General features: G+C 57.3%; 46 protein-coding genes, 1 pseudogene and 1 CRISPR repeat array (1 of these 48 running past the window's edge). Of the genes and pseudogenes, 29 read left to right on the top strand and 18 right to left on the bottom strand.

Annotation, left to right across the window (positions count from 1 at the left end; genetic code table 11):
* From L1065_RS13120 to L1065_RS13075, 10 genes are all read right to left on the bottom strand, one after another.
* Nucleotides 1-3,381: the 5' portion of a P-loop NTPase fold protein gene (locus tag L1065_RS13120; RefSeq protein WP_237095957.1), read on the bottom strand. Its footprint begins 282 nt before the window's first position; the window shows 3,381 of its 3,663 coding nt (coding positions 1-3,381); the start codon lies at nucleotides 3,379-3,381; the stop codon falls past the left edge of the window.
* A gap of 5 nt (nucleotides 3,382-3,386) precedes the next feature.
* Nucleotides 3,387-4,796 (bottom strand): hypothetical protein, encoded by a 1,410-nt coding sequence (locus tag L1065_RS13115; protein ID WP_370641191.1) that lies wholly within the window; start codon nucleotides 4,794-4,796, stop codon nucleotides 3,387-3,389.
* A 68-nt stretch (nucleotides 4,797-4,864) separates the two neighbouring features.
* Nucleotides 4,865-5,341 (bottom strand): hypothetical protein, encoded by a 477-nt coding sequence (locus L1065_RS13110; protein ID WP_237095956.1) that lies wholly within the window; start codon nucleotides 5,339-5,341, stop codon nucleotides 4,865-4,867.
* 476 nt (nucleotides 5,342-5,817) lie between these two features.
* Entirely contained in the window at nucleotides 5,818-6,516 is a 699-nt protein-coding gene (locus tag L1065_RS13105; RefSeq protein WP_237095955.1) for a PIN domain-containing protein, read from the bottom strand.
* A 4-nt stretch (nucleotides 6,517-6,520) separates the two neighbouring features.
* Complete coding sequence (locus L1065_RS13100) at nucleotides 6,521-7,192, bottom strand: hypothetical protein (protein WP_237095954.1); 672 nt, start codon at nucleotides 7,190-7,192, stop codon at nucleotides 6,521-6,523.
* Nucleotides 7,193-7,292: 100 nt separating this feature from the next.
* Nucleotides 7,293-8,798 carry a hypothetical protein gene (locus tag L1065_RS13095; RefSeq protein ID WP_237095953.1) on the bottom strand — a complete coding sequence of 502 codons (1,506 nt, stop codon included), beginning with the start codon at nucleotides 8,796-8,798 and terminating at the stop codon, nucleotides 7,293-7,295.
* A 69-nt stretch (nucleotides 8,799-8,867) separates the two neighbouring features.
* The gene (locus tag L1065_RS13090) at nucleotides 8,868-10,259 is read right to left on the bottom strand and encodes a hypothetical protein (RefSeq protein ID WP_237095952.1); all 1,392 of its coding nucleotides are present in this window, start codon (nucleotides 10,257-10,259) and stop codon (nucleotides 8,868-8,870) included.
* Nucleotides 10,260-10,294: 35 nt separating this feature from the next.
* A complete protein-coding gene (locus tag L1065_RS13085) occupies nucleotides 10,295-11,707 on the bottom strand; it encodes a hypothetical protein (RefSeq protein ID WP_237095951.1) in 1,413 nt (470 codons plus the stop codon).
* Complete coding sequence (locus tag L1065_RS13080) at nucleotides 11,704-13,119, bottom strand: SMEK domain-containing protein (protein ID WP_237095950.1); 1,416 nt, start codon at nucleotides 13,117-13,119, stop codon at nucleotides 11,704-11,706. The genes L1065_RS13085 and L1065_RS13080 overlap by 4 nt, the downstream gene beginning before the upstream one ends.
* A gap of 84 nt (nucleotides 13,120-13,203) precedes the next feature.
* On the bottom strand, nucleotides 13,204-13,686 hold the full coding sequence (locus L1065_RS13075) for a TIR domain-containing protein (RefSeq protein ID WP_237095949.1): 483 nt from the start codon (nucleotides 13,684-13,686) through the stop codon (nucleotides 13,204-13,206).
* 402 nt (nucleotides 13,687-14,088) lie between these two features.
* On the opposite strand from L1065_RS13075, the gene L1065_RS13070 reads away from it, so the two are divergent.
* From L1065_RS13070 to L1065_RS15850, 3 genes are all read left to right on the top strand, one after another.
* Nucleotides 14,089-14,307, top strand: a complete 219-nt coding sequence (locus L1065_RS13070) for a hypothetical protein (protein WP_237095948.1) — start codon at nucleotides 14,089-14,091, stop codon at nucleotides 14,305-14,307.
* A gap of 128 nt (nucleotides 14,308-14,435) precedes the next feature.
* The gene (locus L1065_RS13065) at nucleotides 14,436-14,771 is read left to right on the top strand and encodes a helix-turn-helix domain-containing protein (RefSeq protein WP_237095947.1); all 336 of its coding nucleotides are present in this window, start codon (nucleotides 14,436-14,438) and stop codon (nucleotides 14,769-14,771) included.
* Nucleotides 14,772-14,895: 124 nt separating this feature from the next.
* Nucleotides 14,896-15,336, top strand: coding sequence for an ImmA/IrrE family metallo-endopeptidase (locus L1065_RS15850; protein WP_237095946.1), 441 nt, complete (start codon nucleotides 14,896-14,898; stop codon nucleotides 15,334-15,336).
* Between the two features lie 80 nt (nucleotides 15,337-15,416).
* Here L1065_RS15850 and L1065_RS13055 read toward each other — a convergent pair whose 3' ends face one another.
* The 4 genes from L1065_RS13055 to L1065_RS13040 form a co-directional block, all read right to left on the bottom strand.
* The gene (locus L1065_RS13055; RefSeq protein ID WP_237095945.1) at nucleotides 15,417-17,903 is read right to left on the bottom strand and encodes a S8 family peptidase; all 2,487 of its coding nucleotides are present in this window, start codon (nucleotides 17,901-17,903) and stop codon (nucleotides 15,417-15,419) included.
* Nucleotides 17,904-17,906: 3 nt separating this feature from the next.
* Nucleotides 17,907-18,902: an AAA family ATPase gene (locus tag L1065_RS13050; protein ID WP_237095944.1), complete on the bottom strand. Its 996-nt coding sequence runs from the start codon at nucleotides 18,900-18,902 to the stop codon at nucleotides 17,907-17,909.
* An 84-nt stretch (nucleotides 18,903-18,986) separates the two neighbouring features.
* Complete coding sequence (locus L1065_RS13045; RefSeq protein ID WP_237095943.1) at nucleotides 18,987-19,586, bottom strand: SMC-Scp complex subunit ScpB; 600 nt, start codon at nucleotides 19,584-19,586, stop codon at nucleotides 18,987-18,989.
* A gap of 2 nt (nucleotides 19,587-19,588) precedes the next feature.
* Complete coding sequence (locus tag L1065_RS13040; protein WP_237095942.1) at nucleotides 19,589-20,485, bottom strand: DUF1403 family protein; 897 nt, start codon at nucleotides 20,483-20,485, stop codon at nucleotides 19,589-19,591.
* A gap of 114 nt (nucleotides 20,486-20,599) precedes the next feature.
* Between L1065_RS13040 and L1065_RS13035 the strand changes: the two genes are divergently transcribed.
* Complete coding sequence (locus L1065_RS13035; RefSeq protein ID WP_237095941.1) at nucleotides 20,600-21,700, top strand: tyrosine-type recombinase/integrase; 1,101 nt, start codon at nucleotides 20,600-20,602, stop codon at nucleotides 21,698-21,700.
* A gap of 58 nt (nucleotides 21,701-21,758) precedes the next feature.
* A complete protein-coding gene (locus tag L1065_RS13030; protein WP_237095940.1) occupies nucleotides 21,759-22,646 on the top strand; it encodes a recombinase family protein in 888 nt (295 codons plus the stop codon).
* A 377-nt stretch (nucleotides 22,647-23,023) separates the two neighbouring features.
* On the opposite strand, the gene L1065_RS13025 is transcribed toward L1065_RS13030, so the two are convergent.
* Nucleotides 23,024-23,251 (bottom strand): AbrB/MazE/SpoVT family DNA-binding domain-containing protein, encoded by a 228-nt coding sequence (locus L1065_RS13025; RefSeq protein ID WP_237095939.1) that lies wholly within the window; start codon nucleotides 23,249-23,251, stop codon nucleotides 23,024-23,026.
* A 596-nt stretch (nucleotides 23,252-23,847) separates the two neighbouring features.
* Between L1065_RS13025 and repA the strand changes: the two genes are divergently transcribed.
* The 16 genes and pseudogenes from repA (at nucleotide 23,848) to L1065_RS12945 (ending at nucleotide 41,354) form a co-directional block, all read left to right on the top strand.
* Nucleotides 23,848-25,029, top strand: a complete 1,182-nt coding sequence (repA, locus tag L1065_RS13020; RefSeq protein WP_237095938.1) for a plasmid partitioning protein RepA — start codon at nucleotides 23,848-23,850, stop codon at nucleotides 25,027-25,029.
* A 2-nt stretch (nucleotides 25,030-25,031) separates the two neighbouring features.
* Nucleotides 25,032-26,003: a plasmid partitioning protein RepB gene (repB, locus tag L1065_RS13015; protein ID WP_237095937.1), complete on the top strand. Its 972-nt coding sequence runs from the start codon at nucleotides 25,032-25,034 to the stop codon at nucleotides 26,001-26,003.
* A gap of 272 nt (nucleotides 26,004-26,275) precedes the next feature.
* Nucleotides 26,276-27,571 carry a plasmid replication protein RepC gene (gene repC, locus L1065_RS13010; RefSeq protein ID WP_237095936.1) on the top strand — a complete coding sequence of 432 codons (1,296 nt, stop codon included), beginning with the start codon at nucleotides 26,276-26,278 and terminating at the stop codon, nucleotides 27,569-27,571.
* A 145-nt stretch (nucleotides 27,572-27,716) separates the two neighbouring features.
* Nucleotides 27,717-28,811 (top strand): Fic family protein, encoded by a 1,095-nt coding sequence (locus tag L1065_RS13005; RefSeq protein WP_237095935.1) that lies wholly within the window; start codon nucleotides 27,717-27,719, stop codon nucleotides 28,809-28,811.
* A 355-nt stretch (nucleotides 28,812-29,166) separates the two neighbouring features.
* On the top strand, nucleotides 29,167-30,105 hold the full coding sequence (locus tag L1065_RS13000) for an ArdC family protein (protein ID WP_237095934.1): 939 nt from the start codon (nucleotides 29,167-29,169) through the stop codon (nucleotides 30,103-30,105).
* Nucleotides 30,106-30,174: 69 nt separating this feature from the next.
* Nucleotides 30,175-30,558 carry a DUF3768 domain-containing protein gene (locus tag L1065_RS12995; RefSeq protein WP_237095933.1) on the top strand — a complete coding sequence of 128 codons (384 nt, stop codon included), beginning with the start codon at nucleotides 30,175-30,177 and terminating at the stop codon, nucleotides 30,556-30,558.
* 153 nt (nucleotides 30,559-30,711) lie between these two features.
* Entirely contained in the window at nucleotides 30,712-32,694 is a 1,983-nt protein-coding gene (locus L1065_RS12990; protein WP_237095932.1) for a ParB/RepB/Spo0J family partition protein, read from the top strand.
* A gap of 78 nt (nucleotides 32,695-32,772) precedes the next feature.
* Complete coding sequence (locus tag L1065_RS12985) at nucleotides 32,773-33,366, top strand: regulator (protein ID WP_237095931.1); 594 nt, start codon at nucleotides 32,773-32,775, stop codon at nucleotides 33,364-33,366.
* Between the two features lie 103 nt (nucleotides 33,367-33,469).
* A complete protein-coding gene (locus tag L1065_RS12980; RefSeq protein ID WP_237095930.1) occupies nucleotides 33,470-34,126 on the top strand; it encodes a hypothetical protein in 657 nt (218 codons plus the stop codon).
* A 104-nt stretch (nucleotides 34,127-34,230) separates the two neighbouring features.
* Nucleotides 34,231-34,530 (top strand): type II toxin-antitoxin system RelB/DinJ family antitoxin, encoded by a 300-nt coding sequence (locus tag L1065_RS12975; protein WP_044353023.1) that lies wholly within the window; start codon nucleotides 34,231-34,233, stop codon nucleotides 34,528-34,530.
* A complete protein-coding gene (locus L1065_RS12970) occupies nucleotides 34,517-34,792 on the top strand; it encodes a type II toxin-antitoxin system RelE/ParE family toxin (protein WP_093994038.1) in 276 nt (91 codons plus the stop codon). Before L1065_RS12975 ends, L1065_RS12970 begins: the two co-directional genes overlap by 14 nt.
* A gap of 106 nt (nucleotides 34,793-34,898) precedes the next feature.
* A complete protein-coding gene (locus L1065_RS12965) occupies nucleotides 34,899-39,161 on the top strand; it encodes a strawberry notch-like NTP hydrolase domain-containing protein (protein WP_237095929.1) in 4,263 nt (1,420 codons plus the stop codon).
* Nucleotides 39,162-39,249: 88 nt separating this feature from the next.
* Nucleotides 39,250-39,636 carry a DUF6878 family protein gene (locus L1065_RS12960; RefSeq protein WP_237095928.1) on the top strand — a complete coding sequence of 129 codons (387 nt, stop codon included), beginning with the start codon at nucleotides 39,250-39,252 and terminating at the stop codon, nucleotides 39,634-39,636.
* 1 nt (nucleotide 39,637) lies between these two features.
* On the top strand, nucleotides 39,638-40,099 hold the full coding sequence (locus L1065_RS12955; protein ID WP_237095974.1) for a hypothetical protein: 462 nt from the start codon (nucleotides 39,638-39,640) through the stop codon (nucleotides 40,097-40,099).
* A 99-nt stretch (nucleotides 40,100-40,198) separates the two neighbouring features.
* Nucleotides 40,199-40,500, top strand: a pseudogene (locus tag L1065_RS12950) (hypothetical protein).
* 125 nt (nucleotides 40,501-40,625) lie between these two features.
* Nucleotides 40,626-41,354 (top strand): DUF736 family protein, encoded by a 729-nt coding sequence (locus L1065_RS12945; RefSeq protein ID WP_237095927.1) that lies wholly within the window; start codon nucleotides 40,626-40,628, stop codon nucleotides 41,352-41,354.
* Nucleotides 41,355-41,759: 405 nt separating this feature from the next.
* On the opposite strand, the gene L1065_RS12940 is transcribed toward L1065_RS12945, so the two are convergent.
* The 3 genes from L1065_RS12940 to L1065_RS12930 all read right to left on the bottom strand — a co-directional run bounded on the left by L1065_RS12940 (nucleotide 41,760) and on the right by L1065_RS12930 (nucleotide 43,008).
* Nucleotides 41,760-42,203, bottom strand: coding sequence for a RidA family protein (locus tag L1065_RS12940; protein WP_237095926.1), 444 nt, complete (start codon nucleotides 42,201-42,203; stop codon nucleotides 41,760-41,762).
* Between the two features lie 197 nt (nucleotides 42,204-42,400).
* Complete coding sequence (locus L1065_RS12935; RefSeq protein ID WP_237095925.1) at nucleotides 42,401-42,733, bottom strand: type II toxin-antitoxin system RelE/ParE family toxin; 333 nt, start codon at nucleotides 42,731-42,733, stop codon at nucleotides 42,401-42,403.
* On the bottom strand, nucleotides 42,733-43,008 hold the full coding sequence (locus L1065_RS12930; RefSeq protein WP_237095924.1) for a hypothetical protein: 276 nt from the start codon (nucleotides 43,006-43,008) through the stop codon (nucleotides 42,733-42,735). Before L1065_RS12930 ends, L1065_RS12935 begins: the two co-directional genes overlap by 1 nt.
* 623 nt (nucleotides 43,009-43,631) lie before the next feature.
* Here L1065_RS12930 and L1065_RS12925 point away from each other — a divergent pair.
* The 8 genes from L1065_RS12925 (at nucleotide 43,632) to cas2 (ending at nucleotide 55,651) form a co-directional block, all read left to right on the top strand.
* Entirely contained in the window at nucleotides 43,632-44,561 is a 930-nt protein-coding gene (locus L1065_RS12925) for a DUF2493 domain-containing protein (protein ID WP_237095923.1), read from the top strand.
* A 527-nt stretch (nucleotides 44,562-45,088) separates the two neighbouring features.
* Nucleotides 45,089-45,295: a hypothetical protein gene (locus L1065_RS12920; RefSeq protein ID WP_237095922.1), complete on the top strand. Its 207-nt coding sequence runs from the start codon at nucleotides 45,089-45,091 to the stop codon at nucleotides 45,293-45,295.
* A 518-nt stretch (nucleotides 45,296-45,813) separates the two neighbouring features.
* Complete coding sequence (locus L1065_RS12915; RefSeq protein WP_370641190.1) at nucleotides 45,814-46,407, top strand: helix-turn-helix domain-containing protein; 594 nt, start codon at nucleotides 45,814-45,816, stop codon at nucleotides 46,405-46,407.
* The gene (locus L1065_RS12910; protein WP_237095920.1) at nucleotides 46,394-48,727 is read left to right on the top strand and encodes a relaxase/mobilization nuclease domain-containing protein; all 2,334 of its coding nucleotides are present in this window, start codon (nucleotides 46,394-46,396) and stop codon (nucleotides 48,725-48,727) included. Before L1065_RS12915 ends, L1065_RS12910 begins: the two co-directional genes overlap by 14 nt.
* An 8-nt stretch (nucleotides 48,728-48,735) precedes the next feature.
* A complete protein-coding gene (locus L1065_RS12905) occupies nucleotides 48,736-50,733 on the top strand; it encodes a type IV secretory system conjugative DNA transfer family protein (RefSeq protein ID WP_237095973.1) in 1,998 nt (665 codons plus the stop codon).
* A gap of 340 nt (nucleotides 50,734-51,073) precedes the next feature.
* Nucleotides 51,074-54,319: a type II CRISPR RNA-guided endonuclease Cas9 gene (cas9, locus tag L1065_RS12900; RefSeq protein ID WP_237095919.1), complete on the top strand. Its 3,246-nt coding sequence runs from the start codon at nucleotides 51,074-51,076 to the stop codon at nucleotides 54,317-54,319.
* Between the two features lie 79 nt (nucleotides 54,320-54,398).
* The gene (gene cas1, locus L1065_RS12895; protein ID WP_237095918.1) at nucleotides 54,399-55,310 is read left to right on the top strand and encodes a type II CRISPR-associated endonuclease Cas1; all 912 of its coding nucleotides are present in this window, start codon (nucleotides 54,399-54,401) and stop codon (nucleotides 55,308-55,310) included.
* Nucleotides 55,311-55,345: 35 nt separating this feature from the next.
* The gene (cas2, locus tag L1065_RS12890) at nucleotides 55,346-55,651 is read left to right on the top strand and encodes a CRISPR-associated endonuclease Cas2 (RefSeq protein ID WP_237095917.1); all 306 of its coding nucleotides are present in this window, start codon (nucleotides 55,346-55,348) and stop codon (nucleotides 55,649-55,651) included.
* Nucleotides 55,652-55,724: 73 nt separating this feature from the next.
* A CRISPR array of direct repeats spans nucleotides 55,725-57,671; the repeat unit is 36 nt; unit sequence ATTGTAGCTGTTCAAAATTCGCGGTCCAGCCGCAAC.

The raw sequence follows: 57,671 nt of genomic DNA, 5'->3' as shown, positions 1-57,671 counted from the left end.
TTCGAAGTGATGAACAGCAGCTTCCGGCGCCCCGGTCGCTAGCGCCAGTTGGGCAATAAGTGCGCGACTCGCGAACAGATCATCCTCGAGATCGATGAGTGGAGAGCCATCTTTTTTATCGACCGATTTTATCAAACCATAGACATTTACAAACCGTAGCAATTTTCTTGGAGAGCGACCGGCATAGGGCGCAAAGTCCGCCAAGAGTGTCCTCTCCGTTGGCGAGATAATGACAGGTCGCGTCGATATCAGCGAGGCTCCTGCCGATGCCAAATCGTCATCATGGAGTGGTTGCAAGTCATCTAAATCGGGATCTCCTGCTTCAACAGCAGGACTGGCATCATCATTTTCATGCGGTAGCTCCTCTGTGAAGTTCATAGAGAACGAAGTGGAAGGTGCTTCACTGCCAGTTTCTGGCGCAACCACCCTTAGATCGGAGTTGTCAGCAACGTCTTCTCCATCAGACAACGAGGATGGAAGAGGGTCCGGCAAAATTCCATTGACGAACGTCTTGGCAACCCCACCATCCATGCGGCGTGTCCAATAAGGAATTTGGAAAGTTTTCTCAAGGTAGTTCTTTGGATTGGCTCCACTTGTTCCGTCAACCAGTTCACCAAGCTCTTCCACGAGCGACACCTCCATCCATCTCGTATCAACACCAACTACAACGACGAACAACGGAAAGGTCAGGAACAGGTGAACAGCCTGAAGGACCTCATAAACTTTGTCTGGAGGACAACGATCTAGGTCGTCGATGTAAAGCACAATCCGGTCAAAAGTCGTTCCGAGCTTAACGCCGGTTTCATTGGTCTTTTCTAGTTTCTTAAGGGCCTCTTTGACCGGAGCATAGGCTTCGCTTCTTAAGTCATATCGTGATTCAATTGCATCTACCTGAGCAGCAACGTGATTTTTGTGTTGCTCCAATATTTCTTTCTCATCACGACCAGACTTCGAGTTTTCTATCAATGCTGACAGCTGCTCGAAGTCGCGGCGTATAGTGTCAATGATACCCAAGTGTTTGGAATACACATCACTCTCTGCTCGCTCGCGAATGAAGGCCGCGACACGCCCCGCAGTCGTTTGCTCCATCAGTCTGGCTTGAGCTTCCGCCACGGCTTCTTCTGTCTGAGCGATGACCGCTTTAGCATCATCAATATCTGTTTTGAGCTCTGCTAGGGGCGTCTCGCGTTGAGCGTCGATTTCATCGAACTTTGTCTGCAGCTTGCGCAGCGCGCCCACTCCGATTTGAGCTCGCTTTGTTACCGCACCGAGCCAAGCTGTCCCACTGGTTGCCAGACCCGTGATCGTTGTGATTGTGTTATCAAGTTTGAAAGTAGTCGAAAGCCCGAACCAGTTATTCGTCTCTGCAAAGCTAATACCCCACCCGATCAGGAACGGTCCCAACAAAATCGCCGCACCCAATCCCACCAAATTTATTGGCGTCGAGACTCGTACGCGCACCGACTTTGTGAGCAGGTCTGCGTTGGAAGCAGTTTTCCGGGCTTCGGCAATCGCGTTCTGAAGATTGGCTGCTTCATCACTGAGTTTCTGGAGGCCCAGCGTGTTCAGGGCATCGTTGATTTTGTCATCGCTGAATGCGTGATTGCGAAGTTCAGCTAACACAGCATTCCAGTAGTCGTTTGTTCGCTGTTCGACATCAGAAAGGTCATTGCGCGCTCGTTCACGAGCTTTCACCCTTTCTGCTAGCACTTCGATCGCGTTCAATCTCTCTTCTTGGGCCGTGGACAGGCTGTCAAAGAGCGCGTCAATTTCTTGGCCTTCTTTGGAGCCGCCATTTTTGGCCCTCAGCCATGCATCAAGGTCGTTGAAGATGACATCGACCAGGCTTGCCCAGACATTGGATTCCATATAATGCCAAGCATTGAAGGGGATCCTTACAATCTTACCGTGAAACGAGGATTTTTCTTGCAATGGCTGACCCTTTAAACCCGTGAAATCGGGGTTCACAAGGTCCGATATCGCCTTCTCGATTTGGTTCATGAAGAAGGTTTTGCCACTCCCCCAAGGACCGAAGACGCCGATCGCAAGCGGCGGTTCAAAGCTCTTTGATGCAATAAGGCGAGCGAAGGCTTTCGCTTCTTCTTCGACATCAAGCAAATCCTGTCCACGGTCAGCGGAATCGTTGAGTGCATTTGCAATCTGAGGGCCGGTAGGAACGCGGTCTGTTATGTCCTCAGCCTCTTTCTCGGCTTCGTATGTTTCCCTTTGATTGCCCCCTTCTTCGCCCTCGGGACTACCAGTTGTCTTCGACTCAATGTTTTCCAAGCCAATGAGTTCTTGGCGCCCCACCCAGCTTAGGAATGGCTCCAGTTCCGTTGATCTAGAATTCGCAGCGACCTGTTTGCTGATACGTTCAATGAGACTATCTCTGTCGGCCTGAAAGAGTTCGCGATAGACATCGTCTTGTGCGTGCTCATTGACGAGACCGGACAACAGAGCATCCATTGAAATAAGGTTTGCGTTTGAGCTTTCGGTAGTCTTTTTTGCCTGAGTGAAAGCGCCCCTTGCACTGGTGCTCATTTTCTCAATTGGATCGGCATCGCTGCGTTGAAGCCTGGCAATGGGAGTGCCCCTTTTCTCCCAATAGCTTTCGATGGCAGTTAGATCACCATTGGGCGCGGCTAACTCGAAGAGCGCCTTAGAAGCGACATTTGCACGTGCTTTGTTCTGCAGTCCTTTGGCGCGCAGTAGAATTCCCAAGAATAAATGTGTCCAAGTCAGTTCACCCGACCTGTGATTTGATTTGGCGCTGATCGCTCTGGCAAACTGGAGCGCAAGAGCTGCGTCTCTATCGACCCAGTATCGCTGTTTGTCCATTTCGCGTGTGACAACATCTATTCGGTGTCTGTCTTCCAACAGCGCGCTTAAGGCAGGATGCTCATGAACATCTGCACGGTGTACTCCGTCCTCAGGTTTTTCGAGTTCATCAACCAATCCCACGGCAGCGTCGCGATCAATCAGGAAGTTTGCACCCTGCTGCCCATAGATCGAGGCTGCGCTAGCAATGCGATGATCATGCCAAATGAGGTAGTCAGGTAGAACTTCATCAGGGAAATAGGCAAGCGTTTCGACGGGTATGCCTTCTGCCGACTGTGCATTTTCAAGAGATACTGGTTGGCCAGCCACAACACCGAACCCAACAATACCTCTCCATGGCTGAGCTGAAGGATAAGTGTTGGGCCTGGCGCCGGATCGCAAAAAGAAGACAAAATCCCCAGGAACAGGTTGTTGTTTTCGGTTGCTACTCCACAACCAATTTGTGACAGGCGATGATTTGTTGTTGCGGCTTTCTTCTAAGAGGCGCCCTGTTCGATCACCATTGGTGTACTGAAAAATCCAAAAACTGAGCGATGTTTCCATCCTGACTAGTACCCCACCACATCTTCAGGCTGAAAACCATCTGCTACTGATGGCTTTTTCCCGAGGATGTTCTTGAGGATGTCGTTCATCGTTTTTTGGTCGTTGTCGAAACCGCCATGGGTGTCGCTGTCGGTGATGCTGGGTGCGCGGCCTGAATAATGGATTTTGTAGCCGGCCTTTGTCGGCACTTGCGACTTGAAGATCTCCATTCCGAGGAGCGGCATCTCTCGTGTTTCTTCAAAGGCATTTGAGACGAAATAGAGCAGTGATTTCCGGTAGGGTCCGACAGTGTCTTCGCGTTCGCGCTGATCGATGAGATTGTACTGCCACAGTTTCGTGATGCCACTGGCCGCGTTTGATGTGCCAATTCTTGGGTGATAGCTCTTTTTGAAGAGATCGACTGTGCAAGCCGGCGCCATAAGAGAGCATGACTGGACCGGCGTTTTGAGTGGATTCATTGCGTCCATGGCATCTAGGGCATGGGCGATGAGAATGGACCCTGCGCTGTGGCCGACGAAATGGACTTTGAGCGGCTTTGATCGCTTGGCATTGCCTTCCAGCAGGGTTTTGACGGCTTTGCGCCCGCCGCCGCTGGCTTTGAAACTCTGATCGGCATCCCATTTCATATCACGCCAGACCGCACGTCCAGGACCACGAGCAATGGCTTCAAGGGCTCTGTCCCAGATATCAGAGACGCCGCTGACGCGCGCTTGGGCTTTGTCGCGTGAATTGAAGATCACATCTGACAGCGATTCAAAGAAACCTGTCTCCCACATGAAATGAATTGGATAGATCTTATTGCGTTTGAAGACCTTTTTCATTTTTCGGATGCGGTTTGCTGAGGCGGCTGCGTTATTCAAACCGCCATGAGCGTATAAGACCAGATGCTGATAGTCGCGAGCAGCGGTCGCATTCTCGTTGGCGAGGAAGTCCGCTGTTGCCTTGATGGAGGCAAGAGGCGTTGGGTATTTCCCAGTTTCGACCAGCTCACCATCATCGAGGTGGATGACATGGCCGATGATCTCCTCTTGGCGAGGTGCGCTGACAACCGCTTCCCCGAAAAGGCTTTCGGTTGCTTCTGTAAGCTGTGCGATTGTCAGGTCAAAGGCTTGTGGTGTTGGCACTGATAGGCGCAGAACCCACGCATCCATGACAGTGGCGGCCCAGTCTTCGTAGCGCCAGCGGGCTATCCCCGGCATCCCATTAAATTGTCCCCAGTCTTCGCCCCAAGAGTTTTGAATGAGGAAGCCTTTATCGTCATAACCGACGATGATGAAAGCGTGGCCGCCCATATTGATATGGGACGGTTTGATATCGCCTTTAGTGCTGCCCGTTTTGGGTTTTTGCCATCCCCGGTGAATTCTGGCTGAGACATAGATGACGCCGGTTTCATTGAGAGCGGCGTGGTAGTCGATGATTTCGGGCCGGAGTCGGAAATAGGCACCGAGACCGGTTGATCGCGCATCTTTGGCTTGGTCGATGTTTAGGAACCAGTTCTTCTCGCCATCTTTGTGGGGGCAAGATCTTCCCTGCAGACGCCGTTGTGATAGAAGCCCTTAAGTGCTGCTCGAATGGTTGAGCCTTCATAGTCACTACCGGGCCATGGGTCGTTGATTTTGGCCATTTCGTAAAGCATGCGTGGACTGGCGAGGGGAGCGATTGCTTCGGCATCTTTCTTTTTATGGCGTTGCCGGTTCATCAAAGTGATGGCACTTGCCAAAGCAAAGCCAGTGCAAGCTCCTTCTTTCTTCTGATCTCGGATTGGACTGATTTCAGTGCTCGGTGGGTCGAGTTTCAGGTCAAGATCGAGGAGTGCTGGTTCATATATTCGGTCGCGCAGATCGGTTGGATCTTCATGGACATTGAGAACGCGATCCCCAAGACGGGGTGCTGCTTCAAGTGTTTTGGCGGGATCAATGGATTTTTTTGGGTTAGAAGTCTTCGGTTTGGGGCTAGCCATGAAATTCAATCCCTCTTTATGGCAATCAATACTTTGAAATCTGCGTTCAATAATTGCATGAGTTCTTTGATTGGCCAAATTAAAGATAACCACGCAGATTGGTGGCGATAGTCGACACAATCAGGGATTTGGTCCATTTGTGCGCGACATGCCACCGTATTGTGCACAGAAGGCAGCCCTCCTTCACCATCGAAGAGGTCAAGTTTGCCATCGAGCAGGCAAGAATAGGTCAGAAAGTCTGCTTGGTGTTCCCCGTGGCCTTGTCACCCACAACAGACATAAGGCTTCAGGGGCTCGACAGACGCCTTGGCGATAATGGGTCCCATTATCGTTACCGCTCATCGGGCTGGATTTTGCTGGTTCGAATGCCGTGATGGACCGGCAGGACACCTCAACAGAAGTCCTTCATGCAACATCTTGATCACACAGCATTCATCAACTTGCGCCGCTTAGAGCGCGGAGTTTGCTATACGTGGTCACAGATTGAGTAGATGTTTTGCCTCGTGTAGGGCGCGGCCATAGCGAACACCCAATGCGTTGAACTCAGTTGAAATGTCGGTGTTCAGTTTCTTAGGTGCACCAGAAACAAAGTCACTTACATTCGATGAGGCAAACACAATATCAGATGTGTGCCCGAGGGCGCGCAACGAGCCTGCGACTTCAAGATAGCTTTCGACGACGACACAGTCCTTGGTAGAGTCTTTGCCTAACTTTGCCGGTGTTCGCTTTTGCATCATCCGAGTGAACCCACGGTTTGTAATATCTGGTGTGGTCGCATGCGAAAGAGAGGCTTGTACGATATCTGACATAATTTGTTCGGCTGTCGGGACACCTGCCCTGAAATGGTCGACGACGGTTTGGCTTGGCTGACCAAGCGCCACAGACCAGGCGTCGATGCGCTTCATTTCCGTAACCAGTTTCCTTAGTGCAGAATCTGTATCGTCGCGCACCTTTGGAAGGTTTTCAGCCAGTTCTAATCTCACTTGTTCCGGCACCACACATCCAACAGTACCATCCTGTACAACAGCATTGCGAATTGCTGTCGCCGCCAATATCGCGGCTGCATCCACATTTTCTCGTCTAGGAGATCGCAAAATATCCAATAGGATGCAGGTATCAGGGAAGAACACCGGTACACCGCCTTCGGCAAGTTCCTCGAGGCTGTCGAATATCAACAGTTCAGCCTCTCAAGGCCGCATCGTAAGTCGCCAGCAAGGAAATACCCTGCTCGTAGTTGATAGCCAGTTTGTTTGCTGAGCGCTCATCCCATCCATCAATTTCAATCAACCATTGCATCAGTATATCAACAGGCAAGTTCTTAGCGCTTTGATGTGCAAAAATTACGAACTCTTCCCATCTTTGCAGGTCATTTGGATGAGAGTTCGTTGTGCTCTTATTCGCGAGGCTTGAGAAACGGCCTAGAGCGAGTGCTGCCTGTTCGCTAGTCCAGATACTGAGGCCCCGAACTTCATCCGTGAGATCGAGTTTCAGTGCATCACGCACATTGCTGCGATCAACAACGGAATTGACGAAGTTACAAAGTAGAGCGTTATACTCCCGGACTGTCAGCTGACCAGACTCAGCGGGAACAATATTCGTTGCACAATAAGCTTGATTTCGCTCCCACAAGGTAATTGCGGCCTTTGGCAATTCTTCCCCTTCGTAGATGAATACAAGAACATCTTCACGATCCGTTCCAACAGCATACTTTCGCAAGGTTTCTTCCTGTTCTTCACCGTGCGACCAAGCTTTATCTTGGACGTCAAGCATAGCCATCCGAATTGCACTTAGTGGGACCTGATCCGAGTGGATCGTCAAATCCCGGAAAACCTCGATGCCCTGCTTTGTCATTTGGCTTTTCTCTCTCTGATCCCGTATGCTCAGTTTTTATCCATATGTTCGAATATTTCGATCCTATAGAAGTGGACAGATACCCACGAGCCCGCCTCTTTCACTTCCTCCTTTTTGCACTCAGACGTTCGGCTTCGTCCAGCAACCAATCCACAAAATCTTCACCATCGTCGACATCCCAGTCGCGGGCTTTTGCCAGTTCAAAGCCAATCAAATCGCGCGCTTGCGCATCGGAGAGACCTGACTTCGTCAGTTTCAAGTATTCAATCCACGTAGCAGTCACCAGACGCTGGTGTGCTTCAAACTCGTCAATCGCATCCAAGAATGCAGACCTATCTACAATCATCTCTTCGACACGTTCAGAGTCGATGTCGTGAGCCGCGTTCTTGGTGGAACACGCTACGAGGATGCGCAGATCCTCTAAACTCAAGACCCGTGCATCTAAATCTGCGCTTCGCTGGCGAAACTGGCTAACGATGCCCCGACAGTCCTGGCAAATGAGTTCGCGTCTTGGAGCAGAAATGACGATATCTCCTGCACCGTTTTGCCTTCGCATCGAGAGCTGTTCAGTGTCAGTTTCAAATTCCAGTTCTTCAAACGAATGGATTCTGGCAGTCCATGCCCCGCGATTGGACCGACGGCAAATCTCGCGCTTTGCTCTTTCACAACAAGGACAAGCCCACGCTTCCCCTGCTTCCCGCCAGTGCCTGTTCGTAGACGCTTGCGCTGCATTGATTGCTGCAAATTCTGCGTCTGTCGGGGGTCCTCCTCCGTGCTTTTTGGAACGCTGAAGCGTTTCGCCTAAACCGCCTCTCGCAACAGAACGTGAGTCAATTATCTCGCCAAGATGTAAGCTATGAATGCTGGGTAGTTGCTCCGCACATAGTTGATAGACCACATCTCTTGTTTGGACTTGGCGGTGGAGTTTCTGTCCAAGTGCAATTTCTCGCTTGTGGCGACCCTTCGCAATTCTTTTCGCCATCCGTTTGACGAAATCTATTCGGTCGTAAAAATCCTCTTGTGCATCGACCCATAGCGAGTGTGCTGTGGTAATATTCACTTCATGGAGGTGATTATCGCTCACGGTGATGAATTCTGCGATCTCGCTCGGGGTAAACGTGAAATGGCTATCGACCTCGTCACGCAAGGCCAGCTTAACTCGCCCATCGGACAAGTTACAGTCCACACAGATCAAAGTCCGCTCAAACCGTTCAACCAATGGCCGCAAGGCAGCTTCGGCGTGACTGATTTGAATCCGATGGTCGCGTTCATCACCTTGAAGGTCCACCGCCGAAAATCGACGTTTGAGAAATTCTTCGAGATGATCATGACGTTGCTCAAGATGACACAGTACTGTTCCGCTCGATGCTAAACGAGCAATCTGAGGCTTGCTCCGTCCACAACACGGGCAGGTCCAACCAGTCCAAGTTGCCGCCCAACTTCGATTAAGACTGAGCATCTGAGTACCAAACTTGGCCAGGATCGACTTAGTCTGTTCGCTCCACCGACCATCTCTTAGCGGCGCAATCGCACGCATGCCCTCATCGTCCAATTGCTCAATGCTGGGGACTACGATCGAGATCTTTGTACCTTTGCTCCGTGTCATAAGATCTCGCTTTTTGATCGCTTGATTGATGATCCCATGCCATGAGGGTTTAGACCACTGATTTTACCATTACTTGCTCCCCGCCGAGATTTTGTCCGAAGTTGGAAAAGGGGGCTCTGACTTAACCTGCGTGATGGAATTTAAAACTCGAAACGGTGCCCCTCTCCAAACTAGATCATCGCCTTCTTGTCGGAAATGAGTTGCCGCCGGGAGTAAATCTTCGCCAGGCCATGAGATGAGAGCATTGGGGTTGTGGTAGATCTCAAGTTCATCGGCCCAATTCTCAAAGTACTCTCCGTTTTCAATGTTCACATCGAACGGAATTCCCTCAAGTGCTCCTGGCTCCGGATTTGAAAGGGTGCCAATGCGCCTAACTGCCACTGTTGGGTCTCCAAATCCAGCAAGCGTGCCCATTCTAGAAAACTTTGCCTTGGTACCAGCGTTTGAGAAAATTACTGCCGAGACATTTTCAGCTTCAGGCTGCGCAAAAAAATTTGAAGGAATTGATTTTTCATCCCTTGTATGAGTTTGAAGTGGCTTCGGTATTGCAACGGCTTGCCCGTCAGGGCCCAATACCCTCTCAACGCTAGTTCCAAAAAGATAGATGGATAGCGCTGTATGAGACCAAGTCATAGAACCGGGAGCATGAAAATCGGCTATTGCAATAGCGAACGGATGGCCCCTGACTGCGTCCTTCTCCCAGTACTGCTTCTTCATCTTTGAATAGAGCGGGGATCCAAAAATGATGGGCATATCATTTTCAACAAACTTCCAGAAGTCATCCGGTGGTGGAGTTGGACCAGCCATCAAGTCAACAGCTTCGTTGCCACTGGCGTTTGCGGTCACAGCTTCGACAAAAACCTTCTGATCGTGCAGCTCCAACGCGAAGTCGGGGATCGCTATACTCTGATCAACCTTCATATCCAGAGCATGAAACACACGGAACAAGTACAACTCCCAAAGCCGGGCGTCAGTACCCGCAGTTTGAAAGTCACGGACAAAATTACCGTCTCCGTCAATAAACCAATGCGCGATTTCCTGCAGTTGTTGTCGAGCTGCCTGTGAGTGTAGCGTGTCTCGAATGTTTACGAAAACTGGACTTAATTTGCCGTCATGATCAGAAGCAAAGAGATCAACACCTGGTTTACCGTCACCGGCCGGGCAAGTTAGTTCAGTCTCTCGATCTTCTATTTCCTTCAGCTTCTGGCAAATCGACACTTCGCCCTCTCGCAGAGTTCGAAACGGGACCAGTGGCCCATGTGGGAGAAATCGTTGCTGATCGTTCCGGAGGCACAGCAAACCCAAATAGGAATCCGCTTTTTCAACATAGAAAAGGGCAGCAATTGCGTCGCCTTCGTGGGTCGACCAATATGCCACTTCATTCCAACTATCTTGTTCACCTGAGCCACGAAATCCAAACGTAAACTCGTCAAATCTGGCTTTGCTTATGCGCGTCGGCATGGATGTCCTCAAAGATGCAGAAGTGTCTGCTTTTCTTACATGTAGTAGCTATAGCTGACCTGAGGCTTTTCCCGCTCGCCAACGTACTTCATGATATCACCGATCTTGCTGGCGCACTCCAATGTGATCGGCAACCGGCCATCCATCTGGGTGTTGTTCCAGTTCATTTTCGTGAGGCCTAAGATTTCTTCGCAAAGCGCCTCAAGCGACGCGTCCTGTTCGTAAACGGTGATCTTTAACGGGTTTGGTACGTAGGAGCCGGGATAGGTCTTGTAATAGTCGATGGTTCCGCGTGTGTAGAGGATGCCTTCGTTCTCCGCTACCGTAAGCAGTGTTCCTCGTTTGGGAGGGTAGTCGCCATCCCCGAATAAGCGAATATCTGTTCCAGTTATGGTAACGAAGTCTTTCGACCTTATGCCCTTGTCGTCGATCGCCCGAAGGAACCCACTTCGTTCGCCATCTCGAAAATGGCTGGACTTGTGGACGACAATTCGAGCTGGCATGTGCTCAAGGGCGCGATCATATTCCTCGAGTGCCTCGCTCAAAAGATCGTAAGCTTGGTCTTCGTTGAGATACGGACGGCGGTCCGACTTGTCGATAGATACCGGTGTGCCGCGTAGGATAATACCGTGGCCAAATTCATCGAAGACCTGGGCTAAACTTGATGAAATAGTCTCACCGTCACGGCTACGATAGAACCCGATACCAATGTAGCAGGTCCGTGGTTTAGCAGTATCTTCAACCAGCCGCCAAGGAATAGTCTTGTTGCCTTTGTAGTAAAGGGCAGTGCAGAAATTCCAAGCCTTCGTTGCAGGATCTTGCTGCTCACCCGACTGCTTGGTGATCAGAATCGTCTTTTCTCGAACAAGCTGAAGCGGAGTGCCAAGATGCATGCATCGAGCTTTAAGTTGCCGCCGGAAGTTGTGCTCAAGGTCATCGTCTGTATCTTTCTTGTCCGTTTGCGCTGCGCTGGTGATCGAATCGAACATCTCGTTAGGAACGACGCATACGATCACATCAACTGAGCGGTTTTCAGCGAGGAACCGCACTTGCTCATAGTAGAGTTCGACAGACCTATCGACGCGCTCTTCACGTGAAGGCAACTTCACGATTTCGCTTACGTCCGATTTCTTTAGTGTCCTGGTGTACTGGGGTGAATTAATCAATCGGGTTAAGAAGCCATAATCCTGATTAATCCCGCCGAAACCGCGAAACAGATTCAGTAGATTGGACTTTGTCTTGCGTTCGATCCCACTTCTGCATTTGACCAGCCAGTCGTCGAGAAGGTCGACTCCTTCACCCCGACCGACAACACCAATCCGCAGTTCTGTTCTCCTAAGCTCGTCACGCGTGTCGTAGACACCCATGTGTTCGATTCCCGTCCGAGGACAGATGTGCGTTCCGGTGCCGAACTCAAGCAGCGGCTCTTTCAATGTGATGAGCTTCATGCTGCCGTCTCCTCTTCGGTATCTTCGAACAATTCCGCTTCATCTTCATTTGGCTCATCGTCGTCATTGCTGAAGACAATAAGAGATCTAAAGTCGAGGCCTACGCTCGCCTCATCCGGTAGATTTGCCAGGTAGAAAGCGGTGAAGCGGACCATGTTCCGAACGGAGGCGTTTAATTCCAACCTTTTCTGCTGTGATAGTAAGTCATCATGCCAATTCGACCGCGTGTGCCCATTGTACGAAAAGTACCAGCTCGGCCGGATTTGAGCGAACCAGGTGCCGCTAATATCCACAAAACTCAACTCAAACGAAAAGTGCTTGTGATGCGCGACCTTCGAAGGGTCTTTCTTCTGGTACTTGACTTCATAGACTCGGCGCGTTGCGGTCTTTTTCCCAACCCATGACTCATATCGGGTAGTGGGTTCCTCGCTATTTGAACAGAAATAGAAAAACCGGTCCTTAGGATGTAGTTTCACATTGCATGAACTAAGACGCTCGTGCGTCTCAGCAAACAACAACTGCTTCATTATGTTGATGTTGTCTATTTGACCTGAATCGATCAAATCGCCTGCAGAAAGCGTTTCGATAGTGCCTTCGTCAAGTATGCTTGAAAGACCGGAAGTGTCCGGATCGCGGAACGAGAACAGCCTCCCATCATGAAAAACCCAAGAGTCGGTATCCATCCCTTCTAGCAATAGCGCCATCTTAACGATTGCTTTGGTGGATCTGGCACGCCCACGGTAACCCAGCTCTTTCTTTGCTCGCGCGGTGACTACCTTTTCATCTATCGACAACTCCCCAATATACACGTCCGTTGGGAGTTCAATTTCCTGCAAGTTGGAGGTAAGTGTTGCCGGTGCCTCCACGTTCTCTTCATTGAAGCTCAAGTAAGCGTCCACGTCACCCAAGATTTGCTTGAAATCGGCGAGGACACGTTCTTGTGCCGCCAAGCGAAGTCCTGTCACCATGCCGAGGACATCGCCGAGATCGATAACGTGCTTTTTTACGTTAAAAGCGAACCGTTCGTCCAAGACAGAATTGACGGACGTTTGACTGTAGGAAGCTTGTTTCTTCACAAGCATCATTACGAACACCTCGTCAAAGGTGTTGAAGTATTGACGCTCCATGAACTGTTCAAGCGTGCCCTTTACCTTGTCCAACGTCACTGTGGATGTGATCTGGAATGCTACTCGATCATGATCATCTCCAAGGTCGATGCCTGGGTAGTTCTTTCTCTTGCGGTTAAGATTGATCAGATGGGGTAAGTTAAAAACGGACTTCAAGATGGGTATGAACGCATCTTCAAGTGCCAAGTTGATATCCGTCCGTCCTTGAGATGTCGCTAACTCAACCTGAGCAATCAGGCGACTGACGACATCGCGCAGTTGGTTTTCAATCTCCAGTTGTTTCATGGTCGCCTCACCGCCAAGTTGTCAAATTTTGTTAAGCACAACGTAAGAACACAACACGAACATCTCAAGTGAGCCAAACCTACACTAGAGACTGACTAATTCGGCGAGCTTAGCAGCCACGTCCGTCATGGCCCCTTCCGCGGTGCTCAGACCGCTTCTAGAAGCAAGCATAGGGCTGACATTGCGAAGCGCTTCATAGGTGGTGTCGTGCACAACCGGCACGAGCAAGTCGGTGGCCAGAAGAACAGACAATTCCTTGTCAGCAATCCCTTCCCCGCGCAGACGCTCCAACAGCGCCGGTGTCACAAGCACGACCCCAACCCGCGATTTCGCTAAGCCTTTGTCGATTTCGCGGAGCAATGTTGAACCAAGAAGGACGTCTTTCTCGCTAAACCAGACCGAGACATCCAGCGATTCAAGCAAATCGTGCAATTGCTTAGCGGCCCCTGCCCGATCATCCCACGCGTGGCAAAGGAACACGTCACGCGGATCCGGCGGAGGCGTTCGCGTCTCGACACTGCGGCGGACCGGCGTAAGTGCTCGCACCTCAGCTGTGGTGTATGTCACAGTAGATCCTGAGGGAGACCAACTTGGTCTACTGCGGCCAGAACTGGAACCTCCCCCGCTGCTGCGGCCACCACTGATATATCCTGAGCTGGGATAGGACGGAGACGAATACGGCGAAGAGTACGATCTAAAGCCTCGGTACCCACCCCGACATGCCGGACAGTTTGCTGCGCCACTCGCAGTTCGGTGTCCATTTACTGGTGCTGTGCATCTTGCCATTTCATATCTCTCATCTTCTCAAGGGATTTGGAGCCTCCCGTGTGCGCTTATCGCTTGCGGCCAGGACGTTGTGTCAGCGCCGATCCAGCAGCGGACTTTGCCGCTTTCGATGCATGGGGGTTCCGAAGCGTCTTAGAAGCAGCGCTCGCAGCCCTTTTGCTGGTGACTTCATTGGCCCCACTCTTGCTGCGTACTTGCGTCAATGCGGAGCCAGCCGCGCTTTTGGCCGCTTTGCTGGCCGTGCGGCTTCGCAAGACCTTTGATGCTGCGGATGCGGCGCGCTTCCCAGTAACTTCTGTGTTTCGTTTCGTAGCCACTTTCATATTCCTCGTTCTGACTGCCGCTCAAGTGTTTGAGCTTATTTTCTTGCCTAAGATCATCGAAACCCGACGTCAGACTTGACGCACAAGCATGCACATGATTCACTGTCTTACATGAGAGACGTACCAAAATAGAAACGCAAACTGTCTCACTTGTAAGACAGTTACGGCGAATTAATCATAGAGTCAACGCATCTCTTGGGAGAAAGTATGAGTCTTCAGATTCAAAAACTCGGCGCTCGCATAGTGGAGCACCGTGGCCCTAGTGGCGTCCGAGCAGCAGCAGCAGAAATAGGTGTGAGTTCAGCTACCTTATCACGGATAGAAAATGGGCATGTCCCGGATCTGGGAACTTTTGCAAAAATCTGTGCTTGGCTAGGAGAAGATCCTGCCGTGTTCTTGGGTATCGAAGCAAATCGTTCCGTTAGGCCGCCCCCAACGGTGCATATGCGCAAAAAAAATACGACGTCAGTTGAAACAGCAACTGCGCTTGGCGCCATGATAGTCGCCGTCCAAAATGCCATCATCACTCGGGAAGAACTTTGAATAAATGCGCAGAGGTTTTAAGGCGCATGCCGAGCGACTGTCGCTTGAGACACGAGATCGGCTAGGCGTCCGTAGTGACACCGCTATCGATCCCATCGCCCTTGTTCAGTCTAAGGGATGTCTTGTGTGGACACCTCAAGATGTACCAGAATTGGACGTCTCGCACCTTACCCAATTAACCGTCTCTGATCCAGATAGCTGGGATGCTGTTACGATTAAGGAAGGTGACTGCACGGTCATTGTCATCAACAACACTCGCTCTGCTGCCAGACAAGCAAACACTATCATGCATGAATGGGCGCATCTTGAGTTGAAGCATAGACCAAGTCGCGTCGACGAATTTGAAAATGGCCTTTTGCTTCTGAGTGACTATCCAAAAGAACTTGAAGACGAAGCTGATTGGTTGTCTGGCGCAATGTTAGCACCCCGCGACGGTTTGATCGCCTTGCGAAAGCGGGGACTTGATGATGACCAAATTGCTGAGGCCTTTGGCATAAGCGGTCAGCTCGCAACCTGGAGGCTTCGGATGACGGGTATCGATCGGCAATTCCGTCGTAGGTACTAATGGCAGCGAGTGGTTGAGTCAGGTTTTTCCATACGACAAGCGAGCTCGAGTCGAATGAGAAAGCAATGATCAACTAGGCGCTACACCCCAACTTCCACTCCGGTCTGAATCGCCAAGACCTGTTCAACTTCGGTGTATAGATCAACCTCGACGTCTGGGGACTCAAGACTTAGCACCAATGCGTATCGTGTCTTGCGGTTGACCATTCCAAGAGACGGCCGTTCACGCCACCACCCCGTAACTGGAAATATGCAAATCTGGTCACGTGCAGCCAATTCAATCGCTGGGCCCTCCCAAACGTCTACATGTAGCGACCCAGCTGCAATCGACTTTGGGCCAAAAAGCCATTTGTCGTTCGGATCGCCACCAGCTCCTCCCGCGCCAAGTGCAGCATTGGTACGTGCCCGGAACCGAGCGTCACCCTCTCGAGAACGCTTGAGATCAAAGCGTAGTCCGAACGAGCGATATCGAGCAGGATCAATGGTCGCCGCTGAAGTTGGATTGGGCTCAATGAAATAAGACAATGCGACGCGTAATTTGACTGTCGTATTTTCCAAGACTTCAAGGGTATCGCGTGGCCAGGGAAGATCATAATAGTGCGCCTGCCCAAAACTCACTTGCCCATTTGCTCTTTGAAACGGTTGGATATGGGCTTGGGCGACAAAGGCCAGATCACTTTGCGCTGAATTTAATGCCCACGCCAATTCCGGTGCGCCGTATCCGTACTTCCGCCGAAGTGGTTTACGCGCTGTAAGGTTTTCGGCACCTTCCAGTCCCGCCAACATATGCGGTGACCATCTGGCGCTATGGGCCACTAAGGCGCGAACAGTTTCAGGCCAATATTCGGGATAATACGCAGACAAGCGTGCGGCCATACGCGCAGATTGTGCTGTGGCAGCGCTCGTCGCCCAAAAAGGGGACAAAGGTCCCTCAACACCACCTTTGCCTGTCGTTAAAACAGAAAGAGACGGCAATCCGTCCATAACAGGCTCGTGTTCACTTAGCGCACGATTACCGGCCTCAAACACAATATCAGGCTTGATTGGCGCAGAAGTATCAGGCCACGCAACTGAATTTCGACCGTAAGGACTTGGTTCCCCCACGGACGCTGCGACAGTCCAATCTTCAAACCCTGTATCTTGGATTTGGTCGAGATAAGTGATGCCGCCGAGGCTGAGCACATTCCACGCTTGCGACGGGTCTTCGCCCGGAAACAGATCCGCATCAGAGATGTCCGCCCAGTTCGGGGAAGGCGGGACATTGCCAATGGACTGAATCAACAGCCGCCTGATCGGTTCTTCTTCTTCATTTGCCTGATCCGCTCCCGACGCAAGCTTGTCCAAAGACGCGCTCCACTGCGTGGGGCGGTCCCCAGGGCGATCTTCATTTGTGATAGCCATGCAAATGATGCGGGATCGGTCTGGCTTTTCAATCTCAGCTAGCGAAATTGCGGAGCTCGTAATTGCGCCATAGTTCGCGGGATCATTCGCAGGAAATTCCGCAGGAGGCATGACATTTACGGTTTCCAAGCGATGTGTCAGCACCGGCTCGGAAGAGTCTGAGAGTGGAACTGTTAGATCGCCGTGTAAGCTGAGTCCTGCCATGCCAGACCCGTGGCCTTGGAAATGATGGTCGCTTACGCCCCAAGCAGGATCAATCGTGTGCTGGTCTTCAGGTACAAGTGCTGGTTCGAGCAAGGGATGGGCGCGGTTCGCTCCGGTGTCGAGCACGCAGACTGCGACCGCATCCTGGCCTGGCCAAGTTGTGCGCGCCGCCAAATTCTCAACCATGTCATCTTGAAAGTCGGCAAGATCATCCATGATGATGGACGGGTTGTCTGTAACTAAGCCAATTTCAGCAATCCCGCCGTCTCCTCCATAGATAAGCAGTTCAATCTCCGCACGCCGCGCAAATATTGGCAGGACGACCGCTTCGGGAAACTCCACCCAGCGGTCCTCTGGCGCAACTGTTGCGCCGAGCCTGCCAGCAAACGTTCGCACGTCATCGATGCAATCAGGCCAGCACCAAACGCCCCACCACATCCGAGTTTGTGGTTCCAAGGGTAAGGCACTTGGATCATCGCGCCACAAATCGAGTAGCTGGGCATGACGTATCCGCTCGATTGGCGCGACACGACTCATTTTTGGCGGGTTACCTTTATCGGTCAGGTCGCCATGACCGTAGTCTTCCAAAACTGCTCGCAATACAGCTCGGCTGTTGTCTGGAACATGCAAAACAATTTGCCGCTCTCCAGTCGGCAGTTCTTTTTGGGTGCCCTCGCGGGTTCCTTCTGTCTTCCTTTCAACGGCAGTTTTGGAACCTGACGCATGCAAGTCGACAACTAGGTAAGCGCCTTCACCTGGAGGTTGGTCTACTGGAAGGTCAGCTATTTCCGGGCGAAGCGCATCAGCAGCGCCAAAGGCGGTATCCAGCTCGGCACGTAATCGATCAGCGTGCGCATCGCGTTCCCGCTGATAACTGGTCCGTGGACCTGAACTTCTTGACTTATAACGTTCGGCACTGACTAGATGAGAAATATCAACGTGCCGGAGATCATAATCCGGCATTGGTTATCCCTCTTTTGCAAAAACCGTTCGCATGCCCTGGCGAGCTTCGATCTGCGTTATCAAATTTTCTGTTTTCAAGGTGTCTTTTTCGGAAAGAATGGCTTCTTTAACAGCTTCTTCGGCTGCGCGTGCAATTTCACTTTGGCTGAGGCCCCTGGCCGATTTGGAAACTGACTTCCAAGCAATCCGCGGATATTTTAAGGGTCGGATATGACGCCGCACAATGTCACGAACTTGTTCGTCAGATGGCATCCCAAATTCAAGAACGCCGTCAAATCGCCTCTGTAGGGCACGATCGAGTAGCTCCGGGTGGTTGGTCGCAGCAACAATCAAACTGTCGGTGGTTGACGGCTCCTCCATAAATTGAAGGAAGCTGTTTAGAACTCGCCTCATTTCGGCGACGTCATTAGTTGCTGCGCGATGTCCACCGACAGCATCGAATTCATCGAATAAGTAGACACCGCGACGCTGCAAGGTCTCGTCAAAGACAAGCCGAAGTTTTGCTACCGTCTCGCCCATGAAACGCGTTATCAAGCTTTCGAGACGAACAACATACAGCGGTAGGCGCAATGTCCCGGCAAGGGCTTCTGAGGTCATTGTTTTCCCAGAACCTGGTGGGCCAGCCAGCAGTAGCTTACGTGATGGCGTACGATTGTGTTCGCGCAACCATGTGCGCTTTTGCTGTTGGCGGATGATCGCATCAAGCCGGCTCCGCAATGCCTCCGAAAGGATCACATCATCAACACGGATCTGCGGATCGCGCATGTCGAGGATCGACGAGAGATCGCCTCTCGGCTTTGCAAAGGCAATCGGAACGGTCGGTCGATCACCCCGTTGTCCTCTCACAGTCTCTACGGCAGTGCGGATTTCTTCAGCAGTGCTGCGGTGACCTTGGCGCGCTTCTGCAGCCGCGACCTGCAAAGCGATCGACAAAAATTGTTCTTCGTCACCTTCGGCATGAGAACGTAGCAGAGACAGAATTTGCTTTGCGTTGGACATTTTTCGACCTCAATGGCTTTCACAATAGAACTGAACCGAGTGATTTGGCTAGGTGCGAGACCGACTTTCGGCTGGGACAACACGTCATTGTGCCATCTCCACAAACCCGGCGTCCTCAAGTTGTTCTTTGTCGGGGAGTTCAGCCAGGCTTTCCAGATCGAACGCGATCAGAAACTTTTCGGTGGTGACATAGGTGTAAGGCGCTCCACGTCGCGGGGATCGTGGGCCTGTCCCGATCAGTCCCTGCGAATGTAATCTGCCGATCAGATCGCGGCTGATCTCCTTGCCGAAGATGTCCTTAAGCCCATCTCGGGTGATCGGTTGGTGGTAGGCGATGGCGGCCAGCACGGCGACCTCGAACTCGCGCAGGTCCAGCTCTTGCGCGCCAATGTCGGCTGCCGTTCGAATGGTCGGCGCGTAGGCGCCCCGCGTGCGCATGATCCAGCCACCAGCGACATGTGCTACTTCGAAGGACCGGCCTTCCAGATCGGCGGCCAGATCGTCGATCAGTATCTCGACCGAAGCCCCCTGCCCCACGACCTTCGCTAGATCCTCACGCGCCACCGGCGACGCAGAAGCAAACAACACAGCCTCGATCCGGCGCATCCACTCGCGCCAACGCAGCTCCGCAGGCAGGTCGGCCAGCTCCCGGTCCAGCGCCTGATCAGTCTGATCCTTGGCCATCGTCAGACGCCATAGAGCCGAAAGGTGTCGCGCCCGGTCAGCTCGCGCACGGCGCCAAGCGCGACCAGCCGGTCGCAGAACCGCCGCGCCGCGCGATCAGATCGCAGCGAGGTCAGCACCGTTGGTGCCACCGCATCGCAGTTCAGAAACCTCGAAACCGCCTCGTCCGCGCCCTTTGCTCTTAGCTTCGGCGCAACCGTTCGCAGCCGCGCGGCCCGGCGTGACAGATCAGTGGCCCCTCGCGTCGCTTCGGTCGCTGCCGTCCGAATTGCCCAATGACAGGCGAACCGCAGCTCTTCGCCCGTCTTCCGCAAATCGGTCCGCTTTACACCGGGGCCTAAGAGCGGCGTTACATGGGTCCAGCCAAGCGCCTGTGCCAAAGCCGCGTCGGCCAGCACCAAGGCGGTCGCATAACCGCGCGGCCGATCCGCAAGGACAGCCTCCAAGATCGCCGCCGCGCGCGCAATCGGTTCCCCCTGCCCGCCAGCGCGCGGGTCGCACCCGTCGAGCCACATTGCGATCTGCTCCGCCGTCGCCTCAGGCAAGGCTCGATGAAGCACCTTGACCATGACTGGACGTTCCACCGCTCGGTGCCAGGAGAGATAGATCTCCCCCGCCGGTCCGGGGTTGTCGCCCGGTTGCAGGAACGCCATCGCATCGCGCATTTCGGCAGACCGTTCTGGACGTCCCTGATGCGTCACACAGGCCTCCGCCGCGCGCAACGCTAGACGCTGCCGCAACAAGGCTTGGGGGACGCTTTGTTGGTTCAACACAATATGCAGGTGGCTGAGCGCTGCGCCTGACAAAAACGCCACATCTTCAAGGGTTTCAGCGCGTCTGGCCATGACCCAGGCGGGCATGCGCGGTAGTGTATCAAAGCTGTCAGAGGCATAGGTCATGCCACAACCCTATCTCGCGACGGCGCTTTCCGCTACCAGATAGTGTACAAACCGCCCCACCCTGGTGCACATTTCTATGTCCAATAAGTTTGCATTATCGGACATAATAGAGATATGTTCCTGAATATGGCCAAATCACCCAAAAACAGCCCTGCAGACCCCGAGAAATCGCGCTCAGCGCCCCGCAGCACGCCCGTTGAGGACGAGCTCAACGAAAGAGACGGCGCAATCGCCGTGCCCGCTCAGGTGGCGGGCTCCGGCGCACTTGATCGGCTGGTCGACACCGCGCGCGATTATGCCAGGGCGTCGACTGCCGAGAACACCAGCCGTGCCTATGCCGCCGATTGGAAACACTTCACGCGCTGGTGCCGGCTGAAAGGGACAGAGCCTTTGCCCCCCTCGCCTGAGATGATTGGTCTCTATCTGGCCGATCAGGCAACCTCATTTTCCGTCAGTACAATCGACAGACGCCTTTCCGGTCTCGCCTGGAACTTTGCCCAGCGGAGCTTCACGCTGGATCGCAAAAACCGCCACATCGCCACTGTGCTGGCGGGGGTCAAACGCAAACATGCGCGCCCGCCGGTGCAGAAGGAGGCGATCCTGGCCGAGGACATCCTGGCGATGGTGGCCACCCTGCCCTTCGATCTGCGCGGTCTGCGCGACCGGGCGATCCTGCTTCTGGGCTATGCTGGCGGGCTTAGACGCTCCGAGATTGTAAGCCTGGACGTCTGCAAGGATGATACACCGGACAGCGGCGGTTGGATCGAGATTCTCGAAGAGGGCGTCCTCCTCACGCTCAACGCCAAAACAGGCTGGCGCGAAGTGGAAATCGGTAGGGGCTCAAATGATCAAACCTGTCCTGTACAGGCGCTGGAACAATGGCTGCATTTTGCCAAGATCGATTTTGGGCCGGTGTTCGTCCGTACGTCCCGTGACGGTACGAAGGCCTTGGAGGCGCGGCTAAGTGACAAGCACGTCGCCCGTTTGATCAAGCAGACGGTACTGGATGCTGGCATCCGATCAGACTTGCCCGAAAAGGAACGTCTCGCATTGTTCTCTGGCCATTCGCTGCGCGCTGGCCTGGCCAGTAACGCCGAAGTAGATGAGCGCTACGTTCAGAAACACCTCGGCCACGCATCTGCCGAGATGACTCGCCGTTACCAACGTCGCCGTGATCGATTCCGGGTGAACTTGACCAAGGCCGCGGGTCTGTGAATGCGCCATCAATCGGTCGTTTAATAGCGATACATTAAATTGCAAACGGCCCATTTTCATGCCCCTTATAGGCTACGCCCGCGTGTCGACAGAGGATCAGACCCCTCTGCCCCAGTCTGAGGCCCTGCAAACTGCGGGATGCGTTGAGATCTTCGAAGAGCACGCCTCAGGCGGCAATCGTGCCCGGCCAGTGCTTGCGCGAGTGTTGGAGCGCATCGGCCAAGGCGACACGCTGGTCGTCGTACGGATCGACCGGCTCGCACGGTCTTTGTCGCACCTTCTCGAGGTGATCGAACGGCTGGAGGCCAAGGGCGCCTTCTTCCGCTCCCTGCAGGACCCCATCGACACCGCATCCCCGCAGGGCAAGTTCACGTTGCAGGTTCTGGGCGCCGCAGCCGAGTTCGAACGCGCGCTGATACGTGAGCGCACTCAGGCCGGGCTTGCCTCTGCGCGCGCCAAAGGGCGCGTTGGTGGCAATCCTGGGCTACGCGCCAAGGATCCCGCTGCGCTGCGCAAGGTACGGCTGGCGCGACAGGACGGCTACATGGAGCGCCTCAACGAGACCGCGCAGGATTGGGTGCCCCATGTGCGCCGCTTGCGGCCGGATATGGCCTGGGAAGACCTGCTGCGGATCATCAATGGCCCCCTGCCCCCAGATCGCTATTGGACACGAAGCCGACTGCTCCGCGCTGTGAAGGCATATGTGCGCGACGGGTTCCTTCCTGCCGAGGTGCTAGGCCGGGCCGGACGCCGCGAAACCGACGATCGCCTGCCTGCCATCGTGGCCGGCATCAAGGGCGCGGACCCAGACATCACGCTTCAGGCGATCTGTGATCGACTGGAGTCGATGCGTGAGCGTACACCACGTGGAAGAACAAGCTGGCAACCATCCTCCGTCAAGATGTTGCTCGAACGAGCGGAGCGACTTGGTTTGCTGGTCAGGTAAGTGGATTGACGACGCACAGCCGGCTTTCGATAAGCAACACGTCGTACAAGTCCTCGCTCCACAGGATCGTGCAGCCGGCGATCAGTGCGGCAGATATGATCATCGTGTCATAGACCGATTTCTCTTAATTTTCTGCCAGCTCGCGACCCACTTGATGGGTTTGAGCCGTTATGTCCACGAAAGGCCACTAGGACTTCATACCCTCAAGAAGCGCTCCGGTATCTTCCTAGCTGAGCCGAGTTTTCCGCCGACAACTGACCATCGCTTCGTTGAGGATCTGGGCGCTTGTCCGAGGTCCCTGCCCCAGAATTTCCACTGCTCTCTCAGCCTTTTGACCATCGTCAAACACGTAGAGCACGATATTTGTGTCTGCGAAGTCAGCGTTCATGCGCGGCGTCGCGGCTTAGACGCACGTCCTTGGGCAGTTTCCCGCGAAATCGCCTTAACCCTGGCAGGACTTCATCGGCGCTAGGTTGGCGCCTGACCAGAATGGTTCCGTCTCCCTTTACCAGGTCGATATGGTCGCCGGCCTTTAGGCCCAGTTCCCGCACAAGACCCGTGGGTAGCCGGACGGCAAGGGAGCTTCCCCATATGGCAACTCGCATGGTGTCCTCTCAGGTATGGATAAACATCCGTGTATGCTTAAAACTATCAATAAGTAAGCTTTGCTTCGTTTAAGGCATTGTCCTGTCTACGCCGTGCTTTGTGCCGGATACTGCTTCCGCGAAGCGAGCTATCGCGATGCCCCCTACCCTGCCGAGGATCATTGACGCTTCAGAGATGACAGTGCTTTGACCATAGGTTCCAAGGCAGCGCCGCTATCTGATCGTCTGGCCTCAGGACTTTAGTATCAATACAACTATGAATTTGATCCGATAGGGTCATGGATTTGCCGTCGGTCTGTAGGCGCGTTGTCTGATCCGATCTGGGTTCACGGTATCTCTCGCTAGCCGGATTTTGGTCGAGACACCTATGTGAAACCGGGCCTCAGCGATATCTAGTCGGCGCAAGATGCACTTGTGAACCACCAGTTTGTGAGTGCTGTTAACAGCTGTTAACTCGGGAAGGTGCGTGGCTTCCCTAGTAGCGCTTTGGTTCAACAGCACAATTTGTGGATAAAATCCTTGACTTAACAGGGTGAATCACGGCCATTAGAGTCAAGTTGCGCAAATAAGCGCGTTCGAGCAGAGAAATTGCAACTATGTTTCAGACGGCACCCATCGAAGCGGCGTCCCAATCCGAGCTTACAAGCCAGATGGCCGCGCGTCTACACACGGCGCTCACGACGCATCTTCAACAGGCCTACGCGCCCGATCAGCGAAAAAATTTGAGACTATTCAGCGCAACAGAGACTGCTGACCTACTCGGCGTAACCGGACAATTCTTGCGCAAGTGCCATAGCGATGGGTCGTTGCCGGAGCCGGAAGTCATCAAGAACGGACGGCGCTTTTATTCCGGGGAAGAAATCCTGCAAGCGCGCCATTTCCTAGAGGCAAGCTCTCGAAAGCCGGGCAAGTATCTTCCTGGGCGTCGCGAGGGTGACAAGCTTCAGGTCATTCAGCTGATGAACTTCAAAGGTGGATCTGCAAAGTCCACCTCCGCGATCCATCTGTGTCACTACCTTGCTTTGAGTGGCTACCGGGTGTTGGCGATTGACTTGGACCCACAAGGGAGCCTCACAGGCTTTTGCGGGATTCAAACTGAACTGGAGTTTGAGGGAGCCTCGATTTACGACGCACTGCGTTATGACGATCCAGTACCGATGTCTGAAGCTGTCGTGGAAACCTATTTCCCAGGCTTGCATTTGGCGCCTGCCCGCCTCGTGCTGAGCGAGTTTGAGACTGAAACAGCGGTCAACGCTGGGCGCGGCGTCGCATTTTTTGAGAAGCTCAGTCTAGCGATCCAGTCCGTTGAGAGCGACTACGATGTTGTGGTGATCGACAGTCCGCCAGCTCTGGGGTTTTTGACTTTGACCGGCCTTTATGCTGCGACCTCTGTCATCGTGCCGATGACGCCAAGCATGCTCGACCTCGCCTCTACACAGCAGTTTGTCGAGATGACGTCCGCATATCTCGGGGTGATCGAGGACACGGGCGTCAAACTCGATCATGATTTCTTCTCTTTTCTCATTACTCGGGACGATCCGAGCGACATTCCCAGTCAGCAGATTGTGAGCTTGATGCGTGCCTTGTTCCAAGATCGTGTCGTTGGGGCGACGGGACTGCGCAGTACGGCAATTGGCGATGCGTCGATGCTGAAGATGTCGATCTATGAGGTTGCACGATCCGAGATGACGCGGTCGACCTATGATCGGGCAAAGAACAGCATGGATGCAGTAGGTGCGGAAATCGCAGGGATGCTTCAACAGGCATGGGGACGTTAGTCATGGCAATGGGGAAAAATAAGACCGGTATCATGGCGGCGATCACAGCGGCAAGCGAAGCATCGAAGGAGGGTGCGTCCGACCGGGCCCATCGGACCTTGCCGAAGGGGACTATCGGTTCGGTTCGTGCAGGCCTCGGGGGCATTCAGGAAATCGACACCAACTTGATTCTCGCCTGGGGCCCGAAGGATCGGATGGATATCGAGTTAACAGCTGTTAACAGTGATGCGCCAAATGAATCCATTCAGGACCTCGCCAACAGTATCGCTGAGTCGGGACAGCAAGTTCCAGTGCTTCTGCGTCCCTCAAAGGATCGTGACGGTCATTTTGAAGTCATCTATGGCCAGCGACGCATACTTGCGTGCCGCCATCTAGGCATGCCGGTGCGGGCTCTGATCCGCACGCTCGATGATACCGATGCCCTCATGGCGAAGGGGCTCGAGAATGCCGGCCGTGCGGAGCTAAGCTACTATGAACGTGTTCGGTTCGCACAGGCGATCCTCGAGCAGGGATACTCGCGCGCGGAAGCATGCCAAGCTTTGGCGATCAGTAAGAACACTCTTTCACAGCTTGAACGCATCAATCGGCTTGTGCCCGTTGCGGTTGGTGAAGGCATCGGCGCGGCCCCGGGCGCAGGGCGTCCCAAATGGACGACCCTCGCTACAGCGTTCGAGAAGGACCAACTTTCGGAGGAGCGTGTGTTGGATGTGCTTGGTCAATCTGGTGCCCTTGATTCCGACGGGCGGCTGGACCTCGTCCTCAAAGAAATTGGCAAACGAGGCAAGCAGGAGCGATCTGTCGAAGAGCGCTCGCCCGTTCCCGGTGTGCAGATCAAGAGTGGAAAATCGGGGCTCTCAGTGACCGTAAAGCGGGTAGGGGAGAACACAAGATTCGCGAATTGGCTGGATCAGAACCTGGACCAGCTCATTCAAGAATCCTTCGATCGGTTCCAATCAGAGAGCCACGAAGGATAGCGGCGGTTAACAACTGTTAACCGTCAAGACGGAGGCACTGAGCAGAAAGGAGGACGGCACAAAAGAAAAACCCTCGAAACCGAAGTCCCGAGGGCTGCTGCGCACAAGGCGCGATTTGTTTTGACACTACAATCCTAGCAGCCCGCGAATCGCTAAACAACGAAAAACGTCTTCGGGCGAACAGGTTTTCTGTGCCTAGATAAAAAATGAAGAAATTCAATGATGCTCCGCACGGAGCGACTGGGACAGTCATGCCTCAGAAGGGTGGAGGTATGTCCAATATCAGCCAACCCTCGGGGTGGCGCAAAGCGACGGCCGGACTCGCGGTCGCTGAACAGCACGCACAGGCTGGTGAAAGAGCAGCCGTTCCCAAGTCACAGGCCTTTGTCGCCGTGAAACGCGTTGGCGCACATATTGGCCTCAAGGCTGGCGACATGCTGCTTCTCGACACGCTTGGAGCCTTCACACAGGCCCAGGACTGGGAGGAGGGACAGCGTCCGATCGTCTGGGCGTCCAACGCCTATCTGATGGAGCACACAGGCTTTTCGCTCTCCGCGCTCAAGCGCCATGCGCGGCGTCTGGCCGAGATCGGCGTGATTGCCTTCAAGGACAGCCCAAATGGCAAGAGGTGGGGCCACAGAGACGCTGACGGTCGTATCATTGAGGCCTATGGCTTTGATTTGTCGCCGCTGTCGGCTCGTGCCGAAGAGTTTGGGCAGCTACATGCTGAACTGCAGGCCGAGCGTGAACTCTGCCAGCGCCTGAAGCGCCAGATCACAGTTGCGCGCCGGATGATCCGCGCGAGGATCGACGCGGCCCTCAGCGGCGCTCTGAGAGGTCCCTGGACGCAGCTCACAGGCCTATTTGAGGATCTCTTGGGCCGCCTGCCACGCCGGAACACGGCCTCTGGGATGCTTGCGCGGCTTCTGGAGTGGTTCAGGGAACTCCAGGAGCGCGTCGAGGCAGCCTATCTCAAAGCGGTTCGCGCGGATGAGGTTGTGGAAAACACGCCCGTAACGACCGAACAAAGGCCTAAAGTGACTCAAGAATTGGACCCCAGGGAGGTCATTTCTGAACCCCATATACTAACTACAACTCAACTAAATCCTGTAACCTGTAATCGCTCAGAAACTGAGCAAGTGGCGGCCGTGGTGCCAAATGCGCCACCGGAAGAGAAGGTGGATAGGGAGCTCGAAGATTGGGTGGCTGAAACACGTAAAAAACGTGGTACGGCGCTTGATTTGCCGACTGTGATGCAAGCTTGTCCTGAATTCGCGTCCTGGGCACGCAATATGGGCGGGTTTCTGAAGGATTGGGGCGATCTGCACCGGGTTGCTGGGCAGTTGAGGCCGATGATCGGCGTCTCAGAGCACGCTTGGAACCTCGCTCAGGACCGGCTTGGGCCTCAGATCGCGACCGCGGCGTTGGTTCTCACGTTTGACAAGCATTGCGCCGGAGAAGTGGCGTCTCCGGGCGGATATCTGCGCGGTATGGTCGAGAAGGCCGGGGCAGGGGAGCTGCATCTCGAGCGCAGTTTCTATGGCCGGCTGGGCGGACAGGCGGCGTGAAGCAATGCGCAAGCAGTTGTCCCGCGGTCCAAGTTCCAGGTGGGGCATGGGGAGATTACCGCCTGTATTCTCCGCAATTTTTGCGGTGCATATTGTTGCCTTGCGGATATAAAGCGGTATAATCTCCGCAAGGAATGCGTAAAATATGACCTACATTCACGAGATCCCTGATTGGCCGAAGTTTACCTGGGACAAGGCCATACTGTCTTCACAACTTGCTGCGGTCCGTCACCGTCAAGGCAAGCTCTTGGGGCGCATGGAGGGTCTTGGCTTCGATCTTCGCAACGAGGCAATGCTTAGAACACTCACCAGTGATGTCGTCAAGAGCAGCGAGATTGAGGGGGAGACGCTCGACAAGGATCAGGTTCGATCGTCAATCGCAAAGCGCTTGGGTCTCGAAATTGGCGGGCTGATCCCGTCTGATCGCCATGTTGACGGGGTCGTCGAGATGATGTTGGACGCGACCCAGGCGTTTGACCAGCAACTGGATGCTGAGCGTCTGTTCGGCTGGCATGCGGCCCTCTTTCCGACTGGGCGAAGCGGAATGACCCGGATCAGGGTAGGAAAGTGGCGTGATGGCCCCATGGAGGTTGTATCAGGACCCTATGGCCGCGAACGGGTGCACTTTGAGGCGCCTGAAGCCGCGCGGCTCCACGCGGAGATGACTCGGTTTCTGTCCTGGTTTAACCAGACACCCAAAACGGATCCCGTCATTCATGCCGCCATCGCCCATCTGTGGTTTGTCACCATCCACCCGTTCGATGATGGCAATGGGCGCATTGCGCGCGCGATCGCGGATATGGCGTTGGCGCGATCCGAACGCAGCTCACAGCGGTTCTACAGCATGTCGACCCAGATCCGGCAAGAGCGCAGCGCTTATTACGATATGCTCGAGACGACCCAAAAAGGGGGGCTTGATGTCACGGCGTGGCTCGTTTGGTTCCTGGATTGCCTGGATCGTGCATTCGATGGCGCAGAAATCATTCTTGAGGCCGTGTTCCAGAAGGCACGGTTCTGGGAGCAACACGGAACAGCCAACATAAACGATCGCCAACGGGACATGCTCAACCGCCTTTTGGATGGGTTCGAAGGAAAGCTAACGACGTCGAAATATGCGAAGATCGAAAAGTGCTCACAAGACACGGCATATCGCGACATCCTCGATCTAATCGACTTGGGAGCTCTTGAGAAAGATGAAGCCGGTGGACGTAGCACCAGTTATTCTCTGACAGCGACATAAAGAGGCTTGTCACAGGCGAAGCCCCAGACGCCGACTCCAAGCAAGTATCAGACAAGCGTCGGTGAGGCTTGCCAGTCTGTAAATAAACCTAAAGGATTGAAAAAAAGCGATAATCAGCAGGTGTAAACACGTCTTTGCCGATGTGCGTTGCCGATCTTGAGGTGCTGAGTGCAATGAAGATGAACATCGGTTTGTCGGCCTCGGAAGTCCTCGGCCTGTGCCTCCGGGCTGGCGGAAAAGGAAAGTGTTCTTCGGGTTTTGTGACTGACGGATGAGGGGCCTTGGGGGTCCCTCAGATGGGTCCGGGCCGGGTTCCGGTCTGTCTTTCTCACCAAAACTCGAAAGGATGCCAGCCATGGCCCGATCCCGCACGCCCAAGTTCGATGCCTCCGAGGTCATCACGAACGAAATCATCCGCATCATCGAGCGCGGCGTTCTGCCATGGCGCAAGCCCTGGACCGCTGGTGGCAGCTCTCGTCCCCTGCGCGTGGGCGGTGAGCCCTATCAGGGCGTAAACAACTTTCTGTTGACCTTGAGGACCGTGCTGGCGGGCCACAGCTCGCCCTTCTGGATGACGCTTCCGCAGGCCAATGCTTTGGATGCAAAGGTTTGCAGGGGCGAAAAATCTTCTGTCGTTGTCTATTACGGTCAAAGCCGGAAAGACGCCGGCAGTGAGGATGATCAGGGGGAGACCGATGATCGCTCCGAAGAGGGTCGCGTTTTCCGCTTCCAGAAATCCTACCGCGTGTTCAATGCCTGCCAGATCGAGGGCCTGCCGGACAGCTTCTATCCGGACCCCGAGCCAGCGCCCGAGCATCCGCCGTCCAAGCCTATCCCGCATATGCAGGCGTTTTTCGACGCCATCGACATCACGACCATCTTCACGGGGACGGATGCCTACTATCTGCCGCCCGTGGATAAGGTCTTCATGCCGTCGATTGCGCGGTTCCACGATCCGCGCAATTTCTACGGGGTCTGGGCGCATGAGCTGGCCCATGCCACCAAGGCGCGCCATCGGCTGAACCGGGACTACGGTTTGTCACGCTTCGGCAACACGGCCTATGCCCGCGAAGAAATCGTCGCCGAGCTGACCTCGGTTTTCCTTGGCCAGACGCTCGGTTTCACCGCGCATACGCTCGAGATGAACGTGGCGTATCTCTACAATTGGTTGCGCGTTCTGCGCTCGGACAAGGGCGCCATCTTCCGCCACGCCGCTGATGCGCAACGTGCCTGCGATTACCTGATTGCCAGATCGGAGGCGGGCAGGGCAGGTGAGGCCGCCGAGGCCGCTTGAGGATTGTGCGTCGGCAAAAGGGAAAGAAGGCTTTGGGAAGGGTGTTTCAACTTTTCAAAGGAGAGCCCCATGACCGTTCAACCCCAGCCAGACCGCCCGGATCCGAGTGTGATCGCCGCGCAGAACGACGCGTTTCGCAAGCTCGCGTGCCTTGGAGTGCCGCCCGCGCAGCCCATCCAGGGTCGCATGCATGTCACCCGCTCGCTCATGGAGGCCGGTGATGGCTTCATGGCCGAGGCGGTCAAGGCCACCGGTGAGTTTGCCACGTTCGAGCCCGAGAATGATCCCGAAGGCTGGCATGATTTCGGGGCGGTCGAGATCCGCGGCGAGACCGTGTTCTGGAAAATCGATCTCTATGAAGCAGACTCAGATTTCCGCTACGGGGCTGAGACCCCGGACAACCCCGCCACCACCATGCGCGTGCTGACCATCATGTTGGCGCTCGACTGGTAGGGCAGGGGACACCCCCTCCTGAAACCCGAGGCGATGAAGGCCCACTGACCCCTCAAAGGGAAAGTGGGCCTTTTGTCATGGTGATCCCTGAAGCCGGGGATTGGTCACGCGCAAGCGCGCGGGCCGCATCTCACCCACCTGGAAGGATATCCCATGACCACAAGCTTTGCCCCTCTCACCGTCGCGATCAGCGATCTGGTCCCGCATCCCGCCAATGTGCGCAGCAACTCCCCGGAAACCTATGATGCCGAGAACATCGCCAATCTGAAGGCCAGCATCTCTGTGCTGGGCCTGCTCCAGCCGCTCCTGGTCCAGAAGCTCGAGGGCAAATACGCCGTGCTGGCCGGTGGCCGACGCCATGCCGCGCTGAAGGAACTGATCGCCGACAAGTCCACCAAGGGGTTCACCGCGAAAACCAAGGCCGACTGCCGCCTTGTCCCTGACGACTGCGACGTCACCACGGCGCTGTCGCTCGCCGAGAACATCACCCAGGCACCGATGAATGCGCTCGACGAGTTCGAGGCCTTTGCCCAGATGATGGAGGTCGACGGCCAGACGCCCGAGACGATCGCAAAGACCTTCGGCACAACCGTCGCCGCTGTGAAAGGCCGTCTGCGCTACGGGCTGATCCACCCCGATATCCGCGCGGCGGCCCGGGCCAAGTCGATCACCCTCGACACGATGAAGGCCTTTGCAGAGCACCCGAGCCAGGGGGTGCAGCGCGAGGTCTTCGAGGCGCTCACGAAAGACGACGGCTATCTGCAGGCCTATACCGTCCGACAGGCTCTCAAATCCCGCGGCGTGCAGGTCAGCGACGATATCGGGGCTTTCGTGCGCGCGGACTATGAGGCACGCGGCGGCGCGATCGCGGCTGACCTTCTGGAAGAGCATTCCGTGCTCGAGGATGCGGCGCTGGTCGAGACCATTCTGCTCGAAAAGCTCAGGGCCGCCGCCGAGGAGGCCCGTGTGAGGCTGGGCTTTGCCTGGGCCGATGCGATGGTGCGCTATGATTACGCGACCATGGCCGACTACGGCCGCGTCTATCCCGGCCCGATCGATCCGGATGAGGCCGCCCAAAAGCGCGTGGATGAGATCACCGCCGAGCTTGAGAAATTGCAGCTCGAGATGGAGGATGAAGGGCTCGAGGACAGTGCCTACAATGCCCTTTACGAGCGCGTGGACGCTCTGGAAGAGGAAGCCCGCGACCTGCAGGAGGCTTATAGCGCCGAGGACCTGGCCCGCGCCGGTGTGATTGCCTCGTGGTCGAGCGGTAAGATCACGCTCCATGTGGGCCTCGTGCGCTCGGAGGACGTTGTGAAAGAGGAGGGCGCGCGTGGCTCTTCAAGCAACCCAACGGGGGAGGAGACCTCTGACGCCGGCGAAATCAGCTACCCGGCCTCGCTGGCAGAGGACCTCAAGACCGAGCGAGCCATGGCATTGGGGGCCGCGATGGCGCTGCATCCCGAGGCCACACTCGATCTGACGCTCTTCAAGCTGGTCAGTGACGTTCTGGCCAACGGCATGAGTGTCACGCAGGCGATCAAGGTCGAGGCCCGCATGGAATACCGCACCCACGCCAAGATGGACGAGATCGACGAGACCTCGCTCGAGCAGGTGGCGGCGGCGCATGATTTGCTGGACCTCTCGTGGCTCGATGACAGCCGCTCGCCCGCCGATCAGTTCGCGGCGTTTCGCGCGCTGGAAGCAGGGGAAAAGGCCAAGGTCGTGGCCTATGCGACCGCCAGCACCACGCAGTCTTGCTTCGCGCGGGACCAGCTGCGCGACAGCCTGATGCATGACTTCGAGATCGAGGTCATGCCCGACATTCGCGCCCACTGGACGCCGAATGCGGCGCTGTTCAATCGTTTCAAGAAGGCCTGGCTCCTGAAGATTCTGGGCGAGGATCTGGGTCTGGCCCAGGAGGCGGTGACGCTGGCCTCCTCAAGCAAGAAGGAGATCGTCGCCTTCTGCGACAAGCTCTTCGCCGAACCCTTCGCCACACTCACGGACGCGCAGCGCGCTGCCGTGGCCGCCTGGTGTCCGCCCATGATGCAGACGGCCGGTCTCGCCTTTGATGAGGCGGAGCCCGCTGCGGAAACCCCGGAACCTGACGGCGAGGTCGCGCAAGCAGCCTGAGCCATCATACGACCCGCGCGAGGACCATGCCGCCCGCGCGGGTCGAACCTTTCCCACACCCAACCGAAAGACATCCCCATGGCTATTCTCAAGTTCTCCGCCTCCGCTCTCGCAGCGCAGATCGCCCATGCGCGCGCATGCAAGACCTTCCTGCCCAATTGGAACGGCCCCGTGGACAGGCCCGCACTCATCCTCATCGTCGGCAATGGCGTGCATCTGCGCTCGAACGGCATCGATGGCACGACCACTCGCATCGTCGCGACAGAGCAGGCCGATCCTTCCTTTGCTTTCGCAGATGGCATGAACCCGTTTCGCGACACCGACTGGATGGCGCAGCGCCGCATGGCGTTTCGCGATCTGACGGGCCAGTTTTACACCGACATCCTCAACGATGTGCAGGTGCTCATCGACCGGGGGCAGGGGGCGATCCGGCTCGCCACTGATGGCCACAGTATCCGCGTCTTCGTGCGCCGGGCCTCGGATTATCTCATTGGCGGGACCTACGAAGTGCCTTCGGGTCTTGGCGGCACCTTCCGGGTCATCCTCAAGGATGCCTGCGACACCTTCGCGATCGTGCACAACTGCGGCAATTGCGAGGATTTCGACGCCATGCAGCCCTACCGCGTGCCGCTCGATGCGCTGATGGAAATCGATGACCGGAGGGCAGCGTAACACGCCCTTTCTCAAACAAGCATCGCCAATACCCTGCCGGGCCTGCGGCCCTCTCGGGACATTGGCGACAACAATTTTCCCCAACGACAGAAAGGACTCTGAAATGGGTTGGCTCTTCTACACCGACGGCCGCGTCCAGACCTATGCGGATGAGAAAGCGGAGATCACCCGGCTTTGCACCTTCGAGGGAGACAGGCGCAGAACCGAACTGGTCAAGGCCTGTAAGGTCGGCTCCACCTGGTATGCGGCGGCTAGGGTTACCAATCGCGATGGCACCCCTGTCGAGGACGCGACCTATGTCACCGATCCTGACGGTTCGATCACTTTCGCCGCTGTCTTCCTCACCGCCTACGACGATGGGTGTTGGGGCTACAAGGATATGGAGGAAAGCGCTGGCCCGAACGCGTCGCGCGCGCCCCTTGCGCTGATCGAACTTCTCTCCGACCTGAAAGACCCGGACAGCTACGCCCGGGACTGGCGCCAGCGCTGCCGGGAATGGGCTTCGATCCCGAACTACGAGGAAGGCGACAAGATCAAGCTCGCAAAACCGGTGACGCTCACCGATGGCAGCACCTGCCAGATCGTCACCGCGATGCACTACAGACGCGGGCGGCAAAAACGCCGCTGCTACCGCATCGAGGAAACTGGCGGGCTCGTACGCCTGTCGAAAGCGACGCTTTCCGGCTCGGAGCTGCTCAGCTCCGCGAAAGGTGCTGCTAGCCAGGTGCTGGCGGAGTATCTCGCGGGGCAGGGTGGCTGAGTTTCCCGCTGAGACAACACCACGGGACCACGCGCGCACATACTGCCGACTTGAAATCGTATCTCAAATGAGATACATCACTCCCATCAACTGGAGGACCATCCATGCCTGCCCAAACGTCCATGCTTCATGTCCGTGTTGACGATCAGCTGAAAGCACAGGCTTCGGACGCGCTTGCGGGCGTCGGTCTGACGCTCTCCGACGCGGTGCGTATTCTTCTGACCCGCGTGGCCGCAGAAGGCGGCTTGCCTGCCGGATTGACCGCTGATCCGGATGCCTATGACGCCTGGTTCCGGGCGAAGGTACAGGAAGCGCTAGACGATCCAAGGCCCACAACGCCCCATGCCAAGGCGATGCAAGACGCTCAGGCATTGATTGACGGGAAGCGCCTTGCCAAATCTTGAATGGAAAGCGACGGCCATCGCCGACTTGCTGGCAATCATTGACTACATCTCTGACGACAACCCGGATGCCGCCCAAGTTCTTAAAGACGAGATTGAACACAAGACGTCCCTCCTTCCAGAACGCCCTCAGATGTACCGCGCGGGCCGTGTGGACGGGACTAGGGAGATGGTTATTCGGCCGAACTACATCGTGGTTTATGCTGAAAGCCCTGAGATGGTGACCATTTTACGCGTTCTTCATGCTGCGCAGCAGTGGCCATGATGGGGGTGCAGGCCCCCCGCTAAGAAATTGCCCGCTCTACGCCTTCAAAGTGTAGAGCGGGCTTTTTGTCCTTTGGAACTCAGACCCTGATCCAAAGGAATTCCCCATGTCCAAGCCCTGCTCAACGCTCCCCGATCCTATTGAATCCAAAGCTCACTTCGTCTCTGCCCTCGAGCAGATCGGCACGGAGATCGACCACCAACCCCTGCGCAGCTCAGCGCTCGCACGCATCATGCGAGAGACCTTTCATGGCAGCGATACCGGCGGTGCCTGGGACTGGCGCATGGCCTATGACCTGATGCAGGCCGCTGCCATCCAGGTGCTGCTGCGTGGGGACGGCGCAGCAGGTGACATTGCCGCTGCGAAACTCCTCGCGTCCCGGCTCCTGACGGAAACCCGCCGGTCGGAACAGCAGATCCGGCTGCAGCAGTTTTCCACGCCACTGCCATTTTCCGCCTTGGCCGTGCGGGCGGCTGCGGTCCGCAAGGGCGAGACCGTGCTCGAACCATCTGCCGGCACCGGTGCCCTGGCTGCTTTCGCTACTCGGGCCGGTGCCACGCTTTTGCTCAATGAAATCGACCCCTTTCGCCAGCGCCTCCTGCGCGCGGTCTTCGGCGGCGAGGTGACGGGCCATGACGGCGAGCATATCGACGATCTGCTGCAGACGCCGGATTTGCCCGACGCGGTGGTGATGAACCCGCCCTTCGCCTCTTCGATCGATCGCTCCCGCGACAAGCACATCGCTGCCAAACATCTCATCGCGGCAGCAAAGCGCCTGGCACCCGGTGGGCGGCTGGTGGCGATCATGCCGCCGCGGTTCAGCCCCGAACGTGATGCCGCGCATTGGTCCCGTGCCTGCGGTCGCCTGACGCCGCGCTTGGCGCTCACGATGCCGGGGCAGGTCTACCGCAAGCTCGGCACCTCTGTGGAAACCCAGCTGATGGTCTTCGACAAGGTGAAGGAGGACGGCGAGATGATCCGCGTCTCTGTGCGGGATCTGGATGAGGCCCTTCCTTTTGTCGACGCCGTGGCCGCGACTCGGACCGAGATGCGCCACGTACAACAGGCGGCGGTGATCCCTCACGGGCGGCCGACCGTTCCATCATCTGCCCCGCGCAAGACCGCCGCTGTGCCTTTTGCCGCCTCCAAACCACGGGCCAATGCCGTCCGTCCGCTCAGCTTCACAAGCTTCGATGTCCCGCGCGACAACACACCCATCTCGGACATCTATGCGCGCTACCGTCCGCAGCGGATCGAGATCGCAGGCGCGCAGGAACATCCCACGCCGCTGGTCGAAAGCATCGCAATGGCCTCGGTCGCGCCGCCCATGCCCTCAGGCGCGGGCAGTGATGACTTGCGCCTGCCCGCACGGTTGATCGAGGAGGGAGATCTCTCCGAGGCGCAGCTCGAGACCATCATCATGGCGCATGATGCCCACGGGCGCGACCTGCCGGGGCGGTTCACAATCGATGATGACCAGACCAAGCTGACGCGCGCAGATGATAACCCGCATGCGCGTGCCTATCGCCTCGGCTATTTCCTCGGGGACGGCACTGGCTGCGGCAAGGGGCGCGAGTGCGCGGGTCTTATCCTTGTCAACTGGCTGGCCGGGCGCAGGAAGGCGATCTGGGTCTCCAAATCCGCCACGCTGATCGAGGATGCCATCCGCGACTGGACCGATCTCGGCGGCTCGCCAGCCGACATCCAGCCGCTCACCAAATGGAAACCGGACCAGCCCATCCCGATAGGTGACGGTATCCTCTTCGTCACCTACGCCACGCTGCGCTCGGCCGGCAAATGCGGCACCACGCGGCTGAGCCAGATCCTCGACTGGATGGGCGAAGATTTCGACGGCGTCCTCGCTTTTGATGAAGCCCATGCCATGCAGAACGCGGCCGGCTCCGAGCAGGGCAGGGGGGTCAAACCCTCGCAGCAGGGTCTTGCAGGCCTCCGGCTGCAACTGGCAGCACCCCGCGCTCGTGTCTTCTACATCTCGGCCACGGGGGCCACGAGCGTGCACAACCTCGCCTATGCCGCGCGTCTCGGTCTCTGGGGGCAGGGGCCGGAATACCCCTTCCCAAGCCGCGAGAGCTTCGTGTCGGCGATGGAGGCAGGCGGTGTCGCGGCCATGGAGGTGGTCGCGCGCGATCTCAAGACGCTCGGGCTTTACACAGCCCGCGCCCTCAGCTTTGATGGGGTGGAGTATGACGTGCTCGAACACGCGCTGACCCCGGCGCAGATCGAGATCTACGACGCCTATGCGGGTGCGTTTCGTACGATCCACCACAATCTCGAAGCTGCGCTGACTGCCACTGGCGTCAATGACGCCTCGGGCCAGCCCAATGCCTCAGCCGCACGCGCCTCGGCCAAGTCCCGCTTCGAGAGCACGAAGCAGCGCTTCTTCAACCACCTCCTTATGGGCATGAAAGCCCCGACCATAATCCGTGCCATCGAGGACGATCTGGCGGCGGGCGAGGCTTGCGTCATCCAGGTGGTCTCGACGGGTGAGAGCCTGCTGAAGCGGCGGCTTGAGACGATGGACTCGGAGGATGAACTCGTCGAGGGTGCCTTGACGCCGCGCGACTACGTGCTGGGCTACCTCGAACAGGCATTTCCGATCCACGCGCAAAAGCTCGTGGAAATCGACGGCAACATGGTGGCTGAGCCGCTCCGCGATGAGACCGGCGCGCTGGTCGTCTCGCGTGAGGCGCTCGCTTTGCGTGACGCGGCCATGATGGAGTTGATGACGCTGGCGCCGATCCCCTCGGCGCTCGATCAGATCCTCTGGGCCTTTGGCGACGAGGCCGTCGCAGAAGTCACGGGGCGGTCCATTCGCCCTTTGAAGGCTGAGGACGGCCATCTCTCCATCGAGAAGCGCAGCGCCAGTAGCAATTCCTCCGAGACCCAAGCCTTCATGGACGGCGAAAAGGATGTCCTGATCTTCTCCGATGCAGGCGGCACGGGCCGATCCTATCATGCGGCGCAAACGGCAAAGAACCAGAAACGGCGGCGGCACTACCTGCTGGAGCCCGGCTGGCGCGCCGATGCGGCCATCCAGGGGCTGGGCCGCACGCATCGCTCGGCCCAGGTCAGCGCGCCCTTCTTCCGGGTCTGCACCTCCGATGTGCATGGCGAGAAACGCTTCACGTCGACGATCGCCAAACGCCTCGACCAGCTGGGGGCCCTGACCAAGGGCCAGCGCGAGACCGGCTCCCAAGGTATGTTCCGCGACGAGGACAATCTCGAAAGTCCGATCGCACGGGCCGCGCTGCGCGGGTATTTCGCCGATCTTGCCGCCGGGCGCGCCGAGGCGATGAGCTACGAGAGTTTCACCGACTCGACAGCCCTGCGGCTGATCGACAAGGACGGGGTGCTGCTTGAGGAGCTTCCGCCGATCCAGCGGTTTCTCAACCGGGTGCTGGCGCTGCCCATCCACATGCAGAACGCGCTCTTTGCCGAGTTCATGCGCCGGATCGCCGATCAGACCGATCGGGCGCGCGCGGCGGGCATGCTCGATCTCGGGGTGGAAACCCTGCGCGGCGAAAAGATCGAACAGGTCTCCACAGAGGATCTCTGGACCTGCCCGAAATCCGGCGCGGTGACGCGGATCATCGGGCTCGAGGTCACCGACCCGGTCCGTGTGCTGTCAGCGGATGACGCCCTGTCTCGCGATCCCGACAAGCTCCCCATGGTCAACCGCGCTTCGGGTCGCGCGGCGCTCATCTCGGCACGGCCCATGCAGATGTACGACGAGGACATCGTCACGCTGATGCGCAAGGTGGTGCGGCCAAACGGGTCGAGCTATCTCGAAGAGACGCGGTTCGGGTCTTCTGCCTGGGAAGAGATCGGCAAGCCTGAGTTCACCCGCCTTTGGGATGCCGAGGCTGCGTCCCTGCCAAAAACCACCACAACCAAGCTCTACCTGTTGACTGGGCTGCTGCTGCCGATCTGGAAGGACATTCCGACCACCAATGAACGCATCTACCGGGTCACGCCGGATGGGGCGACCGCCATGATCGGGCGCACGCTGAGCGAGGAAGGGGCAGCGGCCCTCCGCGCACGCTTCCTCGTCTCCAACCCGCAAACGCCGGAGGAGATGCTGACTGCCGCCCTCGGCACCACCGTACCTGTCGATCTGGGCCGGGGTCTGATCCTGACCCGTCGCCGGGTCGCAGGCGAGATGCGCCTCGAGCTCTCTGGTGCGGATAGGGGCATGATTGAGGGTCTCAAGGCCCTCGGCTGCTTCACCGAGATCATCGCTTTCCAGCTACGGGTATTCCTGCCGCATGGGGACGAGATCGACACGGGGACCATTCTGGCTCGGATTGTGGGGCAGGGGCCTGCCATAACGGCGGACCAAGCCGCCTGAAAAGTCAAAGCGGGCTTCCGGTCAGGCGTCGCGGATCTGGATTTGACCGGTCTGCGCGCCCCCCAATTGCAGACAAGAGGACAGACCCATGACCAATCTCCAGATCGATTTTTCCGCAATGGCGGCTCAGTGGCGCGCCGAGCGCGAAATCACCTTGAAGGCATCCCGAGCGGAGCTGCTCGCGCAACTACGTGCGCGTGGCATCAGCGAGGTCACTGCCGAATACGAAGGCTATGGCGATTCCGGCAATGTCGAGGATGTGATCGTGCAGCCTGCAGAGGTCCAACTGCCTCAGCAGCTTGCCACCGAGGTGGGCGATTTCGCCTGGTCGCTCGCCTATCACCATCACCCGGGGTTCGAGAACAACGAGGGCGGCTATGGCACGCTGACCTGGGACATAGCACAAGACAGCATCACGCTCGATCATGCGGACCGCTATGTCGAATGCGCGCACAGCTATGACGAGGGACTGTGAGATGGCCCATCCGCTTCATCATGCTGAGAGCTCTGCCCGGAAATTCGGCGGGGTGCCATCTGACTACCAGGCCATCCATGACTGGTTCGACGCCTCGAAAGAGCACCTCGCGCTCTTCACACACCGCGCCTTGCGTCACCATGCCCAAGGCATTTTTGAGGCTGAACGTGTCTTCGGTGTGTCCCTGACCAATAGCGCGAGTCGCCACATCCCCGTGCGCTGGATCGGCGAGCAGCATGTCCGCGAAGACTGCCAGGGCCGTATCCCAAGCATGGCGGACTGGCTGCGTCGGATCCAGCCTGAGCCATGGATGGCCACTGGCCATATCGACCGGCATGTCGGCGATGAGCCTTGCGGTAACCCAAGGGCCGCCTGGGCCTCCGAGGTCGTGGCCGGCAGAACGGTTCTTGGCCTGAAGGATTGGATGGCGGCGCGTGCGATGCAAGCGGCGCAGAGCGTCTGACAGGTCTTGGCTCCTTGCCAAAGGATGCTGCGCGGAAGCCCGGTTGGACGACCGGGATTCTTGCGTCGTTTCCCCACCATTCATTTTCTGGAGGATCGCATGACACGCGATGAAATCAAGGCCGCCGTCGTTGCCGGGCAGACCGTGCACTGGGCCATACCGGCTACGTTGTCCACAAGGACCGACTCGGTCAGTACCTGATCACCTATGTGCCGAACGGCAGCTGCATCGGCCTGACAGACCGGAGCGGGCAATGGTTGAACGGAAAAGAGGCAGAGTTCTTCATCGCGCGACCGGAGGGCGGCTCGGAAAATACGGGCCGCCAATCAAGACCAGACGGGCAGGGAAGGGGTACAGCACCCGGAGGCGCGGGGGCATTCCCACTCGGAGGGCAGCTCTGACTCGTGGGCGGGGCTGAAAGGAAAGCAGGCTTTTTGATTTGTGATCCCTCAAGGGGTCGAGAAAGCAATCCCGGATGCGCTGGCAAGAACGTCAGGCACCGGCCAATCCAAGAAGGAACTATCCCATGTTCGCAGGAACCCTCACCCGCAACGTCGAGACCGCAGCCGCCGAATACACCGGCATGATCCACTCGACGCGTTTCGATATCGCCATCCAGCTTGAAAACCGCCCGAAGATGTCCGAACGGAGCCCAGATTACGACGTGACCGCGGTCAACAAAACAGGCCGCAAGGTGCGCATCGGCACGGCCTGGAACGAGACCGGCACTACCAGCGGTAACCCCTACATCTCGATGCAGATCGATGTCGGCTTGGGTCCGTTCCGGGTCAACGCGGTGCAGACGAAAGAAGCGCGCGCGACCCAAAGCGGGGAGTTCGAGATCATCCCGCTGGTCTCGAACGGCCTGATGAAATCCGGTTCGATCTCGGGCGAGCTCACCGCCATGGACGCCGACAACGCCTTCACCGGCTACATTGCCAACATGATGTTCGATCTGGAGTTCATGCTGATCGAGAACGGCTATAAATCCGAGGAGACCCACCCCGACTATCGGATCGAGGTCAGCTCGCCGCGTGGTACGCCGATCCGCGTTGGCTCGGCCTGGATGGCCAAAAGCAGCCGCACGGGCAATGACTATCTGTCGCTGCTGATCAACACGCCCGATGGCGATTTGCGCGTCAACGCCGTGCAGAACGAAGAACAGCGCGGTGGGCAGACCTTTTCGATCATCCCGTTCATCGACAGCGGTGAGCAGCCGCAGGACGCGGGCGCGGGGCTGTCGCTGGTCGCGTGATCACCGGGCGAGAATAGACGATCTAAACCGAAAGGGGAGCCGTGGGATCACGGTTCCCCTTTTGGTGTGATGTTGTAGTTGAATGGACCCGGCGTACATTGCGGACGTTCGTGTCACCCGCGGCTAATGCAACCGAAGAGCCCTTTTCCACCGATGTTGCTCCACGCTTGAACCTCGGCTTCGCCGGATCATAATGCGACCGCCGTTTGGCGTTCCATTCGCATTCAGCCCCGAAACTTCTGCCGTTCCAGATGCCGTAACCAACCGATGTGAAATAGTGGAACCGTTTTTCTGGGCCGTCGCGAGAAGGTGCAACCCAACGCAACTTATCAGCTTCGTTCACATGACGGTTCTCTACGAGACCGAGAACAAAGTTGGTGTGAATCGCCAGACAGTTTGGCTCTGTCAGCTTAGGACCACTACGTTTGCGTCAATCTCGAACTGCATCCAATCGCTGGCCAAGCAAGGGACGGGAATGAGCGTACTCGCCGGTCTCGCTTCGCCAAAGAAGCTCTGACGGTAACGAGACACGATCGCCAATCGTTCCTGCGTGTGATCGACAACCAGCAGCGTGATCTTCGCGACGTCAGCGGGGGCAGCTTGCATCGCCTCCAACGCATGCCCCAGGTTTGCAAAGGCGCGTTCGACTTGCGCCTCGAACCCGTGTAGCCGTTCGCCATCGGGGCCGTCCCCCAACTGACCCGATATGAAGCTGAGACGCGCGTTCGGTGGAAGTAGCGTTGCCTGAACGTAACCGTATTCCGACGGGTCCTGAAGCGCGGGTGGGTTCAGCCGTTCAATCACTGATCGGTCCTCTAGATACTCGACCTGTACAGTGAATACTGCCAAAGCAAGCCTATGTAAACGACCGGATCTCCCGACTGTTCGTTCTATGAGATCGATGAACGTCTTACGAGGTATGCCCGATTGAAGCAGACTTTCGCTCACAGCGCAGCGAATGTCCGTTCCGTCCCGCATCTTTCCTCTTCAGCTCGAGCGTAGCGAAGATCCGGTCTTGAGATTTTTCGCAGTAGATGGCTTTGAAGTTAGTCTGCGAACACATGTCTTGCCGACGCGAGCCTCATCCAGTCCCGACCGCCGAATGCGACGAGAGCGAGATAAACAACTCCGGTATCTAAATCCGGTTTGAATACGATGGTCAGTCGGTGACCTGCGCCGCCATGGCGCACGAGCCATCCGTCCAGCTTGCCGCTGAGGCGAGCACCGGATTTTGGGTTTTCGGCAATCTTCTGGACAAGGGTATCGATTTCATCGAGCCTGCGGCTTGCTGCAGCAACGTCACCGCCTGTCACATCGACAATATGATCAGCGATACCGATAAGGTCCCGTTCAAAGAACGGATGCCTGACAAAACGCATCAGGTCTTCTGAGCCATCGCCGCAAGATGGGCCCGCGCGCCTTCTGTGACGTCTGAGGCTTCGCCGACGGGTTCCCATTGGTCGAGTGGCAGAGACAGGCGGCGTTCCAATTCTGCCTCAAACAAAGACCGTTCACGATCCCGCTCTGCCTTGGCCTTCGCCAATTCACCCGAGACTGCCGCGCTCATGTTCGGGTACTCGCCCGCTTCGACCAGTTCCTTGGCGAAAGTGTAGGCCGTGTCGGTAAAACTGACAGATTGCTTTTGAACGCTCATGGCAGACTCCTTGGTGCTCCAATAGACTACCAAGTATTGGAATGTCTGGCAAGCCGTGCAGGCCGACAAGGCGTAGTGCGTCGATAGCCTTGCGGCCTCCCCAGCTCGGCTTCGCGTGTCGCAGGGAAGAACGGCCCTTTGGTCCGTCGCGCATTCGGCCATGCGGCCTCACCGCGGCGCAGCACCCGGCATCCCGGTTTGCCCGCCTCGCGAGCACGTCCCTCCCCGGCCGCTCCGCCGGATTGCGCTCTGGTCTGTTTTGCGGGGCAAAACGATCCCGCCACTTCATCCGTCTCCCGCGTCCGGTCGGTCCGTTTGCCTGCTCTGGTCGGGCAAACCTACCGTCTAAACACACACACATGAGTGCGGAAGTATATCCTCCGGATGGCCCCCAAATCAGCCCGCGTCAAGGATCGCAAAACTTTTCGGCGAGAGAGGGGTTTGTGGCAAGGGGCGGTCCCGTGCGTGAGGGCGCGCATGTGTCGGGTGCTGCGCACGGAAAACTTTTGCGCCCGGCAAGCCGGCGGCTGCGCCGTCCCTGACCCGGGCAGATTCGGAAACCAGACATTCGGCCATGCCACCACACTCACGTGGTGGTCGAACCCAATATCTGGAGAATGAACATGGCTTATGATCAAGCGAACACCTACGAGACCATCGAGCTTTTTGGGCTGACCGAGAAGGACGTGCAGCTGCCGATCCCCGAGGACAACATCCTGACCGACCACATCATGCGCGAGAGCTTCGAGGCTTTGCTTGGTCAGTTGCGCGGGACCGGGCTTGAAGCAGAAATCGAACCGCTGGCCCATGGGCTCGCGACGATCCTGCAGCGCCGCAAGGTGGCACTCGGCAAGGAGGTCGACCGCACCGTCGACAAGATCGGCGCGCTGGCAAAATCTCACGACGGATCGGAGATCGCCGAGACCGCGCTCGAAGAAGCGCAGGCGCGCTTTCTGCAGCTGCGCGAGATTGTCAGCGCCATCGAGGTGATGAGCGAAGCGGCGGCGGAATGCTACGAGATCGAGACGGGCCATGCCTTCATCCCGGCGGCAGGGTCACGCGCCAGCGCGCGGGCACAAGAGACCGGGGCGGTTTTCGAGGCGCGGCAGCTCCTGGAACAGCATGACCGTGAAACCGCCGAGAAGTCGAAAGTCGAGGGGGTGCCCCTGATCGTCTCAGGCGCCACCGACTGGACCGATGTCGATGTGATCTTCAACACGCTCGACAAGGTTCGCGAACGGATCAAGCAGAACCGCAACCAGGAGATCTTCCTCTGCCACAAAGGTGGCAAACACGGAGCCGAGATGATCGCGGCTCGCTGGGCGCGGGCGCGTGGGATCGCACAGGCGCGGTTCGATCCGCGCTGGTCCGCACATGGGCGGGCGGCTCCGTTCAAATGTAACGACGAGATGCTGGACGACAAGTTCGCGGCGACGGGGGTGGTGCTCTTCGGTGGCAACGGGGTCGCGCTGAACCTCGGGCAGAAGGCCGAAGCGAAAGGCCTGACGGTCATGCGGGTTGCGGACCCGGAGAAGACGGCGTCGCAGGATTGAAGAGAGGGGGTCGCGCTTGGCGCGGCCCATTCGTCATGTCTCATGGCGCGTGCGATCGGTCACACTTGATCGGCAGCTCATGGCGTCCAGCACCGTCATTGCTCTACCCAGCCCGTCACAGTACGGCCCATCCGCATCGGTTCGGGCTGGGGATGAGCGCACCTCGCATATCGTCAGCAGCGCAAGACCGAGAGGTCGAGATGTCGCACAAGAGGCTGAAGACCTGCACATCCCGCAGGTGTGTTTCGGAACATCGCATCCACGCGGGCGGGCTCCGTCAGCACCCCGGCCAGGCTTGGCGGGACGCGGATGGTGGCGCCGGCGTGATGGCAGGGGTCATCCGGATCACTCCTTTTTGCTCATAGATGTGGATCGCACGGGGTCGGCCCAGTCGTGCCCTGCGCTTCGCTCCGGCAAGCACAAATACGGCTTCCACGACGGGGCCGCGGACCCTCCGCATTTGCGCTTGCGACCGGGCCTCTTGCCCCCGTGCTGGCAGATCCCCATCGCAACAAGGAGTAACCCAAATGACCAACCACTACGTCGCCACCGTCCCCGTCAAGTTCACCGACACCGATGGTCAGGAGCGCACCCGCTTCCAACGCGTGGGCGCCATGTTCCGCAACACCCGCACCGGGGATGGCTCGGAGTTCTTCAGCCTCAAGCTCGACTTCCCCGTCGCGATCTCGGAGCTGGTGATGTTCCCGCCGAGCGCGAAGGATCCCCAGCACTGAATCCTCTGACGAGGATGGGCCGCCCCAGGACGATGTTGGGGCGGCCCGATCCCTGTTCCAGGTATGCTGGTCCTTGCGCGTTCAACGGACGCACTCCGCCCGGAATGACCAGGCCGCGACAGACCGGCCAGTCAGCCTCAAGGGGGCCATCCACAAAAACCTATCGGCCAGGGCCTCCAAGTTTTTGCGGCAGAGATTTGGCAAAGCCAAATCTGGCCCTCCTTGACCCTGCCTGTCCGCCCTGTCGGTGGGGTGTGCGCCCGCCCGCGGTTCCGTCCGAACACGTGCGTGTTCGGCCAGACCCTCGGGCGGTGCTTGGGAAGGGGACCCATTGGACAGGTGGGTCGCCTGGTGGTGAGGGCGGCAAAGCCGCGCCCCTGTGGGGCGCGGGGGAAGCGGACACCAAGGCTGCCTGAGACTGAATGCGACGTAAGTATATAATTGACAGGTAGGTATATTTTCGTATGGTGGGGGCAGCCTTGGTTGAAGGTGGCAGGAAATAGGGGGTCTTTCTTCGCATGTCTCGTTCAAAACGGCTCACAGATGCGGATCGCATGGAGATCGTTCGCGAGGCTGCGGAAGGTCTGTCGACATCCGTGTTGGCGGAGCGGTTTGGCGTGTCGGTGCGGGCGATCCAGTACACGCTCAAAGCCGATGCGGAGCGCCAGACGGATGCCGCGATCCCGGTCTCAGCGGTCAGTGTGAAGGTTACGGCTGCGGAGCTTGCGGCGCTCGACGCGGTGTTGGCGAAGGCGGGGATCGAGAGCCGGGCCGAGGGCCTGCGGCGGCTCATTCAGGCGGCGGGCGGGGTGTTCGTTCCGGACGCGCAGATGGCAGCAGAGATGGCGCGATACAGGTCCTCTTTGCATGAGGTTGGCAATGGGGTCGCACAGATCGCCAAGCAGATGACGCGGGCCAATCGGATGGGGCAGGGGGCTGACGGTGGCACGCGTGCCGAGTTCTCCGAATTGCGCCTTGCGCAGATGCGCGGGCTGGCGCGGTTCATCCTGGATTCCGCTGACGAGATCGACCTGCTCCTGCGCCGCCGACGTGACGCGATGCAGCTCGAGGCCACAGCCGCGCTGAGGGAGTTTGCCCATGCGGCTGAATGATGCGGTTGATGCGGTCACGGGCGAGGTCTTCCGGGATGGCTGGAGCCGCGTTCGGGGCTCGATGCAGGGGCTGCATGTCGCCAAGCAGAGCCAGCTTGTGCGCGCGGCGGCAGGGCATCGCCCAGCGGTCTTCAAGGCGATCCGGGGCGGGGGCACGCATACCAAATCACAGCTCGCAAACCAGCTCGAGTACCTCGCCACCAAGTCCACCCATATCGTGGACAGTAGTGGGTTCCTGGATGGCAAGGCGAAGCTTGAGGCAAAGGACATCAAGGATCTGACCGAGCGCTTTGCCAAGCGGTGGGATGTAGGCTTCAAACCCAAGCTTGGCCAGACCACCCATATGCTCATGTCGTTTCCCATCGGCACGCGCGGCGAGGATGTGCGCGACATCGCGACGGATGTGGCCGAGCGGTTCTTCCAGAGTGACGCGGGGCATTTCGATTACATCATCGCGGTGCATGAGGACCGCGATCACCCGCATGCGCATCTGGTGCTGAACCGCCGCTCGCAGGAAGGCGAGTTCTTTTTCCTCGGGCGGAACCACCGCTTCAACTATGAAGACTTCCGCCTCGCCATGGTCGAGGAGGCGGAAAAGTATGGCGTGCGCCTGGAAGCCACGCGCCGGGTCGATCGCGGGGTTGTGCATTACCCCGCTCGGACCCGCGAGGTCTATGCCGCCAAGGAAGAGGGTCGCGCGCCCCGCGAGCGCGAACGAGTGGGGCAGGACCTGGCGCGGACTCTGGCGGAGATCGCCAATACCAGAACTGTCTACCACTCGCTTGCTGCGGAGGCTTCGCGCGAGGCCCGCGAGGATATCGCGGCGGCACTCTTCCGCGCGGGCGAGGTGCTCACGCATGGCGGACAGGTGGACCGAACAGGAGATGTGTATATGGCCGACGATCAAAGCTTCGAGGATCTGAGAAGCCTCTATGCGGAAAAGCTCGCGCGGGTGCAGGGCATGATCGCCGAGAAGTCTGACGCGGAACGTCCCCTGCTGGAACAACGCCTCATCGAGATCCAGACGCAGGTCCAGCACATGCAGCCCTTGGGGCTGCGATCATCCACGCTGTCAGAGGCCCCATCGGAGGGCGGGATCTATTCCGAAGCCAATATCGACAACAGCCAGCTCGCGCGTCTGGCCACGCCCGACTTGAGATCACGCATAGACACCGCGCTGCGCGGCACCGGGATCAGCACAGTGGAAGTGGTCGCCCGGATCGAGACGGGCGCCTCAAATGCAGCGCTCGAACATCAATGGATCGCTGATGATCTCTCCAAGGTGGCCGAGGCGCGGGACCTGAACCTCGAACGTCGCGCCGATCTGGACCAGGCGCGCGACATTCTCAACGATGTGCATGTCGCGCTCGGCACGCTGCTGGAACGCGAACAGGTGCTGCGCAGGGATGGTGTCGTGGAGCAGGAAGCGGTCAGCGAGCGGTTCCATTGTCATGAGGGCGCGGTCCGGGCGATGGAAGGGACAATCCGTCAGGAGATGCGCGTAGAGGGCCTGACAGCGCAGCAGGTTGAAGACCGGGACTGGGAGGTGGTCTCGCGGGCGGAGCGTCGGATCGAGACGGAGCAGCGCGCGTATCTCGAGGCACACCCGGACTTGCTCGCACGTCCCGGCGATGTGATCGACCGGTCTGAGCCCTACAGGGAGACCATCACCGATGCGGCCCGCGCCAGCGAAATCGCCCGCGATGTCGACCGGATCATGGAGGGGCGCGATGTCCGCACGCCCGTTGCAGATGCTGTCACGGATGACTTGCGCGCTCGCTATCCGGACATGCCGTCCCACCTCGCCCGTGGGCTCGGCGCGACCTATGCGGCCGTCGTCGAGATACGCGACACGGAGGCCATCAATCAGGTACGCCGCGAAACCGAGATGCGCGACGGGCTCGGGGTTGGCACGCGTGACGAACGTCTAGCGACCCGCGATGAAACTGCGCCGCAGTCTGATCGTGCCGACCGCCTCGCAGACGAGATTGCGCGTGTTCTGGACCATGAGCGGGCGGGGGAGTTGTCCGCGCCCTTCGAGACGGAAGCCGATCGTGAGGCCTTCCGCGAGGAGATCGCGCGGGTGCTGGATGACCGCCAACTCGACCGTCTCACATCCGGCGATGCAGATGCGCTGGACAAGGTTCTCGAGGACCGCCTCGATAGGCTCTATGTCGCCAAGGTCTATCTGCAATCCGATGCCGCGACGGCCAACACGGAGGCCTTGCGCCAGGTGGTCCATGATCTCGCCGACGCCGAGTATGAAAAACACCGCGCGACCGACGTGGATGGCGAAACCGAGCGGGGCCAGGTCCATTGAGCGCCTCCATTGGAAAGGCGCGAATCGCAACAGGGGTCCTGTTGGTGACGCTGGTGACCGCCGCCATGGGCTATACCATCGCCTCGGCCGTGCTGACTTATCAGGATCTGGGCTTCGGGGCTGAGATCGACTTTGCCTATATCGCGCAGAACTATCTGACGATCCGCGATCGCCGACCTGAGGACGCGCAACTTATTCACCTCATGATCGGCAGCTTTGCCGCCGCCGGCTTGATGCTGAGCCTCGCACTCTCGGGCTCCGCCCTTACACGCTTTGGTCAGACCCATTGGCAGTCTGCGCGCGAGATGAAGGCCAACGAGTTTTTCGGAGCGCCCGGGACCGGGTTCATCCTCGGCAAGCTGGGGCCCCCGGGCTCCCGCGCCAATTACATTTGCTCAAAGGTTTTTCCGCATGCGCTGATCGTGGCGCCCACGGGTCGCGGCAAGACCACGGGTTTCGTCATTCCAAACCTGTTGACTTGGCAAGGCTCCGTCGTGACGCTCGATGTGAAGGGCGAGTGTTTTGAGGCCACGGCCCGGCACCGCGCAGCCCAGGGCGACAAGGTCTATCGCTTTGCCCCCACCGATTGGGAGGGCAAGCGCACGCATCGCTACAACCCGCTCCTGCGCATCTATCAACTGAAAGACCCCGCGCGCCAGCAGATGGAATTGCAGCTCCTGGCGACGCTCTTCCTGCAAAGCGACAATGACCGGGTGCAGGGCCTCCTCAAGGGCGGGATCGATCTCTTCGTGGCGGCAGGCCTGTTGGCGTTCCAGCGCAAGCGCCCGACCTTGGGCGAGATCTACCGCATCGCCGCCTCGGGCGGGAACAAGCAGAAGGAGTATTTCGCGCGGGGCCATGAAGTCGACAACAGGGCGGCCAAGCTGATCTTCACGCGGCTGGCGTCCACCAACAACGATACTCTGACCTCCTATGTCTCGCTCCTGATGACATCGGGGCTCGATCAATGGCAGAACCCGGCCATCGACGAGGCGACGGCGGTGTCGGATTTTGATTTCCGGACGATCCGCAAGAAGCCCTTTTCGGTCTATCTCGTGGTCCAGCCCCTCATGGTGAAGCCGCTGGCGCCGCTGATCCGGCTCTTCTTTTCCGACCTGCTCTCCGCCATGCAGGAAAAAGACCCCGGGCCGGATGAGCCGTGGCCGGTGATGATCATGCTGGACGAGTTCAATCGCCTCGGTAAGATGCCCATTGTGGTCGAGAGCATCGAGACTCTGCGCACCTATCGAGGTCACCTGGCCGTGGTCACCCAAACCATCCCCGCCCTCGATGAAATCTATGGCGAGAACACCCGCCGCGCCCTGCAGGGCAACGCGGGCGTGAAGCTTTACCTCACGCCGTCGGATGAAAAGACCGTCGAGGAGCTGAGCAAGGCGGTTGGGAAGACCACGAAAACTGTGGTCACGAGGTCGCAGTCGATCGGCAAGAACCCCTTCGAGGGCCGCAGCCAATCCACACGGACCGAAGAAAGCTCTTTGTTGCCCGAAGATGAGGCGCGTCGCCTGCCGCTTGACGAGATCGTCATGGTCATCGATGCCCAGATGCCGGTCCGGGCGAAGCGGATTCAGTATTTTAATGACCGGCTGTTCAAGGCGATCCATGCGGCGCAGAAGGGGAAGTTGCCGTTTCCGGAGCCGGGGGGAGGGGGTCCGAACGGCGATCTGCCACTGAGTCTGCGCGCCATGCCGATGACGCCGCCACCAGAGGGGGCCAGTGGAGGTGAAGCCGATGAGGAGAGGGCAAGTCAGGCTGCTGATGACCAATCGTCAGGGCAAACCGATGTCGCACCAAAGAGGACTGCGCCCGTCGTTCAAGCTGTGATCGCCGAGGAACAGCGCCAGATGGAAATGGATTTTGGAGGCCAAGTCGCGGATGCCGAGTCAGTGGGCGTGGATGATGAGGCGCAGATGCGTTCTGCAGTCGATGGCTTAGAAGAAATGGAAGCGATACTGCGAGAGGGGGATGGCGAAAAACCTATTCATTAGTAGTGCGGTGGGCATGCTTTGTCGGTCAGAGACGGCGGAAAGCGGAAGCTCGCTGCCATTGCGAAGCAATGAAGACAAAGAGAGCAAAGCGGACATTCTATTAATTACCTTTTGGTGAGTGAATTTTAATGCACTCGTAATGTGGTCTTGTCCAAAATGAAGAAACGCAGGCCGTGGCCTGCGCTTCAATGTGGTGCAATCGAATGCTTGTTAACGGCTCGACCGCGAATTTTGAACAATGTCAGTCTTCCCAGTTTTGCCAGAGACGTCAAGCACACTTTTAGATTGAGTATTCATGTGCCAAGTGCATTATTTTCTCTGTATTTTTAAGGGGAAAGATATGCGTCTTGGCTTGGATATTGGCACAAATTCTATCGGGTGGTGGCTATATGGCACCGAAAATAGCCGGATCACCGAGGTAATCGACGGTGGTGTGCGCATCTTTTCGGATGGGCGAGAACCGGCGCCAGCGTTTAAGGTTGGTAAATCCCTTGCAGTGAAACGTCGCGAAGCACGTTCCCAACGAAAAAGGCGCGACAGGTATTTGCGTCGCAAGGCCGCCTTGATGAAGCGAATGGCGCAAGTAGGGTTGATGCCAGCCGATCCGGCCGAGGCAAAGGCGCTTGAGGTTTTGGATCCGTATGCACTGCGGGCCGAGGGGTTGGACAAGGCTTTGCCGCTGACCCATTTCGGACGGGCACTGTTTCACCTTAACCAACGGCGGGGCTTCAAATCCAACCGTAAGACTGATCGCGGTGACAACGAAAGCGGCAAGATCAAGGATGCGACGGCGCGGCTGGATCAGGCGATGATAACGAAGGGCGCGCGCACATACGGTGAGTTCCTACATAAGCGTCGCGCTGCGGCCCCGGACCCCAAGAGCGTGCCGAGCGTGCGCACACGGCTGACCGTGGCGCGGCGGGGTAACGTGGAGAAGGAAGAGGCGGGATATGACTTCTATCCCGACCGCAAGCATCTGTCTGAGGAGTTCGACAAGCTATGGGTGGCGCAAGCTCGTCACGCGCCCGATATCCTGACGGACGATCTGCGCGATGAGATTGCGACGATCATCTTTCACCAACGTCCCTTAAAGACGCCAGAGGTGGGCTTGTGCCTGTTCACAGACGAGCGACGTATTCCCAGTGCACATCCGCTGAACCAGCGGCGGATTCTGCTAGAAACGGTCAACAATTTGAAAGTCGCGGCGCGGGGTGCGCCTTCTCGGCCGCTGACACGCGAAGAGCGGGATCAGATCGTGCATGCCTTGGACAACAAGGGGCATACGAAGTCGCTGTCCGGTATGACGATGAAATTGAAGGCGCTTGGCAAGGTGATCAAACTGCGGCCCGAGCAGAGTTTTACGTTGGAAACCGCGAACCGAGATGCGATTGCCTGTGACCCCGTGCGTGCGAGCCTGTCCCTTCCTGACAGGCTCGGGGTGCGCTGGTCAATGCTGGATTGGGATGGGCAATGGGATGTGGTGCAGCGCATTCGCTCCGTGCAGAGTGACGAGGAATATGCGGAGCTTGTCAGATGGTTGATGGAGGTTCACGGGTTGGATCGTGACCATGCAGAGGCGACCGCAAACGCACCCCTGCCAGAAGGCTACGGTCGTTTGGGGCTGACGGCGACCACTCGAATCCTGGCAGCGCTGGAGTCGGATGTGTTGACCTACAGCGCGGCGGTGGCGGCTTGCGGATGGCATCATTCGGACGGCCGCACGGGCGAGGTGTTGGAGAACCTTCCCTATTACGGTGAAATACTCGAACGCCATGTAATCCCTGGCACCTACGATCCGAAGGACGATGATATCACGCGTTATGGCCGGATCACCAACCCGACGGTACATATCGGGCTGAACCAGCTGCGCCGTTTGGTGAACAAGATCATTGCGGTTTACGGCAAGCCGGATGAAATCGTCGTGGAACTGGCCCGTGATCTGAAACTGTCCGAGGATCAAAAGAAGGACGTCCAACGCGATATCAAGAAGAACACCGAAGCGGCGATTGCGCGGGGTAAGAAGCTTGAAGAGATGGGGGTGCCGAATACGGGTGCTAACCGGATGGTGTTGCGCCTTTGGGAAGACCTTGGTGATGACGTCATGACCCGCAATTGCCCTTACACCGGCAAACGGATCAGCGCGGGAATGCTGTTTGACGGCTCCTGCGACGTGGATCACATTCTGCCGTTTTCGCGCACGCTGGATGACGGGTTCGCCAACCGCACGCTCTGTCTGAAAGAGGCGAACCGCCAGAAAACTAACAAGACCCCGTGGGAAGCATGGGGTGATACAGACCAATGGGAGGCGATTGCTGGCAACCTCAAGAACCTGCCCGCCAACAAGGCCTGGCGGTTCGCACCTGATGCGATGAAACGGTTCGAGGATGAAAATGATTTCAGTGCGCGGGCGTTGAAAGACACGCAATATCTGTCACGTATCGCGCGGGCCTATTTGGACGCGCTTTATGACGGGGGTGACGGCAAGAACCACGTCTGGGTCGTCTCAGGCCGACTGACGGAAATGTTGCGGCGGCACTGGGGGCTGAACGGATTGACCGCGCTGACGGATAGCGACGCGCAAACCGTCAAGGCTAAGAACCGCACCGATCACCGCCACCATGCGATTGATGCCGCAGTGGTCGCCGCCACCGACCGTGGGCTGATCAAAAGGATCGCCGACATGGCAAAACGGGACGAGATGAACGGTGCCGAAGAGGTCGCACGTTCTGTGCCGCCCCCGTGGCAGGGGTTTCGCGACGACATCGGCGAGCAGGTCGCGCAGATAATCGTGAGCCACCGCGCCGATCACGGGCGCATCGACCCGGGCGCACGTAAATCGGGACGCGACAGCACAAGTGGCCAGCTTCACAACGATACCGCTTACGGGATCGGACAGGACGGCACAGTCGTAAGCCGCAAGCCGCTCGCGTCGCTCAGCCCGAACGATATTGCCATCACCAAACGCGGCGCAAATATCCGCGATCTCGATTTGCAAAAGCACCTTGCGCGTGTGACGCGTGGGCTGGATGGCAAGGCGTTCGAAGCTGCGCTGCGGGCCTTCGCGGACTCACCGAAATTGCCGGACAATTCCGACAGCCCCTATTTCGGCCTGCGTCGGGTCAGGCTTGAAGAAACCTTGCAGAAAAGTGCGCGGGTCGAGGTCTCCGATAAGGACGGAAAGCCCTTCAAGGCCTACAAGGGTGACAGCAACCATTGCTATGAAATCTGGCGTTTGCCCGATGGTAAGATCAAGCCGCAGGTCGTTACGACCTTTGAGGCACATCAGTCGGGTGTCGAAAAGAAACCTCATCCGGCCGCGAAACGGCTGATGCGGATATTCAAGCGGGACATGGTGATGCTGGAGCGGGATGGTGAAACAGTTGTTGGATATGTGCAAAAAATGAAACAAAACGGGAGTATCTTCGTTGCGCCGCATTGCGAAGCAAACGCCGATGCGCGCGACCGAGACCCAAAAGATGATTTTAAACTGATTCAGATGGGAGCAGGCCCCCTCGTCAAGGCCAAAGCTCGCCGGGTTTTTGTGGATGAGATGGGCCGCCTGCGCGATCCCGGCCCCCCTTCATAGACGCTCGAATTTGGTGAAATAGAAGAGTGGCAATATACTCAACACGTTAACGATTCGCGTGGGGCGTGAGGGGTAACGTGTGGACCAGATTATTGATATTGCAACCGACGGACGGTATTTGTCGCGTGATCGCGGATTCTTGAAAGTTTCCGAAGACGGGGTTGAAATCGGCCGGACGCCTCTGGATCAGATTGCGGGCGTGATCGTCCACGCCCACGGCACCACCTGGTCGACATCCCTGTTGACGGAATTGGCCGAGCGAGGGGCTCCGGTCGTTCTGTGTGCTGCCAACCACGCGCCGAAATCCGTGCTCATGCCGCTGGAAGGACATCATGCTCAAGGCGCCCGTATGCGCGCACAGTGGCAGGCGAAAGCGCCACTTATCAAACAGGCCTGGAAGCAGGTCGTTTCCGCCAAGGTCGCCATGCAGGCCGCTGCTTTGGATGCAAATGGCGAGCCGACCGCGCCTCTGTCTAAGATGATCCGCAAGATCACATCTGGCGACAGCACCAACATCGAAGCCCAGGCTGCGCGATATTATTGGCCTCGCATGATGGGTCCGGACTTTCGCCGCGATGCAGGGAAAGGGGAGGAAAACGCGCTTCTAAACTATGGTTACACGGTCTTGCGGGCGGCCACCGCGCGGGCTGTCGTGGCCGCCGGCCTGCACCCCTCCATTGGGCTATTCCACTCCAACCGCGGCAATGCCTTCGCGCTTGTCGACGATCTAATGGAGCCGTTCCGCCCGCTGGTCGATTGCGCCGTCAGAACGCTCGTCGCCCGGTCCGGTGTTCAGGTCGACACCAAGGCCAAGCAAAACTTGGCCCGCCTGATCGCGACAGACCTGCCTCTGGGGGACGGCGTTACTCCGGTATCGGTGGCTTTGATGAAACTGGCCACGTCCCTCGGGCAGAGTTTTGAAGTCGGCAAGCTGTCCCTTGCCCTGCCGCGGCCGCCCGATGCGTTGACCCTTGCAGGGCTGGGCGCATGACGCATACCGTTGCCTATTTGTCAGGATACAGATTGATGTGGATACTTGTAATGTTCGATTTGCCGACCGACACAAAACCCCAGCGCAAAGCCGCAACCGCATTCCGCAATTTCTTGCTGGACGAAGGCTTTGAGCGAAGCCAGTTTTCCGTCTATGCTCGGTTCATCAATGGCAAGGAGGCCTTTGCAACGCGGGTGAACCGAATCGAGCGGCATTTGCCTGATTCGGGGGATATCCAGATCCTAAACTTCACCGACCGACAATATCGCGATATTGTTCACTTCTCGGATCAAGGCCGCAAACGCGCCCGAAAGAATCCCGAGCAATTGGTGATGTTTTGATGCGATTCGGCTTGGAAAATGTGAATTGGCCCCAGTTAAACCTGTGTGTTAGCAAAGGCTTAACTGGAGATCCATTGTAGCTGTTCAAAATTCGCGGTCCAGCCGCAACTCAAGGCGGCCGCAGCATTTGCGCCAGCTGATTGTAGCTGTTCAAAATTCGCGGTCCAGCCGCAACACGCCAATGGTCCAGCGTTGCGCGCCTTATATTGTAGCTGTTCAAAATTCGCGGTCCAGCCGCAACAACGGGCGCTATGCACAATTAAAGCTAGTGATTGTAGCTGTTCAAAATTCGCGGTCCAGCCGCAACTCCAGCCCTTGACACTACCACCTGCAATCCATTGTAGCTGTTCAAAATTCGCGGTCCAGCCGCAACTCGTCTTATCGCGGACCTTTGACACCGTGAATTGTAGCTGTTCAAAATTCGCGGTCCAGCCGCAACACTCATTTGGCAGGTCCAATTCTGGCGATGATTGTAGCTGTTCAAAATTCGCGGTCCAGCCGCAACGCAAGACCCCGAGCGCCGAGCCGTTCGATGATTGTAGCTGTTCAAAATTCGCGGTCCAGCCGCAACCCATCCCAACGACGAACCCGCTTTCGTCTTATTGTAGCTGTTCAAAATTCGCGGTCCAGCCGCAACGTAGCCGTAGTCCAGAACGCTTCTAGGATCATTGTAGCTGTTCAAAATTCGCGGTCCAGCCGCAACCTAACGCATGGGATGAAATGCGGTGGGTGGATTGTAGCTGTTCAAAATTCGCGGTCCAGCCGCAACAGCATGTATAGGTTTTCAAAATTGCAGCCAATTGTAGCTGTTCAAAATTCGCGGTCCAGCCGCAACAAGCAACTAAACCTTTGTAATCTACTGTTTATTGTAGCTGTTCAAAATTCGCGGTCCAGCCGCAACAGACGAAAGCACAGCCCGCCAATGGGCGCTATTGTAGCTGTTCAAAATTCGCGGTCCAGCCGCAACGTGTTGGTGCGCACTGCGTTTGTCGAGGGGATTGTAGCTGTTCAAAATTCGCGGTCCAGCCGCAACAATACGTCTTGCACGCCCAACGTGCCAGTATTGTAGCTGTTCAAAATTCGCGGTCCAGCCGCAACAGGCGCGAAATTCAATGGCATTATTTCCGTATTGTAGCTGTTCAAAATTCGCGGTCCAGCCGCAACTGTGCATGGCGCTACGTACACTGTGGGTCGATTGTAGCTGTTCAAAATTCGCGGTCCAGCCGCAACTGCGCAGGACATTGCTGATAGCTTGCGCCAATTGTAGCTGTTCAAAATTCGCGGTCCAGCCGCAACCCAACCGACGTCGACGTTTTGTTGGTGAATATTGTAGCTGTTCAAAATTCGCGGTCCAGCCGCAACGGCTTGACGGGGGTGTGTATTGTTCACGTATTGTAGCTGTTCAAAATTCGCGGTCCAGCCGCAACAACGCGGCAAGTGCCGACTGAAGCGCGGCATTGTAGCTGTTCAAAATTCGCGGTCCAGCCGCAACGGCGTGCCGGATGGGGTTGATGCGCTTGAAATTGTAGCTGTTCAAAATTCGCGGTCCAGCCGCAACAATGTGAGCAACGCCCCAATATTTTTCACCATTGTAGCTGTTCAAAATTCGCGGTCCAGCCGCAACTGAAGGACTTGACTAACGACGTCCCCTAAAATTGTAGCTGTTCAAAATTCGCGGTCCAGCCGCAACAGTTTGGGCAGTCGGCGATGTGTTGTATTGATTGTAGCTGTTCAAAATTCGCGGTCCAGCCGCAACTGATTATGCGGACCGCATGTGGCGAGTGCGATTGTAGCTGTTCAAAATTCGCGGTCCAGCCGCAACGGACGGGCCGACATAAAGGATCGGTGTCGGATTGTAGCTGTTCAAAATTCGCGGTCCAGCCGCAACTTACCAATCCAAGGAAGTGAGACCCGCGCAATTGTAGCTGTTCAAAATTCGCGGTCCAGCCGCAACACCACATCCTCTGTGGTCTGTTTCTCATAGATTGTAGCTGTTCAAAATTCGCGGTCCAGCCGCAAC

This window comes from Nereida sp. MMG025 (assembly GCF_021654165.1).
GTDB lineage: Bacteria > Pseudomonadota > Alphaproteobacteria > Rhodobacterales > Rhodobacteraceae > Nereida.
This window is presented reverse-complemented; position numbering and strand designations above follow the sequence as displayed.

Bases quoted from the DNA above. Each gene is read 5' to 3' on its own strand.
- L1065_RS13110 (WP_237095956.1), bottom strand. From the start codon at position 5,341: ATGGCTAGCCCCAAACCGAAGACTTCTAACCCAAAAAAATCCATTGAT.
- L1065_RS13100 (WP_237095954.1), bottom strand. From the start codon at position 7,192: ATGACAAAGCAGGGCATCGAGGTTTTCCGGGATTTGACGATCCACTCG.
- L1065_RS13095 (WP_237095953.1), bottom strand. From the start codon at position 8,798: ATGACACGGAGCAAAGGTACAAAGATCTCGATCGTAGTCCCCAGCATT.
- L1065_RS13090 (WP_237095952.1), bottom strand. From the start codon at position 10,259: ATGCCGACGCGCATAAGCAAAGCCAGATTTGACGAGTTTACGTTTGGA.
- L1065_RS13085 (WP_237095951.1), bottom strand. From the start codon at position 11,707: ATGAAGCTCATCACATTGAAAGAGCCGCTGCTTGAGTTCGGCACCGGA.
- L1065_RS13080 (WP_237095950.1), bottom strand. From the start codon at position 13,119: ATGAAACAACTGGAGATTGAAAACCAACTGCGCGATGTCGTCAGTCGC.
- L1065_RS13065 (WP_237095947.1), top strand. From the start codon at position 14,436: ATGAGTCTTCAGATTCAAAAACTCGGCGCTCGCATAGTGGAGCACCGT.
- L1065_RS13055 (WP_237095945.1), bottom strand. From the start codon at position 17,903: ATGCCGGATTATGATCTCCGGCACGTTGATATTTCTCATCTAGTCAGT.
- L1065_RS13050 (WP_237095944.1), bottom strand. From the start codon at position 18,902: ATGTCCAACGCAAAGCAAATTCTGTCTCTGCTACGTTCTCATGCCGAA.
- L1065_RS13045 (WP_237095943.1), bottom strand. From the start codon at position 19,586: ATGGCCAAGGATCAGACTGATCAGGCGCTGGACCGGGAGCTGGCCGAC.
- L1065_RS13040 (WP_237095942.1), bottom strand. From the start codon at position 20,485: ATGACCTATGCCTCTGACAGCTTTGATACACTACCGCGCATGCCCGCC.
- L1065_RS13035 (WP_237095941.1), top strand. From the start codon at position 20,600: ATGTTCCTGAATATGGCCAAATCACCCAAAAACAGCCCTGCAGACCCC.
- L1065_RS13030 (WP_237095940.1), top strand. From the start codon at position 21,759: ATGCCCCTTATAGGCTACGCCCGCGTGTCGACAGAGGATCAGACCCCT.
- L1065_RS13025 (WP_237095939.1), bottom strand. From the start codon at position 23,251: ATGCGAGTTGCCATATGGGGAAGCTCCCTTGCCGTCCGGCTACCCACG.
- repA (WP_237095938.1), top strand. From the start codon at position 23,848: ATGTTTCAGACGGCACCCATCGAAGCGGCGTCCCAATCCGAGCTTACA.
- repB (WP_237095937.1), top strand. From the start codon at position 25,032: ATGGCAATGGGGAAAAATAAGACCGGTATCATGGCGGCGATCACAGCG.
- repC (WP_237095936.1), top strand. From the start codon at position 26,276: ATGTCCAATATCAGCCAACCCTCGGGGTGGCGCAAAGCGACGGCCGGA.
- L1065_RS13005 (WP_237095935.1), top strand. From the start codon at position 27,717: ATGACCTACATTCACGAGATCCCTGATTGGCCGAAGTTTACCTGGGAC.
- L1065_RS13000 (WP_237095934.1), top strand. From the start codon at position 29,167: ATGGCCCGATCCCGCACGCCCAAGTTCGATGCCTCCGAGGTCATCACG.
- L1065_RS12995 (WP_237095933.1), top strand. From the start codon at position 30,175: ATGACCGTTCAACCCCAGCCAGACCGCCCGGATCCGAGTGTGATCGCC.
- L1065_RS12990 (WP_237095932.1), top strand. From the start codon at position 30,712: ATGACCACAAGCTTTGCCCCTCTCACCGTCGCGATCAGCGATCTGGTC.
- L1065_RS12985 (WP_237095931.1), top strand. From the start codon at position 32,773: ATGGCTATTCTCAAGTTCTCCGCCTCCGCTCTCGCAGCGCAGATCGCC.
- L1065_RS12980 (WP_237095930.1), top strand. From the start codon at position 33,470: ATGGGTTGGCTCTTCTACACCGACGGCCGCGTCCAGACCTATGCGGAT.
- L1065_RS12975 (WP_044353023.1), top strand. From the start codon at position 34,231: ATGCCTGCCCAAACGTCCATGCTTCATGTCCGTGTTGACGATCAGCTG.
- L1065_RS12965 (WP_237095929.1), top strand. From the start codon at position 34,899: ATGTCCAAGCCCTGCTCAACGCTCCCCGATCCTATTGAATCCAAAGCT.
- L1065_RS12960 (WP_237095928.1), top strand. From the start codon at position 39,250: ATGACCAATCTCCAGATCGATTTTTCCGCAATGGCGGCTCAGTGGCGC.
- L1065_RS12955 (WP_237095974.1), top strand. From the start codon at position 39,638: ATGGCCCATCCGCTTCATCATGCTGAGAGCTCTGCCCGGAAATTCGGC.
- L1065_RS12945 (WP_237095927.1), top strand. From the start codon at position 40,626: ATGTTCGCAGGAACCCTCACCCGCAACGTCGAGACCGCAGCCGCCGAA.
- L1065_RS12935 (WP_237095925.1), bottom strand. From the start codon at position 42,733: ATGCGTTTTGTCAGGCATCCGTTCTTTGAACGGGACCTTATCGGTATC.
- L1065_RS12930 (WP_237095924.1), bottom strand. From the start codon at position 43,008: ATGAGCGTTCAAAAGCAATCTGTCAGTTTTACCGACACGGCCTACACT.
- L1065_RS12925 (WP_237095923.1), top strand. From the start codon at position 43,632: ATGGCTTATGATCAAGCGAACACCTACGAGACCATCGAGCTTTTTGGG.
- L1065_RS12920 (WP_237095922.1), top strand. From the start codon at position 45,089: ATGACCAACCACTACGTCGCCACCGTCCCCGTCAAGTTCACCGACACC.
- L1065_RS12915 (WP_370641190.1), top strand. From the start codon at position 45,814: ATGTCTCGTTCAAAACGGCTCACAGATGCGGATCGCATGGAGATCGTT.
- L1065_RS12910 (WP_237095920.1), top strand. From the start codon at position 46,394: ATGCGGCTGAATGATGCGGTTGATGCGGTCACGGGCGAGGTCTTCCGG.
- cas9 (WP_237095919.1), top strand. From the start codon at position 51,074: ATGCGTCTTGGCTTGGATATTGGCACAAATTCTATCGGGTGGTGGCTA.
- cas2 (WP_237095917.1), top strand. From the start codon at position 55,346: ATGTGGATACTTGTAATGTTCGATTTGCCGACCGACACAAAACCCCAG.